Source organism: Natronomonas marina, assembly GCF_024298905.1.
GTDB lineage: Archaea > Halobacteriota > Halobacteria > Halobacteriales > Haloarculaceae > Natronomonas > Natronomonas marina.
The window spans coordinates 3,586,242-3,641,651 of the sequence record NZ_CP101154.1 but is presented as its reverse complement, the minus strand read 5'-3'; the positions used below and the strand labels follow the sequence as shown (position 1 = coordinate 3,641,651).

The window sequence follows — 55,410 nt, the reverse complement described above, 5'->3', positions numbered from 1 at the left end:
CCGGCGTCGAACTCGCGCTCATCCGGCCCATCTACGACCGGGAGCCGCTGTTCCAGATACTGCTCACCTTCGGACTGGTGCTGGTGCTCGACGAGGCGGCCCGCATCGTCGTCACGCTGGCCGGCCTCCAGCCACAGACGACGTGGCAGGACGCCGTCGGGACCGCACCCGCGTTCTTCGCCCGCCGCTACGAGATTCTGGGCGTGAACACCCGCTGGGCGCTGTTCGCCTTCGAGGCGCTCGTCGGCCTGTTGCTCGTCGTCGGCGTCTTCCTGTTCCTCAACCGGACGCGGTACGGGCTCTACATCCGCGCCGGCAGCGAGGACCCCGAGATGACCCAGGCGCTCGGCATCGACATCCGGCGGGCCTTCACCGTCGTCTTCGGCGTCGGCGCCGGACTGGCGGGGATGGCCGGCGTCCTCCTGATGTGGGACCCCCGGTTCGGCGCGACCGTCCCGCTGAGCGTCGAGACGCTGCTGATCGCGTTCATCGTCGTCATCATCGGCGGCCTGGGCTCGTTCAAGGGCACCGTCGTCGCCGGCATGCTGGTCGGCCTCGTCGACGCGCTGATGTCGTGGCTGTTCATCAACGTCGTCGACTTCCCCGGCCTGCCGGAACTGGTGCTGTTCGCCGTGCTCGTGACCGTCCTGATCGTCCGCCCGACCGGTCTCTTCGGCGTCGAGGAGGTGGGCGGCCATTAGCGACCCCGACCCCGCCCCCGAGGGTGCCGACGCCGCCGACGGCGAGACCGCCGACACAGACACCGATACCGCCGGGACGGAGGCGGCCGCGGCACGGCGCAACGACTCCACGCTGGGGACGTTCCGGCGGTACCTCTCGACGCACACCGCCCACGTCGCCGTGGTCGCGCTCCTGGTCGCCTACCCGCTCGTCTACCAGTTCCTCGTCGGCCTGTCGGTCGTCCTTCCGGGAACCGGTATCCCGCTGGGACAGCTACTCAACGTCTTCCTGCCGCGCGTGACGACGATGGTCGCGGTGCTGTACATCGGCCTCTTTGCGATGAGTTTCGACTTCGTCAGCGGCTATACGGGCTATCTCTCCTTCGGCCACGCGATGTTCTACGGCATCGGTGCCTACTTCGTCGTCCTGGCCGGGTCCGGGAAGGTGCCCGGCCTGGCGGCGGAGACGCCGTTCCTGCTGCTGCTCCTCGTCGGCGCGGTCCTGGCCTTCATCGTGGCCCTGGCGGTCGGCGCCGTCTCCTTCCGGCTGACGGGCGTCTACTTCGCCATGGTGACGCTGGGCTTCGCGGAGGTGGCCCGCGTGTTCATCCAGAACTGGGACTACGTCGGCTCGAACCCCCGGGACGGCGCCAGCGTGGCCGCGGGCCGAGAGGGGTTCGCGGTCGGCTACCCCGGTCTCCCCGACTTCCTGGGCGGGCTCCCCGGCGTGATAGCCGACCCGCGACAGGTCCGCCTGGGACGGCTCACCGGCGACAGCTTCGAGAACGTCCTCGGTCTCGGCATCGACCTCGAACCGGCGTTCGTCTCCTACTACGCCATCGGCGTCGTCGTCCTGGTGTGCTACCTGGCGATGCAGCGGGTCATCCACTCGCCGTTCGGCCGGGTGATGGTCGCCATCCGCGAAAACGAGGAGCGCGCCGAGGCCGTCGGCTACGACACCTTCTGGTACAAGCTCGGCGCCTTCGGCCTCAGCGGCTTCTTCGCGGCCGTCGGCGGCGGTCTCTTCGCGGGCTACCGTCGGTCCGTGGCGCCGTCGAACACCTTCGACCTCTTCGTCACCGCCGACGCGCTGCTCGCGTCCATCATCGGCGGCTTCGGAACGCTCGCCGGCCCGCTGTACGGCCACCTGTTCCACGAGACCACCGCGGGCGTCCTCTCGACGGAATCGCACGGACTGGCCCGGTTCCTCCGGGACGAACTGCCCGCGAGCGTCCTCTCGGCCGGCGTCGGGGACTTCACGCTGCTCCGGTTCGTCAACGTCTTCGTCGACGGCCGGGCCGACCTCTATCTCGGCGTGGTGTTCATCCTCTTCGTCCTGTTCGTGCCGCGGGGCATCCTCGGCACGCTCCGGGCCCGCCTCGGCGGCACCGTCGCCGAGAAACTGCCCGAACGGCTCGACCGCTACCGCCGATAGCCCGGCGGTCGGCGGTGCGGTTCGGGCTCGCGGTCAGCGGTACAGGTCGGTCTCGAAGGGACCGAGCGCACCCGCGACGGCGGTCCCCAGCGCCTCCGTGCGGGTGATCCGTCCGCTGGTGAACGCGCCGGACGCCCCCCGGCCGCGCGCCACGCCCGTCTCGTCGAGGACGTCGTCCATCACGGGTCCCAGCTCCTCGCCGTCCCGGACCCGTTCGGCGATTTCCACCGGCAGGCGGATGGCGGGCCCGGCGCCGCGTTCCAGTCGCCGGCCGTCGGCCGCCGCGGCCCACATGACGAGGTACAGCCCCGGAGCCCCGTCGAACCCGGCGACGCCGCCCTCGATGCCGACGCCGAGGTCGTACCCCGCCGCGAGGGCGTTCCGCGCGCGGTTCTCCGCCCCGGCGACCGTCTCGGCGTGGCCGGTCGGCTGTTCGCTCACCCCCGAGTCGACGGCGACGGCCTCGACGGTCGGGCCGGCGTCCCCCTCCTCCACGACCGATTCCACCGCGCGCCGCTTGACCGGGTTCCCGCTGCCGACGCCGATTCGCATGCCGCCGGCTTCGACGCCGGCGAGCAATGGCCTTCCGGAACCGCCCCCACGGCGCCGGCGTCCCCAACCAGTTTGGTAAGCGATTCATTGGGGTCGGTCGAGTAGTACTAGGTACCCATGCCGACCCCTGGAGCCGAGCAGGTGTGCCTGTGGCTCGGGGCGGTCGGCATGCTGGTGGGCACCCTGTACTTCCTTTCGGACGGCCGCGGCGTCGAGGACCGTCGGCGCCGGGAGTTCTACGTCGTCGTCGTCTTCGCCACCGCCACCGCGTTCGTGAACTACCTCGCGATGGCGGTCGGGTTCGGGGTCACCGCCGTCGAACTCGGCGGCCGCCCGACCCAGGTGTACTGGGCGCGCTACACAGACTGGATGTTCACGACGCCGCTTCTGTTCGTCGGCCTCGGCCTGCTGGCCGGCGCGACGCGACGCCAACTCGCCGTCCTCGTCGGCCTCGATGGCCTGATGGTGGTCACGGGCGTGCTGGCGACGCTATCGACGGCCACCGGCGTCTACGCGCCCGCCGGGGAACCGCTGGTCTGGTGGGCCGTCTCGACGGGCGTTCTGCTCTCGCTTCTGTACTACCTGTTCGGGCCGCTCACGGCGCGGGCCGCCCCGCTGTCGGCGGCACTGCGGTCGACGTTCCGGACCCTCCGGAACCTCGTGGCGGTCACCTGGCTCTGCTATCCCGTCTGGTGGCTGGCCGGCACCGGCGGCCTCGGCGCGACCGGCCCCGTCGTCGAGACGGCCGGCTTCGTGGTCCTCGATCTGACCGCGAAACTCGGGTTCGGGTACGTCCTCCTGTCGAGCGACGAGGCGCTCGACGACGCGGCGGCGGCGACCGACCGGGCGACGGACACGGGACGCCCCGCCGACTGACACCATGACGACGACACCACTCGCCGGACGCGCGGCGGAATCGGGCGACGACAGCCGCGACGACAGCGACAGCCGCGACAGCGGACCGCACATCGGGGCGCCGGCGACGCCGGCGCGGGTCGGACCGACGACCCGTGACCGACCGTGGTGAGCGGCCCCTCGTACCTGCAGTTCCACGTCGCCTTCCTCGTCCCGGCGCTGTCGATGCTGGCGGCCGCGGCGGTGGTCACCCGGACCCGCACGCCGCGCCGGACCGTCTGGTCGGTCGGCGGGTCGAGTTACTGGGTCGGCGTCGCCGTCGTCACCCTGCTCGCGGTGGTTTACACGACGCCGTGGGACAACTACCTCATCTCGCGGGGCGTCTGGGGCTACGGCGACGGCCGCACGCTCGTGCACCTCTGGCTGGCCCCGCTCGGCGAGTACCTCTTCTTCGTGTTACAGCCGGTGTTGACGGCACTGTGGCTCGGCCAGTTGACGCTCCGGGAGGGGTGGCCCGAACCGGGCCTGTTGCGCGGCGGCGACCTCGGCTCGCTCGTCAGGCGGGAGGCGCTGTCGGTCGCCCCGCGACTGCTCGCCGGCGCCGTCGCCGTCGGCCTCGGCGTCGCCGGCCTAGCGCTGCTGTCGACGCCGTCGACGCTGTACCTCGGCGCCATCCTCGCCTGGAGCGCGCCCGTCCTCCTCCTCCAGTGGGTCGTCGGTGCCCCGCAACTGTACCACCAGCGGCGCGTGCTCGCGGTCGGGGTCGCCGTCCCGACCGTCTACCTCTGGGTCGTCGACCGCATCGCCATCGCGACCGGCATCTGGCACATCTCCGCCGAACACACGACCGGACTGGCCATCCTCGGACTGCCGATAGAGGAGGCGCTGTTCTTCGCGGTGACGAACCTGTTCGTCGTCCAGGGACTGGTGCTGTTCCGGTGGGTGATGGACCGATGGAGGTGACCGCAACCGCCCACGCGCGGGCGGCCTTCGACCGGGTCGCCACCCGCCCCGCCTGGGCGGTCTGTGGCGTCGTCGTCGCCCTGTCGGCCGTCTCGGCGGTGGCCGGCGTCGCCCCCGGCCCGACGCTCCGGTACCTGCCGCTCGCGGCCAGCGTCGTCGTCCTGGGGTTGCCCCACGGCGCGGTCGACTACCTCGTTCCCGCCCGCCTGGGCGGTCGCTCGCTGCCCGAGTCCATGGCGCTGGTCGGGGCACTCTACCTGCTGGCCGGCGGTGCCTACGCGGTGCTGTGGCTGACCGCGCCCGTCCCCGCGGCGCTGCTGTTCGTCGCCGTGACGTGGTTCCACTGGGGGCAGGGCGATGTCCACGCCCTCGTGGCCTTCGTCGGCGCCGAGCACCTCCGGTCGCGGCCGCTACGGGCCGCGACGCTCGTGGTCCGGGGCGGCCTGCCGATGTTCGTCCCGCTCGTCGCGTTCCCGGGCCGCTACCGGGCGGTCGTCGGGACGTGGGTCGAACTGTTCGGCGCGGACCTGGCCGTGACGTGGCTGTTCGCGCCGGGAACGCGGCTGGTCGGCGGGGCGGCCTTCCTCGCGGTCACCGTCGGGACGCTCGCAGCCGGCTACCGGCAGGCGGGCGCGACCCGCGGCTGGCGGGTCGACGCCGGCGAGACCGCACTCCTGTGGACGTTCTTCCTCGCCGTACCGCCGCTCGTCGCGGTCGGAGTCTACTTCTGTGTCTGGCACTCGCTGCGGCACGTCCTGCGGGTCGCGGCCGCCGACGGCGAGACGGCGACCGTCGGGGCGGGCCTCCGGCGGTTCGCCCGCGAGGCCGCGCCGCTGACCGCGCTGTCGCTCGTGCTCCTCGTCGGGTTCGGCGCCCTCGTGCCGGCCACGCCCTCGACGCCGGCGGAACTGGCGGCGCTGTATCTCGTATTCGTCGCCGTCCTGACGCTGCCGCACGTCGCCGTCGTGACGTGGATGGACCTCCGGGAGGGCGTCTGGGCCGGCCTCAGCCGTGGGTGACCGCCCGCTCGAAGAACGCCTCCGTCAGCTTCCGCTCGGCGGCCCGGAGGTGCTGGTGGTACGTCGAGCGGTCGATGCCCATCGACGTCGCCAGTTCCTCGCCGGTGACCGAGCGGTTCCACTCGTAGTAGCCGCTGACGTGGGCCTTCCGCAGCGCCGTCAGCTGCCGTTCGGTGAGCCGCTCCTCGAGGTCGGCGACGAAGCCGCGCCGGGTCTGTGGCGGCCGCTCGCGCTCGCGGTGGGCGGCTATCTTCGTGTCGGGGTACCGCTCGCGGACGAGTTCGACGATGGCCCGCACCTCGTTCTCCTTCGGGAGCTCTACCGAGATCTCGGCGGTGCCGTCGGCGACGGTTATCGAACTGATCTTCACGCCGCGCTCGGCCAGCGTCGCCGTGATAGAGGCGTTGGCGAGGCCGAACTCCCACAGCGTGGCGTCGTCGAACTCGTGGATGGGGCTGGCCGACTCGATGTCGGGGTAGCCGGCCGCGACGTCCCGGACCGCCTCGGCGTCGGCGTCGGTCGTGAAGAACGTCAGGACGGAGCCGTCGTCGCGGTGGACCGACCCGTCGAACTCGAGATACGAGCCGGTCTCCTTCGATAGCTCGACGAAGAAGAGGTCGCTGTCGGTCGTCTCGAGGACGAGTTCGGTCACGCTGTCGGAGGCGAGTATCCGGCCCCGCTCGAGGGCGTTGATGGCCGTCCCCGCCGCCCGCCCCAGCGCCGCCATGACCACCATCTCGTGTTCGTTCAGCGCCGCCCCGTCGGTGGTGTACAGCGTCAACACGCCGTAGGTCGTCTCGCCGTACGACAGCGGAATCGCGGCGACTCCGCCGAGGTCGTCGGCATCGAGCCACGGCGTCCTCGCGGCGAGGTCGGCGAGATCCTCGCTTCCCCCGACGACCTGGATTTCGCCGGTTCGGTAGGCGGCCACCGTCGGCCCTCCCTCCTCGTCCGAGAGGTCGGCCGCGAGCGCTTCCTCGGTGGGCGACCACTCGCCGGCCTGTGCGCTGGCGACGATCGTCTCGGTGGCGTAGTCCGGCGCGCCGATCCAGCCGAACTCGTAGGTGTCGTCGGCCGCGACGCGCTCACAGACGGCGCGCTCTATCTCCGGGCGGGAGCCGGCCTGTACCAGTTCCCGGGTCACGTCCTGCAGGAGACCGTCGATGCGAACGAGCAGGTGCTCCAGTTCCTCGCGGCGCCGCCTGGCCTCCATCTCGGCCTCCTTGCGGTCGGTGATGTCCGTCTGGAAGCCGACGAAGTTGGTCACCTCGCCGTCGGGGCCGTGGACCGGCGCGATGTCGACCTTGTTCCAGAACGGCTCGCCGTCCGGCCGGTAGTTCAGCAGTTCGACGGAGACAGGCTCCCCCTCGTCGACCGCCTCTCGCATCGCGTCGATGGCCTCCCCGTCGGAGTCCTCGCCCTGGAGGAACCGGCAGTTCCGTCCCACTGCCTCCGCCTTGTCGTAGCCCGTCAGCTCCTCGAAGGCGTCGTTGATGTATATCATCGGGTTGTCCGGGCGGTCCGGGTCGGTGATGGTGATGCCGACCGGCGCCTCGTCGATGGCGCGCTCCTTCAGCCGGAGTTCCTCCCGGATGCCGACGTCGTCGATGGGCATCGGGACGCTGCCGCCGTCGCGGGCGGGGCGCCGCTCGGCGACGGCACCCTCGACGCGGTCGACCAGCAGGTCCTCCGCGCCGGGGTCCAACGCCGGGACGAACTCCGAGACGCCGGCCGAGACGGCCCGGCTTGCGACCCGGCCGTCGTCGACTCCCGAAAGCAGAACGAACGGGAGCGACGGCCGCAACTCCCGGACGGCCTCCAGCAACGCCAGTCCGTCCGTGGCGTCGTCGTGGATTCCGACCACGCAGTCGACATCGGGAGCGATGCGCCCGTCGGGAACGCCCTCGGCGACGGCTACCGAGAGGCCGTCGCGGGCTTCCAGCGCGGCTCGCGCCCCCCGCCACCGGGCCGGCCGTTCGGTGACGAACAGCACGCGAGCCGCCGGTCCCCCAGTGTCGTTCATCTCCCGCAAAAAGACGCGCTTGTGGGTAATAAGCGGTTGGGGGCCAGCAATCCGCACTCTCGCCGACCAAGGGTCAAACCGCTCTTTGTCCTTAGGAGAGTGGTTTATCAGTAGCTGTCATAGCGGCGTTCATGAGCCGAACGACAGCACTCTCGACCGTCCAGGTGGCCGCCATCGTCACCGTCGCCCTCGTCGCCGGCGGCGTCGGGGCGGTGGTCCTCGAGGACGTCGCCTCGCCGGACCGGCCCGACGACCGTCCCGGCCCCGTCGACGACCCCGGACCCGACGGGGAGGCGAGTCCCTCCGTTGGGACGTTCGCCTCCGAGGCCGAGTTTCGCTCGTACCTCCGGTCGACCGGGCGACCGGACCGGGCCTTCCGGGCCGGCGGAGCCGGCGCGGGTGGCGACGTCCGGGAGGTCGAGACGACCGACGACGTCGCGCGCGACGCGCCGACGGCCGCACCGCAGGGGACCGTCGCCGAGGAGGCCGCCGGGAACGGCGGGGACGACGGCGGCGAGCGCCGCGCCTCCGACACGAACGTCCAGGTCGAGGGCATCGACGAACCGGACGTCCTGAAGACGACGCCGGGAACGATCTACTACTCGCCGCCGGACCGCCACCCGCGGGTGGTCCGCGAGGGCGACGACCGGCGACGCCCCGACGCCGAATCGGGCGTCCGCCTGATAAACGCCAGCGACCCGGCCGCCCCCGAGGTGGCGAGCAGGCTCGACGTCTCCGGGAAACTGCTGCTGTCGGGCGACACCCTCCTCGTCTTCGAGGGCGACACCGTCGTCGGCTACGACGTCGGCGACCGCGAGGACCCCGAACGGACCTGGTCGAAGGAACTGTCGGACCGCGTCGTCACCGCCCGGCTCCACGCCGGCACGGTCTATCTGGTGACCGCCGACGGCGTCGACGTCGACGACCCCTGTCCGGTCGAGCCGATGGAGGGGGTCTCCGTCGACTGCACGGCGATCCACCGCCCCGAGAAGCCGACGCCGGTCGACACCACCTACACCGTCTCGCTCCTCGACCCGACCGACGGGGCCGTCCACGACACGGCGTCGTTCGTCGGGACCGGCGGCCGGTCGGTCGTCTACGTCTCGACCGACCGCGTCTACGTCACCTACCCCGAGCGAGTCGACCGCGCCGACATGGTCGCCCGCTTCCTGCTGGAGAACCAGTCCGACCGCCTCGACGAGGCGACGCTGAATCGCATCGAACAGCTACGGGAGTACGAACTGAGCCAGCGAGCCAAGCGCATCGAGATAGAGCGCGCCATCGACGCCTGGCTGGCCGGCCTCGACTCCGAGGAGCGCCGCGAGGCCGAGCGGGAACTCCACGAGGAGATGCGGGCGTGGGCCGCCGACAACAAGCGGCAGTTCGAGCAGACCGGCATCGTCGCCTTCGACGTCGAGGGCACCGACGGCGAGTCCCCGACGGTCGAGGCCGGCGCGACCGGCTCGGTCCCCGGCCACCCGCTCGACCAGTTCTCGATGGACGAACACGACGGCCGACTCCGCATCGCAACGACCGTCTCCGGTGCCATGGGGTCCGACAGCGAGAACGACCTCTACGTCCTCGACGGGTCGCTGTCGACGGTCGGCAGCGCGAAGGGGATGGGCGTCACCGAGCGCATCTACTCGGTCCGCTACGTCGGCGACGAGGCCTACGTCGTCACCTTCCGGCGGGTCGACCCGTTCCACGTCGTCGACCTCTCGAATCCCGAAGAGCCCACCGTCGAGGGCGAACTGAAGCTTCCCGGCTTCTCGTCGTACCTCCACCCCCTCTCCGAGGACCGCGTCCTCGGTATCGGCGAGGAGGACGGCAAGGTGAAACTGGTCGTCTTCGACGTCTCGGACCCGTCGAACCCGACCGTCGAGACCGACCGCATCCTCGACACCCGGTGGTCGGCGGTCGCCGAGAGCCACCACGCGTTCCTCATGGACCGCCGCCACGGCGTCTTCTTCCTGCCGGCCGGCGACGAGGCGTACGTCTTCGACTACGGCGACGGCCTCGACGTCGAGACGACCGTCGAGACCGAGGGGCGCGTCCACCGGACCGCCTACGTCGGCGACTACCTCTACGTCTTCGGCGACTCGTCGGTGACCGTCGTCGACGAGCGCGACTGGGAGGAGACCCACGAACTTCGGCTGGACGACGAGTGAGGTGGTCAGACGGGCGTCCCGGACCGGCCGCCCGGCCCACGGAGGTAGCCAACGAGGGCGGCGACGAGACCGACGACGACGCCGGCCGCCATCGAGAGGACGACGCCGATGCCGACCAGCACCGCGACCGCGACGGTGGTCACGAGGAACGCGGCCCCGAAGGTGCCGGCGGCGACGGCGATCCGGCGAGCGCCGGCGTCGTCCCGGCCGACACCGAGTGCGACGAGCGCGGTCACGACCGCACCGGCGACGATGCCCGCCGGAATCCCGACGAACAGCGAGAACTCGATTCGAGCGGCCAGGAGTTCGGTGACGGCGACGCCGACGAGGAGGAAGGCGGCGACACCGGCGACCAGTGCGAGACCGATAGTTCTGAGGGACATGGGAGCAGGGACGCGCCGGACGGATATATAACAGCGAGCCCGCTCCCGCCGAGAGGGAACACGGGCGGTGTCGGTGGGGTGGACGCCAGCCGTGAGGGGTGGGGCGTGGGCCGCCCGGGGCTCGTTGCGGAGCGCTACAGGTCGCTCTCCGTGCGGTTGCGGAGGATGATGGCGGTCGCGTTCATGCTCAGCAGGACGACGAGCAGCGTGACGACGCCGGCCGCGAGGACGCCGTAGCGGAACGCCTCCTGTGGGAGGGCGGACCAGGCGTAAATCTGCATCGGCATCGCCGAGAACTTGTTGAAGAGGCTGTTCGGGGCGCTGTAGACGGCGGTCCCCATCTGTATCATGATGAGCGGCGCCGTCTCGCCGATTGCTCGGCCGAGGCTGAGGATGACGCCGGTGAAGATGCCGGGCAGCGCCTCCGGCAGGACGACGTTCTTGGTCGTCTGCCAGCGGGTCGCCCCCATCGCGTCCGACCCGCGCCGCATCTCGTCGGGGACGGCACGAATCGCCTCCTGTGCGGAGACGACGGTGATGGGCAGGATGAGAAGCGACAGCGTCAGCGCCGCGGTGACGGCCGTGCCGAGACCGAGGCCGAGCAGGTTGGCGAACAGGCCGAGGCCGAGCAGGCCGTAGACCACCGACGGGACGGCTGCCAGGTTCGTGATGTTGACCTGGATGAGCCGCGTGACGGTGCCGACGACGCCGGTGTTGGAGGCGTACTCCTCGAGCAGGACCGCGGTCCCGACCGCCAGCCCGAACGACAGCACCGCGACCATGGCGATGATGATGACCGAGCCGACGATTCCCGTGTACAGCCCGGCGTTCTCCGGGGTCGAGAAGTCCGGGGCGGTCGTCAGGTACTCCAGGGTGAGCCACGAGTCGGGACCCGTGAAGCCGAAGGTCCCGACGGCGGCGGCACCGGCCACGGCCCCACCGGCCAGGAGGACGGGTAACAGCAGGCCGACCCTGCCCTCGCCCCGCTGGACGACCTGGTGGACGTAGGCGGCGGTCGGCGCCGCCGCGACCGCGAACACGGCGACCGCAGACCCCGCCGGAAGTCCGACCGCGCCGACCGGAAGGCCTGCGGCACCGGCGGCGACGACGACGGCGCCGACTCCGAGGGCGGCCCGGCGGCTCCCGTCGCGGGCGAGCACGAGAGCGGCTGCCACCGCCGCGACCGGTATCACGAGCGTCCACAGGAAGATGAGCGGCCGCGTGGGGTAGACCTGGTTCACGTTCCGGACGAACGCCGCAGCCACGAGGCCGACGAGGCCGACCGGGACGACGAACAGCGATGCGGACGACTCGGGGCGCAGCCGGCTGTACCCGAACACCAGGGCCGCCGGAAGGACGCCCAGCGTGTACATCAGCATCCACAGGCGCGGGTCGAACACCAGAAAGAGGATGCCGAGCGCGATGCCGACCATCGTGCCGCCGTAGAACCGGCCGACGAGGCCGAATCCGGCGGCGCCGGTCGGCTCCCGGCTGGCGGTGTAGACGGCGTAGGCCGTCACGGGCACGACGACGACGAAGAGGTACGCCAGCTGCCAGTTGAGCCGCGGGATGGACACCAGCAGTTCGATGCCCTCGAAGACCACCGCGGTCGCGACGAGGCCGCCACCGAGGGCGACGACCACGCGCCGCGTGACGGACCGGTCGTCGGCGCTGTAGAGACAGAAGCCGACGAACGGCACGACGAGCGTCAGGAAGTACGTCAGCAGCCAGCCGGGACTGACGCTCGCCAGCCCGAACGCGTCGACGAACACGTAGATGAGAAGCGTCGCCAGGGCGACGATGCCGAAGAGGGAGGCACCGAACGAGAGGTACTTGAACGCGATCCCCCTGACGCGGCTCACCTCACCGAAGTCGGTCCGGTCGGCGGTGGAGTCCTGCGTGGCCATCTCAGTACGCCTCCCGGTATCGTTCGGCGATGAGGTCGCTTACGACGTTCATGACGAGGGTGATGAAGAACAGCGTCAGTCCGATGGCGAACATCGCGTCGTACGAGATGGTCCCACCGACGAGGTCACCGCCCGCGATGTTGACCATCGCGACGGTCATCGTCGCCCCCGAGTCCAGAAGCACGTCGGCGGGGTGGACGAACGGGATGCCGAAAGCGGCCTCCCGAACCTCCGGAAGCCGGGGCTGGGACCCGGCTGCGATGACGACGATCATCGTCTCGCCGACGGCCCGCGAGATGGCGAGGATGTACGAGGAGGCGATGCCCGAAATCGAGGCGGGCACGACGATGCCGGTCGAAACCTCGAACTTCGTGGCGCCGAGACCGTAGCCGGCGTTCCTGAGGTCGTCCGGGACCGCGCTCATCGCGTCCTCGCTGATGGAGGAGACCATCGGGATTATCATGATACCCACCATCAGCGACGCCGACAGGAGGTTGAATATGTTCATCTCCGGGAAGAGCGTCGCCTGCAGCAGCGGGGTGACGTACACGAGCGCGAAGTAGCCGTAGACGACCGTCGGGATGCCCGCCAGCACCTCCAGCAGCGGCTTCAGTATCGACCGTACGCGGGAACTCGCGTACTCGCTGAGGTAGATGGCGGTCAGCGTCCCGATGGGGATGGCGACGAACGCCGACGTCACCGTCACGACGAGCGTGCCGTAGACGAGCGGCACGACACCCCACGAGAAGCCGGCGCCTCTCGGATTTGGGCTCCACTCGAGACCGGTCAGGAACTCGAGGACGGCCACCTCCGAGAAGAAGCTGATGGAGTCGGACAGGAGCGTCCCGAATATCGCGATGGTCGTCAGCACCGTAACGAGCGCACAGACTGCGAAGAACCCCCCGTAGCTCCACTCCTTTACGCGCTTGAACCCGACCTCCCGCGTGATGTCCAGTTCGTCTGTATCGCTGCTCACGCGGAGACACCTCGACGGGGAATGACTTCAACGTCCCCATCCTCGGCGGGCGTGCTCTCGGCTGGAACCGGCGATACGGGAGCCATCTCGGATGTCAGCCCTGTGCCTCTTCGATGGCGCTCTCGAGTGTGTCCTGCTGGCTCTGCTGCTGTTCGTCGGTGAGCGGAACGTACCCGACCTGGTCGGCGACGAGCGACTGGCTGGCTGCACGCTCGAGAACGTACCGCGCGAACTCGGCGACGTGCTCCTCGGACAGCGAGGCCATGGCCGGATAGGTGTACAGCGACCGCGAGAGGGGCTGGTATTCGCCGGAGGCCGCGGTGTCGAGGCTCGGCTCGACGGGGCCGTCGCCGTTGTCAATGGCGAGCGCCTTCAGCTGGTCCGGGTTGTTGTAGAAGTACGAGAACCCGAAGTAGCCGATGGCGTACTTGTCGTTGGCGACGCCCTCGGCGATGACGTTGTCCTTCTCCGTCGCCCGGTAGTCGTCGGTGTGGCCCGCATCCGACCCCTGGACGTTCTCGATGAAGTAGTCGTAAGTGCCGGAGGTGTCGGCCGCACCGAACCGTTCTATCTCCTCGTCGGGGAACTCCTCGCGGACCTCGCTCCACGTCTCGACGGCGTCGGCCTTCCATATCTGGGCGAGTTCCTCGACGGTCAGCGAGTCGACGAAGTCCGCCTCGGGGTTGACGACGACGGTCAGCGCGTCCGTCGCGACGGTGAGTTCGGTCCACTCGACGCCGTTCTCCTCACAGAGGTCCTTCTCCGCTTGCTTGATCTGGCGGCTGGCGTTGTTGAAGTCGGCGTTGCCCGGACAGAAGTTGTTCGAGAACCCGCCTCCCGACCCCGTCGGGGTGACGGTGGTGTTGGTCTCGTGCTCCTGGTCGAACTCCTTGGCGATAGCCGCCATCAGCGGGAAGACGGTGCTCGACCCAGTGATGGTGATTTCACCGGAGAGCGAGTCGCCGTTGCCGTTGCCCCCTTCGGTCGTACAGCCGGCCACGGCAATCGCGCCGGCCCCACCTAATGCTTTGAGCGCGTTGCGTCGCGTCAGACCTTCAGCGTGTCCGTCTGCCATCGTCTGTCCGTCGGCCGTGACGGATTAAATACCGTGCTAATATCGATATAGTTCGTACAGTAGATTCATAGATGGGGGTGTTTGGGAACCCTGCACTAAATAGGACTATATAGCCAGTCGGCACGGCGGGTAGCTCCCGGGGACGAGTGACCGGACAGCGGGGCGGCGTGTGATACGTACCCGAACGGTGTACTACGTTCCGGAACAGGGAAGACGATATATGGACACAGAGGTCCTGTGGCACGTATTTTTCGACGGTTCTGTTAGAGGGTTTTTACGACATCCTGCCACAGACGACGGTGATGCCCGACGACAGCAACGAGCGACGCAGGGGGACGACCGCCACACGACGGGCGATACTGGAGGCGGCCGGGGCCGGGTCGGCCGTGGGCGCGATGGCGACGCTGTTCTCGACCGGAGCGGCGGCGACGGACGCCGAACCCGACCCCGCCAGCGGCGACGACGACCTCTTCGCGGTCGAGCGGACCGGCGAGGCGGCCTTCCCGCAGTCTGTCGCAAGCGGCGGTCCGACGCCGGCCGGCGCCATCGTCTGGACGCGCGTCGACGAGGCCGCCTACGAGGCCGGGGCGGACGTCGGCCTGCAGGTCACGCCGGCGCCGGACCGTTCGACGCCCAACGACGCCGCGGACTTCTCGACGGCCGACACCGAGCACTTCCGGGTGCCCGCGGCCGCTCTCTCGCCCGACGACGACTACACGCTGAACGTCGACCTCGACGGCGAACTCGACGCCGACCGCTTCTACTTCTACCGGTTCGTCTACGACGGCGACGCCTCGCCGGTCGGCCGCCTGCGGACGCTCCCGGAACCGGACGCCGACCCCGACCGCCTGACGCTCGCCTGTGTCTCCTGTAACAACTACCTCGACGGCTACTACGGGGCGTTCGGCCACGTCGCCGAGGAGGACGCCGACTACCTCCTCCACCTCGGCGATCTCATCTACGAGTACGCGGGCGGGGGCAACGTCCAGGGCCGGGGAATCCAGCTTCCCTCCGGGAATGGCGTCGCACACACGCTGGCGGACTTCCGGCACCTCCACCAGGTCTACCGGAGCGACGAGTTCTTCGCCGAGGCGCTCTCGCGGCACACGCTCGTGATGACCTGGGACGACCACGAGATCGTCAACAACCGGTGGTGGAACTACGAGGAGAGCTACCCGAACACAGCCTCGCACCCCTACGGCGACGACCCCGAGCGGATGCGACGGCTCTACGTCGAGGGCATCAAGGCGCTCGTCGAGTACCTCCCCTTCCGGGTCGACTACGACCCCGACGCCGACGACCTCCACGACCGGTTCCGGCTGTACCGTCGGTTCCGCTTCGGCCGGTTGGCGGACGTCCTGATGACCGACGAGCGGCTCTACCGGTCGCCGCCGCCCGAGGACGCGTTCGGCCAGCGGGACACCGCGACGCCGCCCTCCCGGAAGGTCGACGACCCCGACCGGACGATGCTCGGAACCGACCAGCGCGAGTGGTTCCTCGACGGCGTGACGAACTCGCCGGCCACCTGGAAGGTGTGGGGCAACTCCGTGCTGAACGCGGCGCTGAAGGCCACGAACCTCGGTGAGGGGGGCAGCTTCTACGTCAACTACGACGCTTGGGACGGCTACGAGTACGAACGACAGCTCGTCATGGGCGAACTCGACCGGGAGGCCCGCTCGCGGGAGGGGGCGCTGAACCTGGTGACGCTGACCGGCGACATGCACGCCTACGTCGCCGGCTACCTGAAGACCGACTACCGGGAACTCGAACAGCAGGCGCCGTTCCCGGGCGCCGAGGCGTCCCGCGTCGGCGTCGAGTTCATGTCGACCAGCGTCTCCAGCGACAACCTGGCGGCCCAGACGCCGACGCCGCCGGAACTCGAGGAGGACGCCGTCGAGGCGGCCGTCGAGTCACAGAACCCCCACGTCGAGTGGTTCAACTGGTCGCGCCACGGCTACACCACGGTCGAGTTCACCGACGACGAGGCCATCTACACCGCCTACGAGGTCGACCGCACGGTCGACTCGGCCGACACGCCGAAGCGACTGCTGCGGAGCTACCGGGTCCCCGAGGGCGAGGTGGAGATACAGGAACTCGTCGGCTCGCCGACCGACGTCACCTCGCTCCTCTCGGGCGCCGCGGACGGTGGCCTCACGGACACCGAGGGCGGCCCGCCGGACGTCCCCGACGCGGACGCGACCCCGACGACGGAGGGGGAGCGACGATGACCGAGCTCGACCGGCGGGACGTCCTGCGCGGCGTCGCGGGGCTGTCGACGGCGCCGTTCTTCGTCGCCTCGGTCGCGGGGCAGGCGGAGACGCCCGACGGACCGTCCGGCGTCCACGTCGCCTGCGGCCGGGACCCGGCCTCGACGCTCCGGGTCGGCTGGACCGGCGCCCCGGCCACGGACGCCCGCGTCGAAATCGGGCGACCGGGCGGGTCGACGACGGTCGTCGACGCCGAGGGCTCGCCGGTGCCGGGCCGGGAGGCCGTCGCCTACACTGCGGCGGTCACCGGCCTCGCGCCCGACACGACCTACGAGTACGAGGCGGTGCTGGACGACCGCCGGGCGGGACCGTTCACCGTCTCGACGGCGCCGGACGACGCCGACGGCTTCACCGTCACGGGCGTCGGCGACCACGGCATCGCCGACCCGGAGAACCCCTTCCAGCGGCCCTCGACGGACGACCCCGAGGAGGTGATGGCGACGGCCGCCTCGCTGGACCCCGACGTCCAGATACTGTCCGGCGACATCTCGTACGCGAACGGCAAGCCCTCGACGTGGGAACTGTACTTCGAGACCTTCGAGTCCGTCTACGCGGAGACGCCCTTCATGACGGTCCCCGGCAACCACGAGGCCGAACCGGGCACCGGCCTCGCCCAGTACGACCGCCGACTCAACGACCTGATGCCCATCGAGGACTCCCTCGGTCTCGATGACTTACAGCACGAACAGCGGTGGTACCACTTCGACTACGACAACACCCGCTTCGTCGGCCTCTCGACGACGACGGACGGCTGTGGCGACGTGAGCCGTGCCGAGGAGTTCGTCCCCATCTACGACCCCACCTGCGAGTTCGGCGGCGTCACCTACGGCGACGTCCAGGAGCGCTACATCCGCCGGGTGCTCGAGGACGCCGTCGCCGACGACGACGTGAAGTGGAAGGTCGTCTACTTCCACGGGCCGTTCTGGACGGACTCGCCGGACCACGCCCCCCGGGACCTGCTGCGGGACCGCTGGGGGACGCTGTTCGACGAGTACGGCGTCGACCTCGTGGTCTGCGGCGACAACCACGTCTGGGAGCGGACGAAACCCATCGCCGCGAAGCCGGGACGGGACGACTACGCGCCCGCCGACGCCTGGGACTGGGAGTCCGACGTCGGGACCACGTTCGTCACGAACGGGACCGGCGGCACCTCCCACTACGGCTTCGGGAACACGACGCCGAGCGAGTTCCTCGCGCGTCGCACGAACCGGCACTTCGGCGTCGAACGGCTCGACGTCGACGACGAGCGCATCCGCGTCGAGTACGTCACCCACGAGACGGACGAAAACGGCGAGCCCATCGTCGCCGACGCCTTCGAGATACGCAAGTCCGACGACCGGACCGAGCGGGGCGCCCGCCGGCCGACGCAGATCGACCGCTACGACGGGCCGGTCTCCGACTCGCTGGTCGTCGAGGGCGCCCGCACCGACGACGGCGCCGTCTTCACCGGGGGGCAGACGAACCGAATCGACCTCTCCTTCGAGTCGAACCGGAGCGTGCGAATCCGCGACCGCATCCCCGCATCGTGGGAGGTCGTCGCCGGCGACGCGACCCGCACCGACGACGGCGCGCCCGGCGACACCCAGTGGGTCTACTTCGAGGGGACGGCCGCCGCGGAGGGGTCGGTCACGTACTTCGTCGAGGTTCCCGAGGGACCGTCGGCGACCGGCCGCTACACCGTCGGGCCGTTCCAGGCGAGTCGGGACGGCGAGGAGTGGCTGGCGGTCCCCGGTACGACGAGCGAGGAGACGGTCGTCGGGTTCTCGACCTGACCGCCCGGCCGGGCGGCCGCCGGAGCCACAACGGATTCAACGACCGGGACCGTACGGCGACGCGTGACGATCAGTGGACAGGCCGGCGACGGCGACGACGGCGACCGACCGGACGGCAACCCACAGCGGGAGTCGGTCGCCTACGACCACGGCGAACTCGTCTCGCTGCTCTCGGAAGCCGACCTCGCGTTCGCGCAGGACCCCCACGAGGCCCACGACGAGTCGGTCTACGAGGTCGAATCCGTCGACGACGGCGAGGTGTTCCCGCAGTCGGTCGCCTCCGGCGGTCCGACCCCCGAGGGCGTCATCCTCTGGACGCGTGTCGACCCCGGAGCGTTCGACCCGGAGGCGCCGCTGGGCGTCGTCGTCGCCCGCGAGGACGACCCCGAGTTCGACGACCCCTGCTACCGGGGCGTCGTCGACGACGCCGAGGCCATCGCCGCCCACGACCACACGGTGAAGGTCGACCTCGACGGCGTTCTCTCGCCGGACGAGCGGTACCACTACCGGTTCGTCCACGACGGGGTCGCCAGTCGAACCGGCCGCTGCCGGACGCTGCCGGACCCGGACGCCGCCGTCGAGTCGCTCCGCCTGGCCGTGATGACCTGCCAGAACTACGCCAACGGCTACTTCGGCGCCCTGGGCCACGTCGCCGAGGAGGACGTCGACTTCCTCGTCCACGTCGGCGACTTCATCTACGAGTCGACCGACGGCGCCTTCACCGGGGTCGGGAGCCCCGACCTGCCGGACCGCGAGTTGGAGTTGCCGGTCGGCGACGGCCGGACCCAGGACCTCGCGGACTACCGCTACCTCCACCGTAGCTACCGCTCGGACCGCCTGCTCCAGCGGGCCCTGGAGAGCCACACCCTCGTTCCGGCGTGGGACGACCACGAGATCGCCAACGACATCTACTGGGACGAGGAGGTCGACGCCCCGCGGGCCGACCACCCCCTCTCCGAGGACCCCGAGGCGATGACGCGGCTGACCGCCGACGCGATGCACGCCTGGTGGGAGTACATGCCGGGCCGCATCAACTACCACCCCGAGGCCGACCGACTCCAGGACCGCTTCGAACTGTGGCGAACGTTCCGGTTCGGCGACCTGGTCGACCTGGTGATGACCGACGAGCGACTCTTCCGGGACCCGCCGAAGGACGTCCCCGGCGGCGTCCCCACCAGGGAGGCGACGGCCCCGAAGTACGAACCCGAGGACCGCTCGATGCTCGGCGACGACCAGCGCGAGTGGTTCCTCGAGGCGGTGACCGACAGCGACGCCACCTGGACCGTCTGGACCGACGAGGTGCTGACGATACCGCTGAAGGTCGGCGCGGGACCGCTGACGCTGTTTCCCGTCCAGGGCGGCTGGGACGGCTACGTCCGCGAGCGACGGCAGGTCATGGAGCATCTCGACGCGAACGACGTCGAGAACTTCGTGACGCTGACCGGCGACGCCCACTGCTACATCGCCGGCTACCAGCAGACGAGGTACGACGACACGCTCCGGGGGTTGCTCCTCGGCACCGCCTTCGAGTCCGACCGCGTCGGCGTCGAGTTCATGACGCCGCCGACCACCTCGCTGAACGTCGCGGAGGCGCTGGGCGTCGACTCGGGGCTCCGCCGCCGACTGACCGAACCGCTCCTGTCGTGGCTCGTCGAGGCGATGAACCCCCACGTCGAACTGTTCGACAGCCACCACTGGGGGTACTCGGTCGTCGAGTTCTCCCGCTCGGAATGTCGATACCTCGGTTACAGCGTCGACAAGACCGAGGACGGCGCCGACGCCGGGAAGGAACTGCTCGTGGCAAAGCGGGTCCCCGAGGGCCGCGTCGAGATACAGGACGTCACCGAGGCGGCCCGCCGGACCGAGGGCGGTCCGAACGGCTGACGGGGGCGACGCCGGGGGCGCCGACGCTCAGCCGTAGCGGACGCCGAACTCCCGTTCCAGCACGTCCAGCCACTCGTCGGGGGCAACCGGACGCTCCGTTTCCTCGCCGTCGACCACCTCTACGAGCGAGTCGGTCGTCAGCCGCCTGTGGCCGCGCTCGGTGCCGACGTTGACCGACGGCTCGCCGGTGAACGGCGACTCCGGGGCCGCAGTCAGGTACTCACAGGTCGCCGTGAAGTGGTCGAGGTCGCGCGGCGCCGTCGTGAAGAGGTAGCGGTCGGACCAGCCGTCGTCGGTTGCGGCGCTCTCACTGGTCGCGTCGCTCGGCTCCCGCGCCTGGGCGACGTAATCGGCGTCGGGGCGGTCGCTCCCGACGGTTCGCCACTCGACGCCGACCGCGTCGGGAGCGGCGCGGCCGCCGATGGGCACCGGCTCCCGGACCTTCGGCACTCCCAGGCCGACGTCGACCAGGTACGGCTCGTCGAGTGTCACGCGGAGCGCGTGGTGGTTGGCCGGCGGCCGCGGGTCGCCGTCGTCGCCGAGGACGGCCGCCGCGAGACGGTCGACCTCGAACCCCAGTTCGTCGAGCAGCCAGCCGAACAGCCCGTTCAGTTCGTAGCAGAAGCCGCCGCGCTCGCGTTCGACCAGTTTCTCGTAGAGCGCCGGCACCGACAGCGTCACGCCCTCGCCGTCGGCCGCCGCGTGCGGTGGCCCGGTGATGGACAGCGTCTCGAAGGGGACCGTCGTGACGTGGGCCGACTGCAGGCGGGCCAGCGTCTCGCGGGTCGGCGGCCACGCCGCCTCGGGGTCGAGACCGAGGCGGGCGAGGTAGCGGTCGGGGTCCATTCACGTCGAGAGTGGACCGAGAGCCACTAAAGCGCTCGCTGAACGGCGTTTTTGTAGCCGAGCCGACCGGTCGGGGTCGCGTCCGGGAGGTCCTTTAGCGTCCCGCTCGAACGGGGGGCATGGCAGTCGACTCCCTCCCCGAAATCGGGCTCGGCACCTACGAGAACACGGACCCCGAAACGTGTGCCGAAAGCGTCGAGACGGCCCTGAACGCCGGTTACCGCCACGTCGACACCGCCGAGGGATACGACAACGAGCGGGCGGTCGGCAGGGGCATACGACGGGCCGACGTCGACCGCGAGGACGTGTTCCTGGCGACGAAGGTCAGCCCCGACAATCTCGCACGCGACGATCTCGTCGAGCACGCCCGCGCGAGCGCCGACCGCCTCGGCGTCGAGACGCTGGACCTGCTGTACGTCCACTGGCCCATCGGCGCCTACGATTCCGAGGGGACGCTCGCCGCGCTGGACGAACTGTACGAGGCGGGCCTGACGCGGCACGTCGGCCTCTCGAACTTCCTGCCGGAGCAACTGGACGAGGCGCTCGACCGGCTTTCGGCGCCGCTTTTCGCCCACCAGGTCGAGTGTCACCCGCTCTTCCAGCAGGAGGAACTCCGGGCGCACGCCCGCGAGGGCGGCTACCACCTCGTCGCCTACACGCCGCTGGCGAAGGGCGAGGTGACGGCGGTGCCCGAACTCGTCGAAATCGCGGAGAAGCACGACGCGACGGCCGCACAGGTCGCGCTCGCGTGGCTGCTGGGCAAGGAGTCGGTCAGCGCCATCCCCAAATCAGCGACGCCGGCCCACATCCGCGAGAACTACGGCGCGCTCGACCTGACGCTGGACGACGCGGACGTGGCGAAGATAGATGGCATCGACCGCGAGGAGCGCTACGTCGACTTCGAGGCGGCGCCCTGGAACTGACCCGCGGGGGTCAGAAGTAGCGGTCGCCGATGTGATCGGCGATGCGGAGCGCGTTGGCCTGCCCGGAGTTGGTCGGGTTCGGGCCGCCGACGCCGTTGGCGAGCGCCGAGTGGTCGGCGACGAACAGGCGGTCGACGTTCTTGGCCTCGCCGGCGAAGTCGAGCACCTTGCCGATGCGCATCGACGACTGCATGTGGAGCAGAAGCGGCGGCCACTCCGAACGGTGGACGTGGGATGCGCCGGCGTTGCGGTGGATGTTCGCCGCGATGCGGGCGAGTTCGTCGCGCCGCTCGTCGTCGTCGGGGTGGGGCTCCCAGCGGACCTTCGGTACCGGGCCGTGCTCGTCGGAGAAGGTGTCGTCGAGCGAGACGCCGTTCTCCTGTCGCGGTCGGTCGTCGGTCAACACGAGGATGGCCTTCGTGTTTCGGTAGTCCGCCATCCGCTGCTTCAGTTCCTTGCCGACGACGTAGCCGCGGGTGTCCCACGGCTCGTCGGGGTCGACGGGCGTGTCGAAGGAGTAGCCGGCCTCGGTGAAGAGGTAGTCCGCGAAGGAGACCAGGCCGGGCGACATGCCGATGTCCTCCAGACCGCCGACGCCGGGCTTGTCGAACCGGACGGCGGAGTTCTGGCCGACGTAGGGGTCCATGTGCTCCCGTTCGGGGTTGATGTCGGCGACCGTCTCGTCGTCGTAGACGCCGACGACCCAGTCGAACCAGTGGGTCGTCAGGCCCTTGCCGACCCAGCCGTCGTCCGGCAGGCCGCTGTTGAGCCACAACCGCGGCGTCTCGATGCAGCCACCCGCCAGCACGACGGTGTCGGCCTCGACGGTCTGGGTGGCGCCGGACCACGTATCCCGTATCTCGACGCCCGTCGCCTCGAGGTTGCCGGCCCCTTCCGCGGTGTGGACGTCGGTGACGTAGGTGTTCGGCCGGATGGCGACGTTGCCCACGTCGGGGTTGTCGTTGGTGTCCAGCGCGCGTGGGACGTAGCCGATGTTGCTGGATTTCCGGGCCTTCTCCCGGACGGGCGCGTCGACGGGCGTCGAGGAGCCCTGGAAGTGGTCGCCGACGAGGGTGTCGCCGCGGAAGCCGTCGTCGTAGCTGAACGACCCCTCGTAGTCCGAGTCCAGCGGTTCGCCGGTCGCGGTCTCCTTGCCGGGCACCTCGACGGCGTTGGGCTGGGGGCGCCAGCCGGTCTCGGTGACGTTGAGACCGTCCAAAAGCGGGTACTCGCCGCTCATCTCCTCGCTGGCGCCCTCGATGAACACCTCCTCGCGGGCCGTCATCGGCGCCTGCTGGGTCGAGGTCAGTTCCTCGTTGAGCCGGTAGTACGGCACCATGTCGGCGTAGCTGACCTCGTCGGGCCAGTGCGGCTGGTCGTTGAACGCCGTCGGGTAGCCTCGCGGGTGGTTCGAGAAGTAGTGGATCGACGTGCCACCGACACAGGAGACCTGCCAGATGAACGCGTTCTGGTGGAGGTTCCGGAACCACGGCGCGCGAGCGCTGTTGGAGGGACCGACCCGGAGGTAGCCGTAGGTCGGGTCGTTGGCCTCGGCCTCGCGGTGGGTGAACTGCTCGTCGAGCAGTTTCCCGTCGAGGTCGTCGGGGTCGGTGCTGACCGTCCCGCCGGAGTCGACGTGCGGTTCGGGCCACTCCTCGTTGCCGAAGAAGGGGCCGGCCTCCAGAAGCAGCACGTCGACGCCGTGGTCCCGTGCGAGTTTCCAGGCGGCGACCGGGCCGTCCGCGCCGGCACCGACGACGACGACGTCCGGGTCCTTCATTCCGCCTCACCTCCCGGTACCCCCTCGGCATCGTCCGCGGCCTCGTCGGGTAACTCGCCGTCGACCGGCCCCGGCGTCTCGCCGGTCTCCCAGTCGTCGTCGAATCCGCCGTCGACGGCGTGGCGCCAGTCGGCGGCGTAGCCGTCCGCCGGGCCGGGATAGTCGGTCTGGGTCCGGCTCTGGACCGCGCCGGGGTCGACCTGCATCTCGCGCTCGCTCGGGGTGGCAGTCTTCGTGTCGCCGAGTCCCGACCACTCGGTGTAGTAGCCGAACCCGTGCAGGCCGTTGACGGCCATGACGACGAACTTCAGGATGCCGACGGCGGGCAGCATCGGCGAGAGGATGCCGTCGAGACGGTCGATGACGCCCCCGTCGACGATCTTCCACAGACAGCGCAGGCGGTCCTCCCGGGAGAGTCGCACGAAGGTCCCGCCGCCGGCGAACTCGGGGTTCGGCGACGGCGTGTCCTCGTTTTCGCCCCGCAGGAGGAACTCCGCGGCGACGATGTCGAAGACGAACGGGAAGACGTTCGCGTAGGGGTAGTTCTGGATCACCCGCTGGGTTACCTCGTTGCCCGCCTCCACGAGGAGGTCGAACTCCGCGATTCCCTCGGCATCTTCGGGGATCGGCGCGTCAGCGAAGTCGATTGCCAGTCGGTCGGCCGCCCCGAAGTCCAGCAGTTCGCCGAACTCGTCGACGTCCTCCACCGCGAGGAGGTCGGTCAGCTCGCCGACCGCGTCGAGCCCCGCGAGGTCGGCCAGCGCGCCGAGCTCCGATCCCGACGAGATCGTATCGAGGTCGAGCTGGAACAGTTCGGGCGCCATCAGGCCGTCGACCAGCTCGAGTACGGGATCGACAACGGGCACGTCCTCGCCTCCCTCGTCTCCCGGGGTCAGGCCGCCCAGGGTGTCCTCCAGCGGATTCCCGTCGCCGAGACCGCCGAGCGGACCACCACCCACCCGTGCGGTCTCGATCGGCGTCTGTAGCGTCTCCAGTCGGACCTCCTGGAAGTGGTTGAAGTCCCAGATGAGGAACTTCTCGAGTTCGACGTCGAGTCCACCGGGTACGTGTTCCTCGCCGAGTTCCTCGCCGAGTTCGGGCGTCCGGGGAACGATGGCGTCGACTATCGCTCGGTACGTGTCCCGCGTGTGCGGGTCGGCCGGGACGTCTTGGCCCAGTATCTCCTGGGCCTCCGCGACGCCGGCGCCGGACATCGAGACGGCGGCCAGGCCGCCGACGCCCTTCATTACGCCCCGTCGCGTCATCGAGGTGTCGCTGTGTTCTGTCATGGTAGTGGCTGGCAACCGCTACTCGGTACAGCGAGTCCCTACGGTTAACCTTACTGTGAGAAATATTCGGTCCTTTATGCCAAAATATATAATTTATTATATTATCTCCACTCGAATCACCCCGAATATCGCTCGAACGTTAGATGGACTATTTCAGGCCTTCTGGATTATTATTCCTCGTTTTAGCTATCGGATGCAAATCATACGATGACCCAAATTCGACCATATTCTCGCTATATTATAATATCTCAGACAGGTATTATAATTTGTATTATCCATACTTCTATATCTTCTCCCGGCGGCGTGTGTCCGGCAATGCCGGACGAACTAAGGCGTTCGGGATCGAACCAGGGGTGATGACGGGGTATCCGGTCGGTTCGGTCAAGGTGTCTCACGACGTCGTCGAGACGCTGGTCGAGCGGGGTTCGGCCGGCGTGACGGAGGTAGCGAGGGCGCTCGACGTCCCGAAGAGCACCGCCTACGACCACCTCCGGACGCTGGAGCAGGTGGGGTACGTCGTCAACGACGACGGGCAGTATCGGCTCGGTACGAAGTTCCTCCACCTCGGCGAGACCGCACGGGACCGCCACGAACTGTTCGTCAACGGGCGCCGGGAGGCCCACGCCCTCCACGAGGAGGTCGACGGCAAGTACGTCCAGTTGGTCACCGAGGAGAACGACCGCTGTGCCGTGTTGCTGGCGACCGGGTGGCGGGAGGGCGACCGCCCCGCACGGGCGCCGGGACCGTACCCGACCCGGTTTCGACTGCACACGAACGCGCCCGGGAAGGCCATCCTGGCCCACCGGGACGACGAGGCGATCGAGCGGTTCGTTTCGGCGTCCGGACTCCCGACCAGGACGGCCAACACCGTACGCGACGAGGCGGAACTGCGGACGGAACTGGAGGCCGTCCGCGAGAACGGCTACGCCGTCGACGAGGGCGAACTCATCTCGGGGATGACCGGCGTCGCCGCCCCCGTCGTCGCCGAGGGACGGGTCCGCGGCGCCGTCGCGGTGTACGCACCCAGCGGCGAGTTCGACGACGACCCCGGCGGCTCCGGGCTGGCCGAGACGGTCCAGCAGTCCGCTCGGGCAATCGAGGCGAAGTTCATCTTCACGCCGGAGTGACCGCTGTTTGGTATTACCGGACAGAAACCGCTCCGTTCCCCGTCGGTGGTGGCGACCGCCGCCGCGGACGAAACGGGCAGAAAAAGTACACGTCACCCTTCAAATACGTACCTCGCACGCGGGGCAGTACCGACTTCTACCGGGACGACGAACGGGGGAGTGGTGAACTTCGCCAACCACGTCGACGCCGCCGCGCGGAACGCGCCGACGGCGACGGCGGTCGCCGACCGGACTCGTTCGCGGTCCTTCGAGGAACTGGCGACCGACGCCGACCGCGTCGCCGCCGGTCTGCGGAGCCGCGACGTCGGCGTCGACGATTGCGTCGCCATCCGGGTGCCGAACGGCGTCCCCTTCGTGGCCACGTATCTCGGCGCGATGAAACGCGGCGCCGTTCCGCTGCCGGTCAACACCCGGCTCACCGACGAGCAGGTGGGCTACGTCATCCGGGACAGCGGCGCGGCGGTCGTCGTGACCGACGGCGGGGGCGACACCGGGGAGACGGCGACGCCAACGGTCGCCTACGCCGACCTCCTCGCGGAGGGTGACTCGACCCGCCGCGTCGAACCGAGACGCGACGGGGAACTGGCCGAACTGCTGTACACCAGCGGGACGACGGGCGCCCCCAAGGGCGTCTACCATACCCACGGCAACCTCGCGGCCAACGCCCGCGCGCTCGTACACTACAAGGAGTGGACCCGCGACGACGTCGCGCTGACGGCGTGTCAGTGCTTCCACGTCACCGGACTGAACGTCACGACGACCCCGTTTTTGCTCCTCGGCGCCGAGAACCACCTCCTCCCGGAGTGGGACGTCGAGGCCGCACTGTCGGCGATCGAACGCCACGACGTCACCTACACCTTCCTGATCCCGACGATGCTTCTGGACCTCCTGGAGGACGGCGATCCCGACGCCTACGACGTGTCCAGCCTCGAGACGATCGGCGTCGGCGGGTCGCCGATGCCCGAGCGCCGCATCCGGGAGGTCGAGGCGACGTTCGGCTGCCGACTGCTGGAGGGCTACGGGATGACCGAGACGACGCCGCTTGCGGCGTTCAACCGCCCGACTCCCGGCGGAAGCAAGCCCGGAAGCGTCGGCCGGCCGGCGAGGGAGGTCGTCGAGGTCCGCATCGAGGACCCCGCGACCGGCGACCCCGTCGACCGCGGCGAGCGCGGCGAGTTCCTCTGGCGCGGCGACACGGTCGCCCCCAGGTACAACACGCCGCGAATAACCAATCAGCAGTTCGTCGAGCGGGACGGCCAGCGGTGGCTGAAATCCGGCGACATCGGCTGGATGGACGAGGCGGGCTTCCTCTTCGTCGTCGACCGCCTCGAGAACATGTTCACGACCGGCTGTGGCGACATCTACCCCCGCGAGATAGAGGGCGTCATCCACGAGATCGACGCCGTCGAGCAGGTCGCCATCGTCGACACCCGCGACGAGGTGCGGGGCGCGACGGTGACGGCCGTCGTCAAGACGCGTGGCGAGGCGTCGGTGTCGGCCGCCGACGTCCGTCGGCGCTGTGAGGGACGCTTGGAGAGCCACGAGGTACCGGACCGCGTCGAGTTCGTCGACTCGTTCCCGCGGACGGCGACGGGAAAGCTCGACCGGGTCAGGCTCCGGGACCGCTTCGGCTGATAGTGGTTACTGCGAATAGTTTCAGCGACGGTGTCGAAAGACGCCGACGTAGCGTCCCCCGTCACTGATACGGACCATCGCGGTGGGAGAGACTCGCAGTAATCACTATGAGGGCTACTCGTCGCCAGCACTCGCTCCGTCCCGGACGAACGTCACGGGACAGCCGGCGTTCATCAGCACCCGGTGGGCGGTGCTGCCGAACACCGCCTTGCCGGTCGGCGAGCGCCGGCGACCGCCGATGAGGAGGCGGTCGGCGCCGACGGCCTCGGCGCCCCGGAGGATACCCTCGGGTTCGTCGCCGACCTCGCCGCGGACGCGGTGCTCGACGCCCGCCGCCTCGAGCAGCGCGGCGATGGCGTCGACCGCCTGGAGCCGCGAGGCGAGCGTGTGGGCCGGCGGCGGGTCCTCGGGGTCGTAGCCCGCCTCCCGGACGCCCTCCTCGTAGGCCGACTCGGTGAATACGTGCAGGAGGACGACGACGGCCTCGGCGCCCCCAGCGACCTCGATGGCGGCCGTCGCGAGGCTCTCGGCCCGCTTTTCGTCGTCCGGTCCGACCGCGACGGCGACCGTCCGGATCGTCATACGAACCGTATCGATGCGCGGCGACAAAACTCGGGCGGTTTCGGGGGAGGAAGCGAGGACTCTTTTGACCGTGGGGCCGCACGTCCGACCCGATGAGCGATTCGTCACCCGAGTCCGACGACGAGACGGTCCGGGAGGCCGTCGAGCGGTCCCGCAGCGGCGCGCCCGCCGCCGGCGCCGTGGTCCGGGACCGCTTCGAGACCGACGAGGTGTTCCAGCGCATCGTCGCGGCGGCCGACGAGGAGATGGGAACCGGCACCCGGGAGCTGTTCTTCAGCGCGCTCGCGGCCGGCTTCTCCATCACCATCACCTTCCTCGCGTACGCGTCGATGACGGCGAAGTACCCCGACGATCCCCTCCTGGGCGCCGTCCTCTACCCGCTCGGGTTCATCTACATCATCCTCGGCGGCTACCAGCTCTACACCGAGAACACGCTGCCGCCCGTCGCGCTCGTGCTCGAACGGCTGGCGAGCTTTCCCGCCCTGCTTTGGACCTGGCTCGTCGTCCTCCTGGGCAACTTCGCCGGCGGCGCCCTCGGCGCGCTCGCGCTGGCCTACACCGGCGTCCTCGACCCGGCGGCCGCCGACGCCGCCGTCGCGCTCTCCGAGAAGGGTCTCGCCACGCCGGCGCTGGACCTCTTCGTCAAGGGTGCCTTCGCCGGCCTCGTCGTCGCGGGCGTCGTCTGGCTCGACTACTCCGTCCGGGACAGCGTCTCCCGGTTCCTGCTCGTCTACGTCGCCTTCCTCGTCATCCCGCTCGGGAACCTCTTTCACGTCGTCGTCTCTTTCACGGAACTGATGTACCTCGTCTACCTCGGCGAGGCGGCCTTTCTTCCGGGGATGGCCGGCTTCGTCCTGCCGGTCTTGCTCGGCAACACCGCCGGCGGCATCCTGCTCGTCACCGTGGTGAACTACTTCCAGACGACCGAACGGCGGGTCGAATCCGCCCGCGAGGGCGGCCTCGAGCGCCAGCTCTCGCTGGGGGAGTGGCTCGGCGGCAGCAGCGTCGGCCGGACCTACGTCCCCGCCGACCGGGACCGGCGACGAAACGACGACTGACCGTGGTCCTCGCGGGCGCCCGTCAGCGTCCGGGCCACTCGACGGCCTCGGCGACTGCCTCTTCGAGCAGCCCCTCCGCGACCAGCGCGTCGACGGACGCGATGTCCCCGTCCAGCCGCCGGTCCGACTCCAGCGGCGCGACGACTCCCCGGACGGCGTCGTGGACGGCCGCCGACCCCGTCCCCAGCGCCAGGTCGTCGTCGAGGTACTCGGCGGCCTCGGCGGCCGCAAGCAGTTCGACCGCGACGACCGACCGGGCGGCCTCGAGGACGCGCCGGGCGTCCAGCGCCGCCGTGGCGCTCATGCTGACGTGGTCCTCCTGGCCGCCGCTGACGGGCGTGTTGTCGGTGACGGCGCGGCCGACCGCCCGGCACTCGTTGAGCCGGGCGGCGGCGACGTACTGGGCTATCATCAGCCCGGACTCGACGCCGGTGTCGTCGGCCAGGAACGGCGGCAGGTGCGGCTCCTGTAAATTCGGGTTCAGGATCCGGTCGACGCGGCGCTCGGCGACCGCCGCCAACTCGGTCAGCGCGCCGACGAGGTAGTCCAGGCGGAGCGCCAGCGGTTCGCCGTGGAAGTTCCCCCCGCTGATGACGCCGGCGCGGTCGGTGCCGGACGCGCGGTCGTCGACCGCCGACCGCGGGAAGACGAGCGGATTGTCGGTCGCGCTGTTCAACTCGACGGCGACGGCCTCCCGGAGGTGAGCGACGGCGTCCCGAACGGCGCCGTGGACCTGCGGGAGACACCGGACGGAGTAGGCGTCCTGCACCCGGTCGCAGTTGCGGTGCGAATCGACCACCTCCGAGTCGCCGGCCAGCGCCCGGACGGTCGCCGCGCTCGTCGCCTGCCCGCGGTGGGGTCGCAACTCGTGGATGGCCGGGTCGCAGGCCGCCGTCGTCCCCATCGTCACCTCCGTGGTGAGCGCGCCGGCGGCGTCGGCGGCCCGGCAGAGCCGCTCGGCGTCGTGGACCGCCAGCGCCGCCGCCCCCAGCGTCACCTGCGTACCGTTGATGAGCGCCAGCCCCTCCTTTTCGCGCAACTCGAGGGGGTCGAGGCCGGCCGAATCGAGGGCCGCCGCGCCGTCGACTCGCTCGCGCTCGCCGTCGCGGTCGACGTCGGCCTCGCCCTCGCCGAGGAGCACGAGCGCCAGATGCGCCAGCGGCGCGAGGTCGCCGCTGGCGCCGAGGCTCCCCCGCGCCGGGACGACGGGGTGGACGCCCTCGTTCAGCAGCGCGACCAGGCCGTCGACGACGACCTCCCGGACGCCGGAGTAGCCCTTCAGGAGGGCGTTGATCCGCGTGACGGTCGTCGCCCGGACGAGTTCGCGGGGCAACTCGTCGCCGCCGCCCGCGGCGTGGCTCCGAAGCAGGTTCGTCTGCAGTTCCCGCACCCGCTCGGCGGGAATCTTCGTGTCGACCAGTTCGCCGAAGCCGGTGTTGAGCCCGTAGACGGGGTCACCGGCCGCGGTCACGTCCTCGACGCGCTCGCGGGCCGCCCGGACCCGCTCGCGGGCCGCCTCGCTCACGGCGACGGTCGCGTCCTCGCGGGCGACGGCGACCGTCTCGGCGACCGTCAGCGATTCGCCGTCGAGGGTGACGGTCACGCGTCGGCCTCCCGTTCGGCCTCGGGGCCGACGACGGGCCGGCCGCCCTTCAGCACCGTCCGGACGACGTTATCGCCGTAGCGGTACGGGACGTGGACGTGGGTCGGCGCGTCCAGCACCAGCAGGTCCCCCGGCGCGCCGACCGCGAGGGTCCCCGCCTTCGGGTCCAGCGGCGGGCCGTCGGGGAACGCCGAGGCCCGGTCCGCCCCGAGCGCGAGGGCGCCGCCGCGGGTGCAGGCCCGGACGGCCTCGGCGGGCGACAGCCCCATCTCGACGCAGGCGAGCGTCGCGGCGAAGCCCATCCGCGGCGCGTAACAGTTCGGGTTGAAGTCGGTGGCGACCGCCAGCGGCGCGCCGGCGTCCCGGAACGCCCGCGCGTCGGCGTAGTCGCCGCCGAGACCGAAGGCCGTCCCCGGCAACATCACCGGGACGACGCCAGCATCCCGGAGCGCCTCGATGTCCTCGCCGTTCGCGTGGAGGAGGTGGTCGGCGCTGACGGCACCGACCTCCGCGCCGAGTTGGGCCCCGCCGAGCCTGACGAACTCCTCGGCGTGAACCTTCGGCGCGAGGCCGTGCTCGCGGCCCGCCTCCAGCACCCGGCGCGACTCCTCGACCGAGAAGACCCCCTCCTCGCAGAAGACGTCACAGAATGCGGCGACGCCCTGCTCGGCGACGGCGGGCACCTGCTCGTCGACGACCTCCTCGACGTACTCGGCCGTCTCGCGGCCCTCGGGCACCGCGTGGGCACCCATGAACGTCGGCACGATGTCGACGGGGTGGGCCTCGTCGGCCCGCTCGACGACCGACAGCAGGCGGAGTTCGGTCTCGACGTCGAGTCCGTAGCCGGACTTCACCTCGACGGTCGTCGACCCGCCGGCGAGCATCGCGTCGAGGTGGCCGAGCAGGCGCTCCAGCAGCGCCTCGTCGTCGGCGGCCCGAGTCGCCCGGACGGTCCGAAGGATGCCGCCGCCCTCCGCGAGGATGTCCTGGTAGGTGGCGCCGCGGAGTTTCGCGGCGAACTCGTCGGAGCGGTCGCCGGCGAAGACGGCGTGGGTGTGGCTATCGACGAACCCCGGCAGGACGGCCCGGCCCGCGGCGTCGATGGCAGTGTCGGCCGCCTCGGGCGGGTAGCGGTCGGTCACCGCGCCGGTCGGCCCGACGGCGGCCACCTCGCCGTCGACGATGGCGACGGCGGCGTCCTCGCGGACGTCGAGCACCTCGTCGGGGTCCGGCGGCGAGCCGTCGGTCGCCGGGGCCGGTCCCTCGCCGGCGGGGCCGACAACGAGTTCGCCGGCGCCGTACACCACCGCGTCGGGCGCCGCGTCAGTCATCCTCGCCTCCCGCGTAGCCCGCGAGGAAGTGCGCGACGGTCCGGGCCGCCGCCGCGACGGTGCGGTCGCCCTCGTCCAGCGGCGGCGCACACTCGACGACCTCGAAGCCGGCCACGCGGTCGTCGTCGGCCACCGTCCGGACGAGTTCGAACAGTTCCCGGGTCGTCAGGCCGCCCGGCGTCGGCGCGCTCACGCCGGGGGCGGCCGCCGCGTCCAGCACGTCGCAGTCGACGCTGACGAACAGGTGCTCGACGTCGGCGACGGCCGCCATCGCGCGCTCGAGGGCGGCCCCGGGGTCGTCGCCGACGGCCTCGGCGGTGACGACCCCGCCGCCCCGCTCGTCGAGGTACTCCGCGTAGGCCGTCGAGGTCTCGTGGTGGCGGGCGCCGACGCAGGCGTAGGCGTCCAGTCCCTCCTCGAACAGTTGCCGGTAGGGCGTCCCGCTGGTGGGCGTCTCGCGGACCTCCCGGACGTCGAGGTGGGCGTCGAAGTTGACGACGCCGACCCGGCCGCGGTCGACCAGCGGGCCGGCGTTGGCGACGGTTAGCGAGTTGTCGCCACCGAGGAATACGGGCAGGGCGTCCGTGTCGTGGATGTCGGCGGTCACCTCCCGGACCTGTCGCTGGATGGCTCGAGTGTCGATGGAGGAGACGTCGACGTCGCCGAGGTCGCCGACCTCGAGGTCGTCGGCGAGCGGGCCGGCGTCGAAACTGTGGGTCTTGACGCCCGTGAGGGCGTTGCGGATGCCGTTCGGACCCTTGGCGGCGCCGCGGCGGCCGATGACGGCGGCGTCGAACGGCTCACCGGCGAGGACGACGTCGGCGTCGAGGCCGGTCTCGAGGTTCGGGACGGTCACCCGCTCGACGACGTCGCCGAACGTCTCGTCGTTGGGGTCGCTCGCGGTCGAGTCCCACGGCCGGGACGGCGAGAACCGGGTCATTCCTCCCCGTCCATCGGGACGTGGACGCCCGAGGCCCGCGCCTCCTCGAGGGCTTCCTCGTAGCCGGCGTCGGCGTGCCGGATGACGCCCATCCCGGGGTCGGTCGTGAACACCCGGCTGGCGGCCGCCTCGGCCCGATCGGTCCCGTCGAGGACGACGTGGTTGTTGGTGTGCAGCGAGTTGCCGATGCCGACGCCGCCGCCGTCGTGGACGCTGACGATGTCGGCGCCGGCCGCGCAGTTGACCAGCGCGTTCAGGATGGGCCAGTCGGCGACCGCGTCGGTGCCGTCCCGCATCGCCTCCGTCTCGCGGTTGGGGCTCGCGACGCTGCCGGCGTCGAGGTGGTCCCGGGTGACGACGATGGGCGCCGATATCTCGCCCTCGCGGACGAGGTCGTTGATGCGCAGCGCGAAGCGGGCGCGCTCCGTCATCCCGTCGTCGTCCGTTCGATACCCGAGCCAGCAGACCCGCGAGGGCAGTCCCTGGAACTGCACCTGCTCCTGGGCGAGGTCTATCCACCGCTGGAGGCCCTCCTTCTCGGGGAACAGTTCGCGGATGACCTCGTCGGTGCGGTGGATGTCGGCGGGGTCGCCCGACAGCGCGAGCCAGCGGAACGGGCCCTTCCCCTCGCAGAACTGCGGGCGGATGTAGGCGGGGACGAACCCCGGGAAGTCGAACGCCGTCTCGTGATTGCGGTGGTCTTGGACCTGCCCGCGGATGTTGTTGCCGTACTCGAAGGCGACGGCGCCCCGCGCCTGGAGTTCGAGGATGGCGTCGACGTGACGCTCCATCGTGTCGAGGCTCTCGGCGCGGTAGGTCTCGGGGTCGGACTCCCGGAGCGCGTCGGCCTCCTCGACGGTGTAGCCCGACGGGTAGTAGCCCTCGAGTTCGTCGTGGGCGCTGGTCTGGTCGGTGACGACGTCGGGGACGAAGCCCCTGTCGAGCATCGCCTCCAGCATGTCGGCGGCGTTGGTGTGGACGCCGACGCTGTAGGGTTCACCGGCCTCGGCCGCTCGCTCGGCCCGCTCGATGGCGACGCCGAGGTCGTCGGTCTTCTCCTGGCAGTAGCCGGTCTCGATGCGGCGGTCGATGCGGGCCTCGTCGACCTCGGCGGCGATGCAGACGCCGCGGTTCATCGTCACGGCCAGTGGCTGTGCGCCGCCCATCCCGCCCAGACCGCCCGTGACGACGACCCGCCCCTCCAGGTCGGATTCGCCGTACTCCTGGCGGGCCAGCGCCGCGAGCGTCTCGAAGGTGCCCTGGATGATGCCCTGCGTGCCGATGTAGGCCCACGAGCCGGCGGTCATCTGGCCGTACATGATTTTCCCCTCGGCCTCCAGTTCGTGGAAGTGCTCCCAGTTGTCCCAGCTGCCGACGAGGTTGGAGTTGGCGATGAGCACCTGCGGGGCGTCCTCGCCGGTCTCGAAGCGCCCGACGGGCTTGCCGGACTGGACGAGCAGCGTCTCGGCGGCGTCCAGCGACCGCAACTCCTCGAGGATGGCGTCGTAGGCGTCCCACGACCGGGCCGCCCGGCCCGTGCCGCCGTAGACGACGAGGTCCTCCGGCCGCTCGGCCACCTCGGGGTCGAGGTTGTTGTTCAGGAGGCGCAGCGCCGCCTCCGCCCGCCAGTTGTCGCACTCGCGGTCGGTCCCCGTCGGCGCCCCCTGGTAGTCGCGCCACTGGTCGCTGGGTTCGCCGCGGTCACCACCCGACTCTCCGGTGGCGTGCTTTGCCATACCGTAGTTCTTCGGGACCGCCGTTGAAAGGCGTGTCCCCGGTCACTCGGCGAAGACGCCGACCAGGTCCCGCTGGCGCTCGAGGACGCCGTCCTCGAGGTCGACGACGAGGTCCCGTTCGTCGGTGTCGAGCTCGGCCCGGATGCCGCCGTCCGGGCGGGCGACCAGCGACCGACCGGCGTAGTCGGTGACGCGGGCGCCCTCGACGTCGCGGCGCCCGGTCCGCCCGGTCCCGACGGTCCAGCGGACGCCGTCCAGCGCGCGCGCCCGCAGCAGGAGCCGCCAGTTGTCGCTGTGGGTCGCCGGCCAGGCGCCGACGACCAGGAGTGCGTCGACACGCTTGTCGGCAAGCGTTGCGCTCTCGGCGACGAAGTTCAGGTCGTAGCAGGTCAACAGGCCGGTCCGGCCGAGCGGCGTCTCCAGCGTGACGAGCGACTCGCCCGGTTCCAGCAGTTCGCGCTCGCCGGCCCAGAGGTGCCGCTTGCGGTAGACGGTCGTCGGGCCGTCGGCCCGGAGGTACGCCGCCGCGTTGTACAGCGCGTCGTCGCGCTCGACGTAGCCGACCAGCAGGTCGATGCCGGCCTCGCCGGCGACCTCGCGCAGGCGGTCGAGTTCGGGACCGTCCCGTTCGAGCGCCGTCTCGGCGATGCGGTCGTCCGGTACGAAGCCCGTCAGCGCCTGTTCCGGGAAGCAGGCCACGTCGACGCGGTCGGGGAGGGCCTCGACGCGGGCGACGACTGTCTCGAGGTTCGACTCGACGTCGAGGTCGTCGACGGCCGTCTGGCAGGCCGCAACGGTCGGGGACATGGCCGCCGCTACGGCGCCCGCGACAAAAGACCACCCGACGGTTCACGGCCGTCGTGGGGGGCCGCTCGCGGCCCCGCCGGCCTCACCGGACCGCAGTCAGGAGGAACGTCTCCCGTCTGGATTCTGCACGCCGGACGGAGAAGCCGGCCGCGTCGACGGCGGCGCCGGTCGTCCAGGCGTCGAACCGCTCGGCTAGCGGCGGGCCGTCCTCGCCCTCGCCGGCGGCAGTCCAGTCGACGACGACCAGTCGCCCGCCCGGGCGGACGACGCGGGCGAGTTCGTCGAGTGCGTCGTCGGGGAGTTCGTGGTACGTCATCGTCGAGACGGCGACGTCGGCGGCGCCGGCGGCGAGCGGCAGTCGGTCCGCGTCGGCCGAAAGGAGCGAGACAGGGTCGGGAACTCCCTTCTCGCGGTAGTAGGCGGCCATCGCCGGCTGGACGTCGACGGCGTAGACCTCGCTTGCGACCCCCGCCAGCACGTCCGTGTAGAAGCCGGTGCCGCTGCCGATGTCGACGACGGTGTCGTCGCCCGCCAGCGCCGCGGCGCCGAGCAGTTCCTCCGCCGAACAGTACCGGAACCGCGAGCGGTCCTCCAGCGCGTCGGCCCGCCCGGCGTCGAAGGTGTGAAATCCCATCGCGTCGGATTTCGTGCGGGAACGGCATCGTCGTTCCGGTGGCGGCGCCTCCGGCCGCGGTGGGGTCCCGCGGGTCGGGTTTTAACTTACCCGAGCGTCAGACACCACGTATGAGTACCGAAACGGGCGCGCCGGAGACCGACGCCGACGACGAGGCGACCGACCGGGACCGGAGAGTGTTCCGCCGGCTCGGCGTCATGACGATCGTGTGGGTTCTCCTGCTCGTCGCGGCGGGGCTGCTGCTTCTCTTCTACGGTCCCGCCCTGTCCGATCTCGTGGTATAGGGCGCGACACCGACGCCCTGCCCGTTTCACCCCGAGACGACGACGCGGTCGTCGCGCTCCACGACGGAGAGGTCGTGGCCGAACGCCCCGAGGACGGCCCCGTTCGCCTCGACGTGGGGGGTCACCTCGGGAACCGTCACCTCGCCGCCGGCCAGCGCGAGCGGGATCTGAAGCTGGTCGGCGAGGTGTTCGTCGACGGCCGCCGACCCGTCGTGGAACCGATCGAACGCCGTTACGGCCTCGCTTGCGACCTCCTCCGAGGGCTTGCCCGCCTCGCCGAGCGCGGTGAATCCGGCGCGACTCCCCTCGTAGACGGCGACGAGGACGAGCACCGACCCGGCACAGTCGGCGTCCGCGTAGGTGACCCGCGTGCCCACGGGGGCGGCGTCGACGCCCTCGGCGGCCGCGGCCGCCTGGCGCTCGGCCACCTCCGCGTCGGCGAGCCGTTCGTCGGCGACCGAGTAGACCTCGACTCGCCGGAGGTCGCCCCGCTCGACGAGCGAGAGGGGCGACGGCGACGACGGCCGGAGCGTCAGCGTCGCCTCCCCGCCGCCGACGGGGTAGAAGCCCCGCGAGGCGACCGACAGGTCGGCGTCCAGGCCGACGCCGCCGAGCAGCGGCAGTTTCACGCGCCGGAGGTAGTCGACCGGCGGTGCCCACTCGACGTCGGTGCCGCCGGTCGCCGTCACCGTTGCCGGTTCCGACAGCGCGGCCGCGAGCGGGAGGACCGTGTCGAACACCAGCGCGACGCTGCCGGCGGTGCCGACGTCGACGGCCACCTCGTCGGCCCGCACCGCGCCGGGCCGGAAGACGAGCGTCCCGGCGCCGCGCTCGGCGCCCTCGACGGTCGCCGAGCAGAGCCCGGCGGCGGCCTCGACGGCCGCGACGTGCTGTGGTTTCATGCCGGGTTCGGGGCGGTTCCCGCGGACGTTCTCGATCCGGACGGCATCGCCGGACAGCGCCGACAACGTCACCGCCGTCCGGACGACCTGCCCGCCGCCGTCGCCCCCGTCGATGTCGAGCATCGAACTCGAATGGACGGCGGCGCCTAACAAGGCTTGCGACGCGAGGGGCGGTCCCGCGCCTGCCCCCGGTCCCAGCCGCTGGGACGCGGGTCGCTCTTTTATGTCCGTTCGGCGCGTACCGTGAGGTATGAGCCAACTGTTCGACCGACGACTCGCCGACGACCCGCCCGTGCAACCGGAACGCGTGATGCCGGCCGTGGCGCTGCTGGTGGCCGCCATCGCCCTCGGTCTCGTCGTCGTCGGACTGGCGACCCTGTGGCCGGTCTTCGCCGGTGCGGTCCCCGCGACGGCCTCGGCGCTGGCCGTCAGTACCGTCCTGTTCGGCGGCCTGCTGCTCGTCGTCACGGTCGCGGTGCGGCGCGCCACGCCGAAGACGGCGCGATAGCGCTACCGAACGACGGCGTTCCGTCTCTTTCCTTCGACCGTCACGTACTCGACCGTCACGGCGCCCCGGGGCTGTCCGGCGAGAGGCGACGACGAGAAACCCACCTCGAGACGGACCGACGACCGCCCTCGGTGTCCGTTCCGGCTACGCCGCTCGCCGTGCCGACCAGTGGAGGACGGCGGCGGTGGCGACGAACAGGACCGTCGAGAGGTCGTAGGCGATGCCGGGAATCGCGGCCGCGAGCGGCGACCCGACGCCGCCGAGGGCGGCCACGAGCGCCGCCCCGGCGGGCCACACGCAGCCGACGCAGGTCGCCACCCCGAGCAGGCCGGCCAGCGCCGACCGGGCGCTCGCGAGGACGACCGTGTAGACGAGCACCGCCAGCGCGGCGTAGCCGGCGACCTCGAAGGGGATGACCGTGACGTCGAGGAGGCTCCCCGAGTACAGCAGTGCCGGTCCCCAACCGGGCGACAGCCACGCGATTCGGGTCGGTAGCTCCACGCCCGGGTGGCCGTGGCCGACGAGGCCGCCCGCGTAGGCCAAGAGGAGAAAGTACGCGACGGCGATGGCGCCCGCGGTGACGCGTCGACGGGTCGGGGCCGCCACGCGCGGCCGCCGGAGCAGGACCCAGGCGGCGACGTTGATCCACACGAAGGGGTACAGCGTGTACCGGGGGGCGAGAACGCCCGTACCCGTCACCCGCAGGTACGCGAGGACGGCCAGACACTCGACGACGAGCAGCGCGCCGACGGTCCCTGCGGCGGTCCGCCGCGTGGTCGGCAGCCGTGGGCGGTCCACGCGCCGTAGTCGCCCGGTCGCGGCCACGTCAGACCCCCTCCGAGCCGTCCGGGCCGGCGTTCGCAAAGCGGAGGTTCCACACCGCGACGGCACCGAGGACGCCGACGACCAGCGCCGCCGCGGTCAGGAGGTATCCCGTCGTCGAGAGCCGGACGCCGAGGAGTCCCGCGATGGTCCGCAATTCGACGATGACCGGAACGAGGAACGCGAGGATGACGAGCAGCCCGCCCTGCGAGATGCGGCGGCTCACGGCAGCACCTCCGGGAGCCAGGCCGGCGACGGCGAGATGCCGGGACCGAACAGCCCGCCGTCGGCGACGATGGCCCCGAGCGGCAGGCCGTACGCGAGCGCGACCAGCACCAGCGCGATGGCGGTCCACAGCGCGAGGTTGTCGAGCACCTCCGGGCCGTCATCCGGGCCGGACAGCGCCGGCGGCAGCGTGTCGTCGAACTCGCCGGTCATCGGCCGTTCCAGAAGCGACACGATGACGTTCCCCAGGAACAGCACCGTCGAGACGAACAGCAGCGTCCCGCCCAGCGCTATCTGGAGGCGGAGTTCGCCGACGGTGCTGAAGCCGGCGTCGAAGGCGAACCCGGAGTACTGGGGTTCGGCGGTCCGTCGCGGGATACCGATGAGGCCGCCGCGGTGCATCGCGTTCGACATCAGCGTCATGCCGACGAACCACAGCACGACCTGCAGCAACGCAATCGAGCGGCTGTAGATGCGCCGACGGGTCAACTGCGGCAGCAGCCAGTAGGTCGCGGCCATGAACGTCAGGGCGACGGCCGTCCCGACGGTGAGGTGGAAGTGGCCCGGCACCCACAGCGTGTTGTGGACGAGGTAGTTGATGTTCATGCCGGCGTTGACCATGCCCGAGAAGCCGCCGGCGGCGAACATCAGGCCGGCCAGCGCCATCCCGGTGAAGGCGGGGTTCCGCCACGGGAGTTCGCCCAGCCACGAGAGGTAGCCCTCGCCGCCCCGCTGGCGGGCCCCGTGCTCGATGCTGGCGACGACCGTGAAGGCGGTCAGGAGGCTCGGCAACAGCAGGAACATCGTGTTCGTCATCGCGATGAACTTGAACCCCTCCGCGATGCCGGGATCGACGTACTGGTGGTGGATGCCGACCGGCGTCGACAGCAGGAGAAAGAGCACGAAGACGACCCGCGCGAGCGGGTCGCTGAACAGCCGGCCGCCGGCGAGTTTCGGCAGGACGGTGTACCACAGGAGGTACGCCGGCATCAGCCAGAAGTAGACGACTGGGTGGCCGAAGAACCAGAACAGCGTCCGGGTCAACAGCGGGTTCACCTGCTCTATCAGCCCGAGCGACCACGGAAGCAGGAAGACGACGACCTCGATTGCGACCCCCAGCGTTGCGATGTACCACATCAACATCGACGTCAGGACCATGAACGCCTGCAGCGGGATGCGCTCGTCGTCGGTCTCGCTCCGCCAGCGCCACCACATCCGGAACCAGTCGAAGCCGGCCATCCATGTGCCGATGATGAAGACGGCGAGACCGGCGTAGAACAGGGGGTGTGCCTGCAGCGGCGCGTAGAAGGTGAACAGGACGTCGGCGCTCATCGGTATCGAATCGACGAACCCCGCGAGGATGGCGACGCCCGCCATCACGGTCCCGGCGACCATCAGCAGGTACCAGGTCCAGGAGAACCGTTCGCTGACGACCGGCCGGTCGAGGCTCCTGGTCATCGCCCATGTGAACACGCCGACGAGGAAGAAGATGGTAAAGGAGATGACGAGCAACACGCCGTGCAGCGTGAGGACGGTGTAGTAGTCCGCCGACTCGATGATTCGGACGTAGCCGGTCCGGTGCAGCGCCTGGATCAGCCCGCCCAGCGCACCGATGCCGAGGGCGACGAAGGCGCTCCACAGCGTCGCTCGGACGAGTCGAGCCTCAGCGGGGAACCGGTCGAGGAAGAGCTGCTCGCCCGCGAGCTCGCCGTCGGCACTCATTGGCTACCCCCCTCGTACTCGTCTTCGGGGACGACGATCAATTTCCCCTCCATGTCGTGGTGGCCGGAGCCGCAGTACTCGTTGCAGAGGACGCCGTACTCGGCCGGTTCGTCGAACTCGACGGTGATGGTGGCGACCTGCCCCGGGATGACCATCGTGTTGACGTTGGTGCCGACCACCTCGAAGCCGTGAATCACGTCCGGCGACGTGATGTAGAAGGTCACGCGGCTGTCGGCCGGCACTCGGATGGGGTTCGGTCGGAAGATGAACTGCTGGGCGACGACGTAGGCCTCGTACTCGCCGTCGCCGACCCGCTCGACGCGCGGGTCGGCGAACCGCTCGTCGTCGCTCACGGCGTTTGCGTCGATGGTGCCACCGGAGGCGTCGACCATCGACACACCGGCGACGGCCGCGCCGTAGGTCACCGTCCCGATGAAGCCGACGATGAGCACGAGCGAAGCCACGAGCCACGCCTTCTCGTAGGTGTGGATGTTCATCCTATCACCGTCGGCCCGTTGCCGAGGAACTCGATGAAGTAGGTGAACGTCCACATCCCCACCAGTATCAGGAAGTAAATGAGGATGAGAACGACCGTCCCCACCGGGTCGAAGTCGTCGTGCCCGAGCGTTCGTTCGGTGTCCGCGGACATGTTCACTGGGAGTTGCGGGACTGTTTGCAAAAAAACTACCCCGGGTCCCGGCCGTCGGGAGTCGGGCACAGAGTTTTACGTCGGTGATGCCAACCCGTTCGGCATGGAACTGACACCGCGCCGCGGCGCACTGGTCGCGCTCCTCGCGCTCGTTCCGGTGGGGGTCTTCGCGGTCGCAAGCGGCGAGCCGGTCGTCGCCGTCGCCCTCGTGAACGTCCTGCTCATCTTCGGCTCGCTGTACGTCGCGCTCTCGCCGGTCACCGGGGGCGGACACGGGACAGCGGCCTGACGCGATGGTCGTCCAGAGCGTCGTCGGGGCCGACCTCGCCGTCTTCCTCGTCGTCGGGCTACTGGCCGGTGCCCACTGTCTCGGGATGTGCGGGCCGCTGGTGACGCTGTACGCCCGGCGGATCGACGCGACGGCGGCCGACGGCGGCCGCCGCCCCGGCCACGTCACCCCGCGGGCGGTCCGACAGCACGCCCTGTTCAATCTCGGCCGGGCCGGCAGTTACGCGACGATCGGCGCCGCCGCGGGCCTGCTCGGGGCCGTCGTCTTCGACTCCGCGGCCGGGTTCGGCGGCGTCGGCGACGGCCTCCGGGGCGGCGTCGGCGTCTTCGTCGGCCTGTGCATCGTCGCCGTCGGCGTCTCGTACCTGCTCGGCGGTGCGGGCGGGCTCCACCGACTCGTCCCCGACGGGGCACCGCTGGGACGGGTCGTCGCGGCCGCGACCGACCGCCTCGACCGGCTGGCGGCCGGTCCCGGCATCGTCGTCCTCGGGGCGCTGCACGGGCTCTTCCCGTGTCCCATCATCTACCCGGCGTACCTGTACGCGTTCGCCGTCGGCGACCCTCTTCGCGGCGGACTCTCGCTGCTCGTCCTCGGCATCGGGACGATACCGACGCTTTTCGCCTACGGGACCGTTCTCGACGCCGTCGACGCCGGCCAGCGCCGCCGGCTCAACCGGGCGCTCGGCGGGGCCTTCGTCGTGCTCGGCTACGTCCTGCTGGCGCACGGCCTGATGCTGTTCGGCGTCGACGTACCGCACCCCTCACTACCCCACCGACCCCTCGGCGATGTCCTGTAGGCTGTGTGACCTCCCGACGCCCGACCCGCCCGTGACCGACCCCGGAGTCGACGGGGCGTTCTGCTGCCGGGGGTGTCTGGAGGTCCAGCGCCGTCTCGGCGACGAGGCAGGGTCGGCCGTCGAGGGCGACGACGGAGCCACCGGGAGCGAACCGGTCCCCGAGGGCCACGAGCAGGCGTTCCTCGGCGTCGAGGGGATGCACTGTTCCAGCTGTGAGGTGTTCCTGGAGGACCGCGGGTCCGACCTCGACGGCGTCGACGCGGTCGAGGCCAGTTACGCGACGGAACTGCTCCGCGTCGTCTACGAACCCGACCGTGTCGACGCCGAGGACCTCCCCGACCGGCTCTCGGGGTACGGCTACGACGTCCACGACCCCGAGGAGACGGCCGACGAGGGCGACGATGTCGTGGTCCGCTTTCTCGTCGGCGGCGGCTTCTTCGGCATGATGGCGATGCTGTGGTACGTCCTCTTCCTCTATCCGACGTACTTCGGGTACGCCCCCGTCGTCGATTTCGGCGGCTTCGGGTTCCTCTACGTCGGCGCGAACATCTGGCTGTTCGCCTCCGTCGTCCTGTTCTACACCGGGTGGCCGCTGTTGCGGGGCGCCTACGTCGGTCTCCGGTCGGGCCGCCCGAACACGGACCTCCTCGTCTCGCTGGCGGCCGTCGGCGCCTACGCCTACAGCACCGTGGCGTTGCTCCTCGGACGGACGGAACTGTACTTCGACGTGACCATCGCCGTGGTGCTCGTCGTGACCGCGGGCACCTACTACGAGTCCCGCGTCAAGCGGCGGGCCGGCGACCTGCTGGAGGAACTGACCCGACTCCGCGTCGAGGAGGCGACGCGGTACCCGGGCGGCGACGTGGTTGACGTCTCGGCCGTCGAGGCGGGCGAGGAACTGCTGGTCCGGGCCGGCGACCGCGTCCCCGTCGACGGGACGGTCGTCGAGGGGTCGGCCGCCGTCGACGAGGGGCTGGTGACCGGCGAGTCGCTACCGCGCCGCAAGGGACCCGGCGACGACGTCCGGGGCGGGACTGTCGTGACGGACGCGCCCGTCGTCGTCCGGGCCGGCGAGGCGGCCGCGAGCACCCTCGACCGCATCGTCGAGTCGCTGTGGCGGATACAGAGCACCCGCCCGGGCGCCCAGCGACTGGCCGACCGTCTCGCGACGGTCTTCGTCCCGCTGGTCGCGCTGGTCGCAACCGCGACGACGGCGGTCCTGCTCGTGACCGGCGCCGCGCCCGCCGAGGCACTCCTGACCGGGCTGACGGTACTGATCGTCTCCTGTCCCTGCGCGCTGGGGCTTGCGACGCCGCTGGCCGTGGCCGCCGGTACCCGGGCGGCCGCGGCGCGGAACGTCGTCGTCGCCACGCCGGCGCTGTTCGAGGCCGCTCCCGACGCCGACGTGGTCGTCTTCGACAAGACAGGGACGCTGACGACGGGCGAGATGGCGGTGACCGACGTGGAGACCGATGGCGACGCCCGGAGCCTCCTGGCGCGGGCCGCCGCCCTCGAGCGGTACTCCTCGCACCCGGTCGCGGCGGCCGTCGTCGAGGCTGCCGACGAAACTGTCGAGGCGACGGCCGTCGAAGCGTACGACCGCGGCGTCGCCGGACGGGTCGAGGGCGACCCCGTCCTGATCGGCCACCCGTCGCTGTTCGCCGAGCGGGGCTGGACCGTCCCCGCGCCGGTCGCCGACAGCGCCGAGGAGATACGCCGCGACGGTGCGGTCCCGGTCGTCGTCGGGTGGGCGGGCGAGGCGGCGGGCGTCCTCGCGGTCGGGGACGAGACGCGACCGGCGTGGCCGGTGGTCGCCGAGGCGTTCGCCGACCGCGAGGTGGTCGTGCTGACGGGCGACGAGGGGGCCGCCGCCGACCGTCTCCGCGAGGAACCGGCCGTCGACGAGGTCTTCGACGGCGTCAAGCCGGCCGCGAAGGCCGAGACCGTCCGACGCCTCCGGGAGCGCGGGACGGTGGCGATGGTCGGCGACGGCAGCAACGACGCGCCGGCGCTGGCGGCCGCCGATGTCGGGGTCGCGCTGGCCGGCGGGACGCGGCTGGCGACGGAGGCCGCCGACGCCGTCGTCGTCGACGACGACCTCCGGTCGGTCCCGGCGACCTTCGACCTCGCGTCGGCGACGAATCGGCGGATAAAGACCAACCTGGCGTGGGCGTTCGGCTACAACGCCGTCGCCATCCCGCTGGCGGCGCTCGGGCTGTTGAACCCGCTGTTCGCGGCCGTCGCAATGGCCTCCAGCAGCCTGCTGGTGGTTGTGAACTCCTCGCGGCGGCTGGCGTGAGCGACGTGCGGCCCCGGGACGGTTCCCGGATGCCGGGAATCGAGTCGGGGTTTTAGCCGCCGCGGACGGTAGCTTCGGCTGCCGGCCGACGGCTGGTCGGCGTCCACGGGCGGGGCGACGGGTCCGGTCCGACGCCCGCTGGGCGAACACATCTGGGCACCTCGCGGGCGCAGCGGACCGGCGGAGACTCACTCCTCGGTTTCGTGGCGCCGGACGGTCACGACCGGGCAGTCGGCTGTCCGGACGACCTTCTCGGTGACGCTGCCCAGTAGAAACCGGTCGATTCCCCGCCGGCCGTGGGTCCCCATCACGATGAGGTCGATGTCGTTGTCCTCGGCGTACTCGAGTATCGTCCGATAGGGCGACCCGCCGCCGACCGTCGCCTGGACGGTTCCGACGCCGGCGGCCGTCGCCCGTTCGCTGGCCGCCTCGAGTATCCGCTCGCCCTCGGCCTCGAGCGCGTCGAGGAGGGTCACGTCGCCCGCCTCCAGGACCGGGACGTTCTCCTCGACCACGTAGAGGACGTGCAACGCGGCGTCGTAGGTGACCGCGTGGTCGATTGCGTGTTCGAGTGCCGCCTCGGCACCCTCGCTTCCGTCGGTCGGGAACAGGATACGTTCGTACATTGGTTGCGTGACGCTGATTCGGCTCTCGGGACACTCACCGCCAGCGTTCGAGGTCGGCGACGGCGTCGGCACGCGCCGTCATCCAGGTCGTCATCCGTTCGGTCTCACCCGCCGACCGGGGAACGAAGGTGTACTCCGTGGGCGCGTGGTCGGTGTCGGCCAGCACCTCCAGGACCGGCGGGTAGCCGCCGTCGTGCGTCGGGCCGGGACCGGCACAGGGCTTCGAGTCCGTCATGCGTCGTCGGTCCTTCGAGTCGGGTGGCCTAATACGGGTCGTCCACTCCCGACGTCTGAGAATCACGGGGTTCCTACGGCGTGGGACCCTGCCCGAGGGCTTACCACCCTCGGGGTCGTGGGTCCGACCGATGTACGACCGACTGCTCCTTCCGACGGACATGAGCGCCGGCGTCGACAGGGCCATCGAACACGCCCTCGACGCGGCGCGCCGGTACGACGCCGAACTCCACGTCCTCTACGTCGTCGACGCGGAGGCGTACAGTTCCTACCCCGGCGACGAGTACGTCCACGAGTTCGAGGGCCTGGAGAAGGCACTCGAACAGGCCGGACGGGAAGCCGTCGAGGAAATCACGGCCGCAGCAGTCGAGGCGGGCGTCCCCCACGAGGCCGTCGTCAGACACGGCGTCCCCCACGAGGAGATCCTCGACTACGCCGAGGAAGCCGACGTCGGACTGATGGTCATCGGCTCGAAGAACCGCCCCGGCGAGTACCGCCGACTGCTCGGTAGCGTCGCCGAACGCGTCGTCCACATGGCCGACCGGCCGGTCACCGTCGTGAAGACTCCCGTCGAGGCGTGACCTTCAGAGCGCCTCGAACTCGGTGCGGAACGTCTCCAGCGTCGCCGCGAGCGCGCCGACGACGATGGGACCGATGAACAGCCCGGTGAAGCCGATGGCGTAGATGCCGCCCACCACGCCCACGAGGATGACTGCCGGGTTCAGGCGGGCCTGTCGGTTGATGAATATCGGGCGCGCGTAATTGTCGAAGAGGCTCACCACCGTCAGGCTGTACGCCGCCAGCACGACCCCGGCGGTGAGGTCCCCGACGGCGACCAGGTACAGCGACGCCGGTCCCCACACCAGGAACGCGCCGATGAGCGGGAGCAACGCGAGGACGGCCATGACGAACGTCCAGAAGACCGGCGAGGGGACGCCGGCGAGCCACAGGCCGACGCCGGCGAGTATCGCCTGGCCGATGGCGACGGAGATGTGACCGACGACGACGCCCCAGGTCGTCGCGCCGAGGCGTTCGAACAGGCTGTCGGTGACCCGCTCGGGGAGCGGAACCAGGTCCCGGAGCCACGCGAGAAACGCCGGGGCCTCCAGCAGGAGGTAGTACAGCAAAAACGTCATCAGCGCGACGCCCATCAGCGCCTTCGTCGCTCCGGCGACGAGACCGCCGACCCCGTCGAAGAGCACCTCGAACAGTCGCTGGGCGCCGGTCGAGAGGAGGTCGGACAGTTGCACCTCGATCCCCGTCAGGTCCAGAATCCGGGCCTCGACCGTCTCGACGTCGAGTCCGGTCTCGCCCCGGGCGATGTCCCGGAGGGTCTCGACGAACACGTACAGCACGTAGGCGACCGGGGCGACGAGTGCGATCAGCGACAGCGAGATGACGGCGACCGCCGACAGCCGAGCCGGGACGTGCCGTCGGAACCGAACGTGAATCGGGTGGAGGACGTACGCCAGAATGGCTGCGGCGGCGACGTACTCGACGAACGGCAGGACGACGAGGAACGCGACCGCCGAGAGGACGGCGATCAAAAGGAGGAGCGAGGCCTGACTCCGGTTCATGGCCGTTCGATTCGCGCCGAGACGCCTAAAACACGGCGGGGGTCGCTGCGGTCAGACGAAAAGCAGCGGAACCATGAGCAGGACGCCGGCGACGAGACCGCCGACGAGTTCCGGGCGGCCGCCCCGCGGGAGACCGGCGCCGGTCGAAAGCGCCTCGGGGACGAACTCCGAGAGGACGAGGTAGATCATCGCGCCGGCCGCGAAGCCGAAGCCGTACGGGAGGAACTCGCGGGCCAGCCGGACGAAGGCAAACGCAATGACGGCACCGACCGGCTGGGGCAGACTCGAAAAGACCGCCCACCAGACCATCCGCGGTTCGGGGACGTCCATCGCCCGCAGCGGGATGGCGATGGCGGTCCCCTCTGGGACATTGTGGATGGAGATGGCGACGGTCATGAATATCGCCAGCACGGGGACGGTGAACCCGAGCAGCGCGGGACCCGTGCCGAGGTTCAGGTCCGCAAACGAGACGCCGACGGCGACACCCTCGGGGAAACTGTGGACCGTCAGCACGCCCAGGATGAGCAGCAGTTTCCGGAAGTCGGCCTCCTCGTACTGTCGGGGGTCGACGTCGACGTTCAGGAGGACGTCGTGGGCGACGACGACGAGGACGACGCCGCTCGCGACCCCCACCAGGAGTTCGAGGGGCGTCCCCTCGGCCAGCCCCTCCACGAGGAGACCGAAGACCGACGCCGACAGCATGATGCCGGAAGCGAACCCCCAAAGCACCACGTTCCACCGGTCGCCTATCTCCTCGAAAAAGAAGAAGGGAAGTGCGCCGAGACCGGTCGCGAGCGCCGTGGCGAGACCGGCCAGAAACACCACGGCGAGGTTCGCGTGCAGCGTCACCGCGACTCCCCCTCGACCCGCGTTCGATACGGACGACCCCCTCTCCGACGCCGACCGCCCCCACACCGGGCAGGAACGGACGCCGACCGGACGCGGACGGAACCGGCCGGCACCGACGGTCCGTCCCGGACTGCGACGTGTCGGTTCATGGCCGGGGCTACTCGCCCGAGCGTATAAGAACCGTCGTCCGATTCCGAACGCGAGGGACGGGACGAGGGGCCGCCGCTACGGCCCGAGGTAGCCCCACGCCTGGAGGCGGTCGCCCTCCCCGTCCATCCAGCGCTCGCCGATGTCGTCGCGGTAGTACATGTTCGGCATCACGATGTCGTCGATGCGGTCGTAGGCCCGCGAGCGGGCCTCCGCCATCGTCCCGCCTTTCCCCGTCACGACGAGCGGCATGCCGCTCTCGCCGGCGGCGCGCCACTGGCCGTCGATCCGCTTGGTGTCCTCCAGGTGAATCCCGTCGCGGCTCTCGGTGTCGAACACGACCGCGGCGTTCCGGGAGTTCTCGTCGTAGGTCTTCTCGTCGTCGAACGGGAAGGGTGGCAGCACGACGCGAACCCCGACCTGATACCCGCCGTGGACCTCCAATTCGGGGTCGTTGCCGTGCGCGAGGTCGTAGAAGAACTCGGCAGTCGACGACTCGAAGGACTCCTCCTGCAGCGCGATGGTCGGATATCCGAACCGCGGGGTAAACTCCAGGGGTTAGATGCCGGTCGCGTTGACGATACAGTTGATGTCGATGCTCCCGACGTAGCCCTCCTCGGCGAGCCAGCCTTCGAGCTTCCCGAACGTCTCCTCGAACAGTTTGTTCCGCCCGCCCCAGAACATCGACGTTCCCATCTCGCCCGTTGACGGGCCGATGTTCCCCGGGAACAATCTCTTGTGCTCGAAATTGAAGTTGACCTGGTCGACGAACCGTTCGCCGTCGAAGAACCCACAGATGGCGATCTCGACGCCCTCGACCTTCCGCTGGAGCTGGAACCCCTTCATCCGGTGACCCCACGCCTTCTCGTAGGCCCGCAGGACGTCGACCACGTCGCTGCCGTCGTCCTCGTTGCCGACGTAGAGGAGTCGTTTGACGTTCTGGACTTCGCCGAGCGGCTTGATGACGTACGGCGCGGGATTCTCCCGGACGTGCCGAATCCCTGCCTCGAAGTCCTCGAAGACGTGGTGTTCGACAGTGTTGACACCGTGTTCTTCGAGGACCTCCATCGCGTAACCGCGGTCCTCCTCGAGGCGGTCGGTGTTCGGCGTCCCCCCGACGACTGCTTTCCCTTGCTCGCGGAGCTCTTTGGCGAGCCCACCGGTCCCGACCTCGGAGCCGACCCAGATGTCGTCGAAGATTACGACATCGGCCCACTCTACCTCGGCGCGCCAATCGTCCGTCTTCGGGACGAAGCCGTCGCCGATCTCCCTGTCGCTCTCCGCCTCGATGTAGTACTTCACGTCGTTGCCTTCCCGGTGGACCTGCCAGGCGAGGTCGGTGATCAGTGCGGCGTCGGCTGAGACGAAGAGGAAGCGTTTCGAGTCCATGCAACGACGATGCACGCCAGCATCTTGAGCGTGGTCGGCGAGCGACCTCCTGGAAATAGTTGTGGACGTTCGAGTTCTTCATCTCTTTTTACTTGACCATGCAGCCTGAAATATCTATTTTAGGGTGATTATAGACAACTCTTATCCGTTTACACCAAACGTTCGTATACGTAATGTCGACGCAGAACCCGACGTTCATCGGTTCGGCGAGTTACGCACCGTGTTCGAACTGTAACGAGGGGACGCTCACCTGGGATCCCGTCTCGATGACCTCCCGCTGTGGGGTCTGTGAGACCGCCTACGGGCCGGAGGTAGCGAGAGCAGAGAACGAATCGGCCGACGACTGATCGGCGAGACGCCGCCGGCCGAATCCGCGGCGGTGGCGAACGCCGGGGTGGGCTGTCGGGTCGGCTTCCTGACCGGGTCGTCAGTTGCCCTGAATCGCGTCGATGACCATTGCCGCCGCGATGACGGCCTCCTTCGGGACGTTGCTGGCGTCGTCGACGGTTATTTCGTAGCGGTCACGCATGGACATCTGGCCCTCGATGTTGCCGACGTGGCCGCCGTTGGCGTCGGTTATCTCGTACTTGTGCGGGATGAGGGCGCCGAACGGGAGGTAGTGCCGCGCCAGCGTCACCAGCGCGCCCCGGGAGTCGATCTGTGCGAGTTTTGCCTCGGTGTCGGCGTCCCGTATCTTCCAGGTGTCCTGGAAGATGGAGTAGTCGTTGTCGAGGACGACGAGGTCCTCGCCGGTCTGGGCGTCCGAGAGGACGTAGTTGCCCGCGACATCGATGATGCCGCCGGCCTTCACCGAGAAGATGTCGTTACCGTCGCCGTCGGTGAACGGGAACTCCTCCTTCATCTTGAACATCTTCTGTTTGCCCCGGAGGACGACGTTCCCGGCGGCGTCCATCGCCTTGTACTTGTTCCGGACGAGGCTCTGTTCGACGGTGTAGGCGTCGTCGGTGAGGTCGATACCGCTGATGTCGATGGAGTCGGTCGCGGCCATACGCCGTCTGCATCGCCTTTCGGTTTCAACCTTTCTCCGGTTCGTGGGACACCGACGGCCCCGTTCGGGCGTACCGAGCCGGGCTTTCCGTCCGGCCCTCGGACGCCCCGCCAGGGGGTCACTCCTCGAGGGCGTCCTCGAAGTCCCACTCGTCGGCCCGGCTCTGGGCCTCCTCGCGGGCGGTCTCGCGGATGTCCTCGATGGCCGCCTCGTCCTCGAGGAAGGCGGCGACGGCGTCGGCCTCGTCCGTTTCGGTCGGTTCGTCGGCCACCCGGCGCGTGCGGTCGGCGAGGTCGGCGTCGCCGGCCAGTCGCTCGGCGGGCATCCCCGGTGGCACCCGGAGTTCGTCCGTGGTGTGGGGGACCGCCAGATGCGTCGAGTCGAGACCGTACAGCTCGAGCCGGTGGGGACCGGCGCCGATGTCGGCCAGTGCCGGCGGGCCACCGCGGTCGGTGCCGGCGTGGTAGACGAGGGTCGGCACCCCGTCCTCGAAGGTGACGACGCCGCGGTCGCCGTCGTCTGACAACAGCGTCTCCCGGGGCGACAGGACCGCGTAGCCGTCGAGCCTGCGGTCGAGGGCATCCTCGAGCGGTCCGGCGAGGTCGGTGACCACGCGGGCCCGGAGCAACTCGCCGTCCGGAATCATGGTGGGTCGGGGATGACGGCGGCCCGGAACCGCTCGGCGACGTCGCCGGAGTCGCCGTCCCGAGGATTCAGGCGAGCGGCCGCCTCGCGGTAGGCGGCCGCGGCCGCCGAATCGGGGGCGTACGCCAGGAGCGGTTCGCCCGCCGAGCGGGCCTCCCGGACGACGTCGCTCTCGGGCACCGTCGCCAGCAGCGGTCCCTCGAAGTAGCTGTCGGCCCGCTCGCGGACCGTCTCGATGTCGCTCTGGACCCGGTTGAACAGTGTGCCCGCGACGTCGGAGCCGTACGAGAGGGCGTACTCCTGGACCTTCAGCCCGTCCGAGATGGCCGGGATGGTCGGCTGGAGGACGACCACGACCCGGTCGGCCAGCACGATGGGGAGCACGGCGCTCTTCGAGGAGAGCGTCGCCGGTGAGTCCAAGAGGAGCACGTCGGTGTCGGCCGCCAGCGTCGCCACGGCGTCCCGGAGCCGTTCGTGGTCGGCGGCCTCGAACGCCGACAGCGACGTACCACAGGGGACGACCCGCATCCCGAAGCGGTCGTAGGTCGCCTCCTCGACGGGAGCGCCGCCCTCGACGAGGACGTCGTGCAGCGTGGTTTCGACGTCGGCCAGGCCGGCGTGAAACAGCAGGTTCGCCATCCCCGTGTCGGCGTCGACGACCGTCACGTCGTACTCCTCGGCCAGCGCCATCCCGAGCGCGAGCGTGCTGGTGGTCTTTCCGGTTCCGCCCTTCCCGGACGCCACCGCGAACGCCTCGACCATCTTGGTTTCGAGTGGACCGGATTCGGATATAAGTGTTCGGAACGCGCCCAGGCAGTACTTGCCGCAATTTTGACTAACAATCATTAAGATTTAAGACCGTGTAGGATCTGGGTGCAGGTAGATGACCCCCGACGAGATCGAGCCGATGGTTCCGGTCATGCCCGAGGAAGACACCACGGACCGAATCCGCGCCGACGGCGGTCCCCGCAAGCGCTACGACGCCGAAGAAGTCGAAGCCGCGCTCGTGCCCGACCTACGCTGAACGGCGATTCTTCTCCGTGTTCGCCACGCCAACCAGCGGCGGTCTCACCGTGAACCGTTCGGCACAGCGGAAGGACCGACCACAGCGGACGACTGTGTCAGCTCTCGGTAGCCCCGGTCTCGCGCGTGAACTGGGCGAAGAAATCCGTCATGAACTCCCACCGGGCCTCCCCGAGGCGTCGTCCCGGAGCGGTGTGTAGCGCGTCCAGGCGCTCACGCGCCCACTCGCGCAGGAGGCCGATGTCCGGCAGGTCGGGGCCGGGACCGTCGAACCTACTGGCGTCGTCGATAACTGCGTACTGGTCGCCGGTGCGTCCCGACCGCTCCCCGACGATACACGCCAGCCGGACGAGCCCGACCGCCCCGGTCGCGTCGAGCTTATCGGCATCGAAGAGCAGTTTCGCCTCGACCGTCTCCGGCTCGGGTGAACTCGCTCGGATGCTGTGTGCCCGCAGGCAGTGCTCGACGGCTGCAATCCGTCCGGGCGTCACGTCCGCGTCGTCGAGCAGGGCTGTGGCTTCGTCGGCCGCCCACTCGTCGTGGTCGTCGATATCCCCGACGCGTTCAAGCGGCCGACCGATGTCGTGCAGCCACGCTGCTGCGGCAACCACGCCCCGGTCGACGCTATCGGGGTGGCGATCGGCGAGCCGGAGCGCGACATCGCGCACCCGCATCGCGTGGAAGACGTCGTGTGCAGAGTAGGCGTCCTCGTAGTACGGGACCGATAGCTCGCGGGCGAGGGGGCCTAATCCGGAGGGCATCACTCCCGGAAATCGACCGCTCTTCGCTTAGTGGTTCTGGAGTACGCGACACGTTCCCTCCGGTCGTTCCGAGCAGGGAATCGAGCTGCCTGTCCGAGCCGACCTTCACCTTTTTCCGGGGTAACTACACCACGTCACCGCGGACGGTGACGCCGTCCTGTTCCTCGTGATACGCCCGTAGCTCCGCGGCCGCCTCGTCGGCCTCGTCCTCCCCCATGCCGAGCATCTCCAGGGAATCCGACAGCGTCGGGAAGACGAACTCCCCCTCGGCGAGTTTCCGGAAGGCCCCCTCGCTCGTCGTGCCGTCCTCGTCGCCGTCGTCGACCCACAGACACGCCGCCCGGGGGTCGAGTAGCTGGGTGTAGTCCTCGCGGGCGCGGGCGCCCTCGAGTCGCTGGGTGACGTTGTTCTCAAAGCCGGTGTTGCACACCTCGAGGTGAATCGGCTCGTCCGGTTCCAGCAGGTGGGCGGCGAGACACTTCTCGGGGGCGGCGTGGCCGTTCGCGGTGGCCCGGACGCAGTCGGGGTGCTCCTCGGCCCACGCCGCCGACACCGTCTTGCCGACTCCCTCGACGCCGAGCCGTTCCTCGAACTCCGGTTCCCGGTCGGGGGCGTCCTTGAACAGCAGGTCCTTCGTGAGGTAGACGTCGAGCCGATCGACGGGGTCGACCCCGAGCACGACGTCGCCGTAGACCCACACCTCCCGGACCGGCACGGCCGTTCGCTCGGTCGAGACCGTCTCGACTATCTCCCGAAGGCGGGCGACGGCCGTCTCGCGACTGAGGCTCATCGCCTTCCCGTAGTCGGCGACGCGAGAAAACGGTCACGGAGGACCCAAGCGTTTTTTCAGTCGATGTCAAAGCACGACCATGTCAGGCGCCGAGGGGGAGACGACCGCGACCACCGCGACGACCGGCAACCGGCTCCGGGGGTGGTCGGTCGTCGCGGTCGGACTGGCCCTCCTGGCGTTGCCGGTCGGTCTCGCCGGCCTCCAGCGGACCACCGGCCTCGTGACCATGGCCCCGCCCGTTCTCGCTGCGGGCGGCATCGTCGCCACCGGGGTGGCGCTTCGCCGTCGCCAGTACACGCCCGGCGACGTTGCGATAATCGCTGCCTGGATCGCCGCCAGCGCGGTCGTCTTCGCCGTCGTCATCGCCATCACGGTCGCCACCCTCGTCGACGACCCGGTTTCCCTCGGCGCGTTCGCCACCGCGTTCATGGCACCCATCGGCGCCTGCGGCGGTCTCGTGGCCGGCTACACCGACGCCCGGCGGCGCCGACAGCACCGACGGGGCCGCCGGACACGGCAGGCCCTCCAGGAGGCGACCGACGGGGTCGCCGTCGTCGACGGCGACGAGTTCGGGACGGTGAACCGCGCCCACGTCGAGATGCACGGCCACGACAACCCCGATGCGATGGTCGGGCGGTCCTGGGAGACCTGCTATCCCGACCACGAGCGGCGCCGTCTGGAGGCCGAGGCCCTGCCGAAGCTCGCGGGCGGCGACGCCTGGCGCGGCGAGGCGACCGGCAAACGCGCCGACGGGACGACGTTCCCGCAGGAACTGACGCTGTCGCCGATCGAGGACGGCGGGTTCGTCTGCATCGTCCGGGACATAAGCGACCGGCGGGAGCGAGAGCGACGCCTCCGTCGGCAGACCCGCCGCCTCCGGACCGTCGTCGAGAACGCTCCGATCATCCTCCTGACGGTCGACGACGAGGGAGACATCGTCTTCATCGAGGGACAGGGCCTCTCGCAGTTCGGCATCGAGTCGGAGACGCTCGAGGGCGTCTCCGTCTTCGAGTTGGGGATCGAATCGGAGGGCGTCGCCTCGACGGCCCGGCGCGCTCTCGAGGGAGAGTCCGGCCACGCGACCGTCCGTATCGGCGATCGGGTGTTGAAGGCGTGGTTCTCGCCGGTCTTCGACGCCGGCGAGGTCGACCGCGTGATCGGCGCGACGATGGACATCACGGACAGACACGAGCGCGAACGCCGTCTGACGGAACTCCACGAGGCGAGCCGCCGGCTCACCTACGCGACCACCCGCACGGAGGTCGCCGAGACGACCGTCGACATCGCCGAGGAGATACTCGACAAGCCGGTGTCGGTGCTGTGGCACTACGAGGCCGAGCGCGACCGGCATCGGCCTGCCGCCATGACCGACGACGCCGCGGTCCGTCTGGGGATCGACCGCGTCGAGGAGCTGGCAACGATTTCCGGCGGCGACCCCGCGATGGAGGCGTTCCGCGAGGGGGACCCGCGACACATCGACGAGGGGTCGCCGTTCGACGCCGACCTCGGCACCGTCGTCGCGGTCCCGCTCGGCAGCCAGGGGCTTCTCGTCGTCGGACAGCGCGACCCCGAACCCCTGGCGGAAGCGTTCCGCCAGCGCGCCGGCATCCTGGG

Annotated in this window: 52 protein-coding genes and 3 pseudogenes (2 of these 55 running past the window's edge); 23 read left to right on the top strand and 32 right to left on the bottom strand. The window is 70.1% G+C overall.

Features of this window, described 5'->3' with window-relative positions; genetic code table 11:
- On the top strand, positions 1-701 hold the 3' portion of the coding sequence (locus tag NLF94_RS18980; protein WP_254839207.1) for a branched-chain amino acid ABC transporter permease. The gene continues 295 nt to the left of window position 1, outside the view; only the last 701 of its 996 coding nucleotides appear in the window; the start codon falls outside the window, past its left edge; it ends in the stop codon at positions 699-701.
- A gap of 160 nt (positions 702-861) precedes the next feature.
- Positions 862-2,115: a branched-chain amino acid ABC transporter permease gene (locus NLF94_RS18975; protein WP_434085380.1), complete on the top strand. Its 1,254-nt coding sequence runs from the start codon at positions 862-864 to the stop codon at positions 2,113-2,115.
- Positions 2,116-2,148: 33 nt separating this feature from the next.
- On the opposite strand, the gene NLF94_RS18970 is transcribed toward NLF94_RS18975, so the two are convergent.
- The gene (locus tag NLF94_RS18970; protein WP_254839206.1) at positions 2,149-2,667 is read right to left on the bottom strand and encodes a DUF84 family protein; all 519 of its coding nucleotides are present in this window, start codon (positions 2,665-2,667) and stop codon (positions 2,149-2,151) included.
- Between the two features lie 117 nt (positions 2,668-2,784).
- Here NLF94_RS18970 and NLF94_RS18965 point away from each other — a divergent pair, with 117 nt between their 5' ends.
- The 4 genes from NLF94_RS18965 to NLF94_RS18950 are packed head-to-tail and all read left to right on the top strand — an operon-like array spanning position 2,785 to position 5,504.
- A complete protein-coding gene (locus tag NLF94_RS18965; RefSeq protein WP_254839205.1) occupies positions 2,785-3,543 on the top strand; it encodes a bacteriorhodopsin in 759 nt (252 codons plus the stop codon).
- Between the two features lie 4 nt (positions 3,544-3,547).
- Positions 3,548-3,694 carry a hypothetical protein gene (locus NLF94_RS18960; RefSeq protein ID WP_254839204.1) on the top strand — a complete coding sequence of 49 codons (147 nt, stop codon included), beginning with the start codon at positions 3,548-3,550 and terminating at the stop codon, positions 3,692-3,694.
- Positions 3,691-4,485, top strand: a complete 795-nt coding sequence (locus NLF94_RS18955) for a lycopene cyclase domain-containing protein (protein WP_254839203.1) — start codon at positions 3,691-3,693, stop codon at positions 4,483-4,485. Before NLF94_RS18960 ends, NLF94_RS18955 begins: the two co-directional genes overlap by 4 nt.
- Positions 4,461-5,504, top strand: coding sequence for a Brp/Blh family beta-carotene 15,15'-dioxygenase (locus tag NLF94_RS18950; protein ID WP_254839202.1), 1,044 nt, complete (start codon positions 4,461-4,463; stop codon positions 5,502-5,504). The genes NLF94_RS18955 and NLF94_RS18950 overlap by 25 nt, the downstream gene beginning before the upstream one ends.
- Here NLF94_RS18950 and NLF94_RS18945 read toward each other — a convergent pair.
- Positions 5,491-7,527, bottom strand: a complete 2,037-nt coding sequence (locus NLF94_RS18945) for a bacterio-opsin activator domain-containing protein (RefSeq protein ID WP_254839201.1) — start codon at positions 7,525-7,527, stop codon at positions 5,491-5,493. The two genes, NLF94_RS18950 and NLF94_RS18945, sit on opposite strands and share 14 nt — an antisense overlap.
- A 131-nt stretch (positions 7,528-7,658) precedes the next feature.
- On the opposite strand from NLF94_RS18945, the gene NLF94_RS18940 reads away from it, so the two are divergent.
- The gene (locus tag NLF94_RS18940; RefSeq protein WP_254839200.1) at positions 7,659-9,695 is read left to right on the top strand and encodes a beta-propeller domain-containing protein; all 2,037 of its coding nucleotides are present in this window, start codon (positions 7,659-7,661) and stop codon (positions 9,693-9,695) included.
- A 5-nt stretch (positions 9,696-9,700) separates the two neighbouring features.
- On the opposite strand, the gene NLF94_RS18935 is transcribed toward NLF94_RS18940, so the two are convergent.
- The 4 genes from NLF94_RS18935 to NLF94_RS18920 form a co-directional block, all read right to left on the bottom strand.
- Positions 9,701-10,078, bottom strand: a complete 378-nt coding sequence (locus NLF94_RS18935) for a DUF8147 domain-containing protein (protein WP_254839199.1) — start codon at positions 10,076-10,078, stop codon at positions 9,701-9,703.
- 134 nt (positions 10,079-10,212) lie between these two features.
- Positions 10,213-11,985: a phosphate ABC transporter permease PstA gene (gene pstA / locus NLF94_RS18930; protein WP_254839198.1), complete on the bottom strand. Its 1,773-nt coding sequence runs from the start codon at positions 11,983-11,985 to the stop codon at positions 10,213-10,215.
- Position 11,986: 1 nt separating this feature from the next.
- The gene (pstC, locus tag NLF94_RS18925) at positions 11,987-12,961 is read right to left on the bottom strand and encodes a phosphate ABC transporter permease subunit PstC (RefSeq protein WP_254839197.1); all 975 of its coding nucleotides are present in this window, start codon (positions 12,959-12,961) and stop codon (positions 11,987-11,989) included.
- Between the two features lie 94 nt (positions 12,962-13,055).
- Entirely contained in the window at positions 13,056-14,036 is a 981-nt protein-coding gene (locus tag NLF94_RS18920) for a PstS family phosphate ABC transporter substrate-binding protein (RefSeq protein ID WP_254839196.1), read from the bottom strand.
- Between the two features lie 302 nt (positions 14,037-14,338).
- On the opposite strand from NLF94_RS18920, the gene NLF94_RS18915 reads away from it, so the two are divergent.
- From NLF94_RS18915 to NLF94_RS18905, 3 genes are all read left to right on the top strand, one after another.
- Positions 14,339-16,264, top strand: a complete 1,926-nt coding sequence (locus tag NLF94_RS18915) for an alkaline phosphatase D family protein (protein WP_254839195.1) — start codon at positions 14,339-14,341, stop codon at positions 16,262-16,264.
- On the top strand, positions 16,261-18,075 hold the full coding sequence (locus NLF94_RS18910) for a metallophosphoesterase (RefSeq protein ID WP_254839194.1): 1,815 nt from the start codon (positions 16,261-16,263) through the stop codon (positions 18,073-18,075). The genes NLF94_RS18915 and NLF94_RS18910 overlap by 4 nt, the downstream gene beginning before the upstream one ends.
- Positions 18,076-18,138: 63 nt before the next feature.
- Positions 18,139-19,959: an alkaline phosphatase D family protein gene (locus NLF94_RS18905; RefSeq protein ID WP_254839193.1), complete on the top strand. Its 1,821-nt coding sequence runs from the start codon at positions 18,139-18,141 to the stop codon at positions 19,957-19,959.
- Positions 19,960-19,986: 27 nt separating this feature from the next.
- On the opposite strand, the gene NLF94_RS18900 is transcribed toward NLF94_RS18905, so the two are convergent.
- Positions 19,987-20,805: an arylamine N-acetyltransferase family protein gene (locus NLF94_RS18900; RefSeq protein WP_254839192.1), complete on the bottom strand. Its 819-nt coding sequence runs from the start codon at positions 20,803-20,805 to the stop codon at positions 19,987-19,989.
- A 119-nt stretch (positions 20,806-20,924) separates the two neighbouring features.
- On the opposite strand from NLF94_RS18900, the gene NLF94_RS18895 reads away from it, so the two are divergent.
- Complete coding sequence (locus tag NLF94_RS18895) at positions 20,925-21,728, top strand: aldo/keto reductase (RefSeq protein ID WP_254839191.1); 804 nt, start codon at positions 20,925-20,927, stop codon at positions 21,726-21,728.
- Between the two features lie 10 nt (positions 21,729-21,738).
- Here NLF94_RS18895 and NLF94_RS18890 read toward each other — a convergent pair whose 3' ends face one another.
- Together NLF94_RS18890 and NLF94_RS18885 are read right to left on the bottom strand one after the other, a co-directional pair.
- Positions 21,739-23,508, bottom strand: a complete 1,770-nt coding sequence (locus NLF94_RS18890) for a GMC family oxidoreductase N-terminal domain-containing protein (RefSeq protein ID WP_254839190.1) — start codon at positions 23,506-23,508, stop codon at positions 21,739-21,741.
- Positions 23,505-24,797: a hypothetical protein gene (locus NLF94_RS18885; RefSeq protein ID WP_254839189.1), complete on the bottom strand. Its 1,293-nt coding sequence runs from the start codon at positions 24,795-24,797 to the stop codon at positions 23,505-23,507. The genes NLF94_RS18890 and NLF94_RS18885 overlap by 4 nt, the downstream gene beginning before the upstream one ends.
- 356 nt (positions 24,798-25,153) lie before the next feature.
- Between NLF94_RS18885 and NLF94_RS18880 the strand changes: the two genes are divergently transcribed.
- Both NLF94_RS18880 and NLF94_RS18875 read left to right on the top strand, forming a co-directional pair.
- Positions 25,154-25,924 carry an IclR family transcriptional regulator gene (locus NLF94_RS18880; RefSeq protein WP_254839188.1) on the top strand — a complete coding sequence of 257 codons (771 nt, stop codon included), beginning with the start codon at positions 25,154-25,156 and terminating at the stop codon, positions 25,922-25,924.
- A 162-nt stretch (positions 25,925-26,086) separates the two neighbouring features.
- The gene (locus NLF94_RS18875) at positions 26,087-27,559 is read left to right on the top strand and encodes a class I adenylate-forming enzyme family protein (protein WP_254839187.1); all 1,473 of its coding nucleotides are present in this window, start codon (positions 26,087-26,089) and stop codon (positions 27,557-27,559) included.
- Between the two features lie 114 nt (positions 27,560-27,673).
- On the opposite strand, the gene NLF94_RS18870 is transcribed toward NLF94_RS18875, so the two are convergent.
- Entirely contained in the window at positions 27,674-28,141 is a 468-nt protein-coding gene (locus NLF94_RS18870; protein WP_254839186.1) for a universal stress protein, read from the bottom strand.
- A gap of 92 nt (positions 28,142-28,233) precedes the next feature.
- On the opposite strand from NLF94_RS18870, the pseudogene NLF94_RS18865 reads away from it, so the two are divergent.
- A pseudogene (locus NLF94_RS18865) lies at positions 28,234-29,196 on the top strand (formate/nitrite transporter family protein); the annotation flags it as partial.
- A gap of 25 nt (positions 29,197-29,221) precedes the next feature.
- On the opposite strand, the gene hutH reads toward NLF94_RS18865, so the two are convergent.
- From hutH to NLF94_RS18835, 6 genes are all read right to left on the bottom strand, one after another.
- Positions 29,222-30,802 carry a histidine ammonia-lyase gene (gene hutH, locus NLF94_RS18860; RefSeq protein ID WP_254839184.1) on the bottom strand — a complete coding sequence of 527 codons (1,581 nt, stop codon included), beginning with the start codon at positions 30,800-30,802 and terminating at the stop codon, positions 29,222-29,224.
- Positions 30,799-32,133 (bottom strand): imidazolonepropionase, encoded by a 1,335-nt coding sequence (gene hutI, locus NLF94_RS18855; RefSeq protein ID WP_254839183.1) that lies wholly within the window; start codon positions 32,131-32,133, stop codon positions 30,799-30,801. The genes hutH and hutI overlap by 4 nt, the downstream gene beginning before the upstream one ends.
- Positions 32,126-33,073, bottom strand: a complete 948-nt coding sequence (gene hutG, locus NLF94_RS18850; RefSeq protein WP_254839182.1) for a formimidoylglutamase — start codon at positions 33,071-33,073, stop codon at positions 32,126-32,128. The genes hutI and hutG overlap by 8 nt, the downstream gene beginning before the upstream one ends.
- The gene (gene hutU, locus NLF94_RS18845; protein ID WP_254839181.1) at positions 33,070-34,809 is read right to left on the bottom strand and encodes a urocanate hydratase; all 1,740 of its coding nucleotides are present in this window, start codon (positions 34,807-34,809) and stop codon (positions 33,070-33,072) included. Before hutU ends, hutG begins: the two co-directional genes overlap by 4 nt.
- Positions 34,810-34,851: 42 nt before the next feature.
- Positions 34,852-35,616: a carbon-nitrogen hydrolase family protein gene (locus tag NLF94_RS18840; RefSeq protein ID WP_254839180.1), complete on the bottom strand. Its 765-nt coding sequence runs from the start codon at positions 35,614-35,616 to the stop codon at positions 34,852-34,854.
- 82 nt (positions 35,617-35,698) lie between these two features.
- On the bottom strand, positions 35,699-36,250 hold the full coding sequence (locus NLF94_RS18835; protein WP_254839179.1) for a class I SAM-dependent methyltransferase: 552 nt from the start codon (positions 36,248-36,250) through the stop codon (positions 35,699-35,701).
- A 110-nt stretch (positions 36,251-36,360) separates the two neighbouring features.
- Here NLF94_RS18835 and NLF94_RS18830 point away from each other — a divergent pair, with 110 nt between their 5' ends.
- On the top strand, positions 36,361-36,534 hold the full coding sequence (locus tag NLF94_RS18830) for a hypothetical protein (protein ID WP_254839178.1): 174 nt from the start codon (positions 36,361-36,363) through the stop codon (positions 36,532-36,534).
- A gap of 26 nt (positions 36,535-36,560) precedes the next feature.
- On the opposite strand, the gene rtcA is transcribed toward NLF94_RS18830, so the two are convergent.
- Entirely contained in the window at positions 36,561-37,559 is a 999-nt protein-coding gene (gene rtcA / locus NLF94_RS18825; protein ID WP_254839177.1) for an RNA 3'-terminal phosphate cyclase, read from the bottom strand.
- Between the two features lie 127 nt (positions 37,560-37,686).
- Here rtcA and NLF94_RS18820 point away from each other — a divergent pair, with 127 nt between their 5' ends.
- A complete protein-coding gene (locus tag NLF94_RS18820) occupies positions 37,687-37,944 on the top strand; it encodes a hypothetical protein (protein WP_254839176.1) in 258 nt (85 codons plus the stop codon).
- 144 nt (positions 37,945-38,088) lie between these two features.
- On the opposite strand, the gene NLF94_RS18815 is transcribed toward NLF94_RS18820, so the two are convergent.
- From NLF94_RS18815 to NLF94_RS18795, 5 genes and pseudogenes are all read right to left on the bottom strand, one after another.
- Positions 38,089-38,742: a DUF7546 family protein gene (locus NLF94_RS18815; protein WP_254839175.1), complete on the bottom strand. Its 654-nt coding sequence runs from the start codon at positions 38,740-38,742 to the stop codon at positions 38,089-38,091.
- Positions 38,743-38,770: 28 nt separating this feature from the next.
- Positions 38,771-38,992: a hypothetical protein gene (locus NLF94_RS18810; protein ID WP_254839174.1), complete on the bottom strand. Its 222-nt coding sequence runs from the start codon at positions 38,990-38,992 to the stop codon at positions 38,771-38,773.
- Positions 38,989-40,713: a b(o/a)3-type cytochrome-c oxidase subunit 1 gene (locus NLF94_RS18805; protein ID WP_254839173.1), complete on the bottom strand. Its 1,725-nt coding sequence runs from the start codon at positions 40,711-40,713 to the stop codon at positions 38,989-38,991. The genes NLF94_RS18810 and NLF94_RS18805 overlap by 4 nt, the downstream gene beginning before the upstream one ends.
- An 11-nt stretch (positions 40,714-40,724) precedes the next feature.
- A pseudogene (locus NLF94_RS18800) lies at positions 40,725-41,210 on the bottom strand (cytochrome c oxidase subunit II); the annotation flags it as partial.
- The gene (locus tag NLF94_RS18795) at positions 41,207-41,362 is read right to left on the bottom strand and encodes a cytochrome oxidase (RefSeq protein ID WP_254839171.1); all 156 of its coding nucleotides are present in this window, start codon (positions 41,360-41,362) and stop codon (positions 41,207-41,209) included. The pseudogene NLF94_RS18800 and the gene NLF94_RS18795, both read right to left, overlap by 4 nt.
- Before the next feature lie 103 nt (positions 41,363-41,465).
- On the opposite strand from NLF94_RS18795, the gene NLF94_RS18790 reads away from it, so the two are divergent.
- From NLF94_RS18790 to NLF94_RS18780, 3 genes are read left to right on the top strand one after another with little or no spacing between them, the layout of a single operon-like run.
- A complete protein-coding gene (locus tag NLF94_RS18790) occupies positions 41,466-41,651 on the top strand; it encodes a DUF8131 family protein (protein ID WP_254839170.1) in 186 nt (61 codons plus the stop codon).
- Positions 41,652-41,655: 4 nt separating this feature from the next.
- Positions 41,656-42,447, top strand: coding sequence for a sulfite exporter TauE/SafE family protein (locus tag NLF94_RS18785; RefSeq protein ID WP_254839169.1), 792 nt, complete (start codon positions 41,656-41,658; stop codon positions 42,445-42,447).
- Positions 42,437-44,746 (top strand): heavy metal translocating P-type ATPase, encoded by a 2,310-nt coding sequence (locus NLF94_RS18780; protein ID WP_254839168.1) that lies wholly within the window; start codon positions 42,437-42,439, stop codon positions 44,744-44,746. Before NLF94_RS18785 ends, NLF94_RS18780 begins: the two co-directional genes overlap by 11 nt.
- A 188-nt stretch (positions 44,747-44,934) precedes the next feature.
- Here NLF94_RS18780 and NLF94_RS18775 read toward each other — a convergent pair whose 3' ends face one another.
- Complete coding sequence (locus NLF94_RS18775; RefSeq protein ID WP_254839167.1) at positions 44,935-45,372, bottom strand: universal stress protein; 438 nt, start codon at positions 45,370-45,372, stop codon at positions 44,935-44,937.
- Between the two features lie 34 nt (positions 45,373-45,406).
- Positions 45,407-45,607, bottom strand: a complete 201-nt coding sequence (locus NLF94_RS18770) for a DUF7511 domain-containing protein (protein ID WP_254839166.1) — start codon at positions 45,605-45,607, stop codon at positions 45,407-45,409.
- Positions 45,608-45,737: 130 nt separating this feature from the next.
- Here NLF94_RS18770 and NLF94_RS18765 point away from each other — a divergent pair, with 130 nt between their 5' ends.
- Positions 45,738-46,187 carry a universal stress protein gene (locus NLF94_RS18765; RefSeq protein WP_254839165.1) on the top strand — a complete coding sequence of 150 codons (450 nt, stop codon included), beginning with the start codon at positions 45,738-45,740 and terminating at the stop codon, positions 46,185-46,187.
- 3 nt (positions 46,188-46,190) lie between these two features.
- On the opposite strand, the gene NLF94_RS18760 is transcribed toward NLF94_RS18765, so the two are convergent.
- The 3 genes and pseudogenes from NLF94_RS18760 to NLF94_RS21025 form a co-directional block, all read right to left on the bottom strand.
- Positions 46,191-47,183, bottom strand: a complete 993-nt coding sequence (locus tag NLF94_RS18760) for an AI-2E family transporter (protein WP_254839164.1) — start codon at positions 47,181-47,183, stop codon at positions 46,191-46,193.
- Between the two features lie 51 nt (positions 47,184-47,234).
- Positions 47,235-48,032: a ZIP family metal transporter gene (locus NLF94_RS18755; protein WP_254839163.1), complete on the bottom strand. Its 798-nt coding sequence runs from the start codon at positions 48,030-48,032 to the stop codon at positions 47,235-47,237.
- Positions 48,033-48,257: 225 nt separating this feature from the next.
- Positions 48,258-49,568, bottom strand: a pseudogene (locus tag NLF94_RS21025) (phosphoribosylamine--glycine ligase).
- 173 nt (positions 49,569-49,741) lie between these two features.
- Here NLF94_RS21025 and NLF94_RS18740 point away from each other — a divergent pair.
- Entirely contained in the window at positions 49,742-49,915 is a 174-nt protein-coding gene (locus NLF94_RS18740) for a hypothetical protein (protein ID WP_254839160.1), read from the top strand.
- A gap of 80 nt (positions 49,916-49,995) precedes the next feature.
- Here the strand turns inward: NLF94_RS18740 and NLF94_RS18735 are convergent, their stop codons facing one another.
- From NLF94_RS18735 to NLF94_RS18725, 3 genes are all read right to left on the bottom strand, one after another.
- A complete protein-coding gene (locus NLF94_RS18735; RefSeq protein ID WP_254839159.1) occupies positions 49,996-50,577 on the bottom strand; it encodes an LURP-one-related/scramblase family protein in 582 nt (193 codons plus the stop codon).
- 118 nt (positions 50,578-50,695) lie between these two features.
- The gene (locus NLF94_RS18730; protein WP_254839158.1) at positions 50,696-51,223 is read right to left on the bottom strand and encodes a DUF8054 family protein; all 528 of its coding nucleotides are present in this window, start codon (positions 51,221-51,223) and stop codon (positions 50,696-50,698) included.
- Positions 51,220-51,984 carry a nucleotide-binding protein gene (locus tag NLF94_RS18725; RefSeq protein WP_254839157.1) on the bottom strand — a complete coding sequence of 255 codons (765 nt, stop codon included), beginning with the start codon at positions 51,982-51,984 and terminating at the stop codon, positions 51,220-51,222. Before NLF94_RS18725 ends, NLF94_RS18730 begins: the two co-directional genes overlap by 4 nt.
- A 121-nt stretch (positions 51,985-52,105) precedes the next feature.
- On the opposite strand from NLF94_RS18725, the gene NLF94_RS18720 reads away from it, so the two are divergent.
- The gene (locus NLF94_RS18720) at positions 52,106-52,246 is read left to right on the top strand and encodes a hypothetical protein (RefSeq protein WP_254839156.1); all 141 of its coding nucleotides are present in this window, start codon (positions 52,106-52,108) and stop codon (positions 52,244-52,246) included.
- 97 nt (positions 52,247-52,343) lie between these two features.
- On the opposite strand, the gene NLF94_RS18715 is transcribed toward NLF94_RS18720, so the two are convergent.
- Both NLF94_RS18715 and NLF94_RS18710 read right to left on the bottom strand, forming a co-directional pair.
- Entirely contained in the window at positions 52,344-53,006 is a 663-nt protein-coding gene (locus NLF94_RS18715; protein WP_254839155.1) for an HD domain-containing protein, read from the bottom strand.
- Between the two features lie 124 nt (positions 53,007-53,130).
- On the bottom strand, positions 53,131-53,796 hold the full coding sequence (locus NLF94_RS18710; RefSeq protein ID WP_254839154.1) for a DUF7095 family protein: 666 nt from the start codon (positions 53,794-53,796) through the stop codon (positions 53,131-53,133).
- Between the two features lie 79 nt (positions 53,797-53,875).
- Between NLF94_RS18710 and NLF94_RS18705 the strand changes: the two genes are divergently transcribed.
- A protein-coding gene (locus NLF94_RS18705; RefSeq protein ID WP_254839153.1) for a PAS domain-containing sensor histidine kinase crosses the window boundary here: on the top strand, positions 53,876-55,410 show its 5' portion. 769 nt of this gene lie beyond the right edge of the window; the window shows 1,535 of its 2,304 coding nt (coding positions 1-1,535); it begins with the start codon at positions 53,876-53,878; its stop codon lies off the right edge, out of view.

What these genes read in the sequence shown, in the direction of transcription:
- NLF94_RS18835 (WP_254839179.1), bottom strand. Translation starts at nt 36,250, where the DNA reads ATGGGATTTCACACCTTCGACGCCGGGCGGGCCGACGCGCTGGAGGAC.
- hutG (WP_254839182.1), bottom strand. Translation starts at nt 33,073, where the DNA reads ATGACCCGGTTCTCGCCGTCCCGGCCGTGGGACTCGACCGCGAGCGAC.
- hutU (WP_254839181.1), bottom strand. Translation starts at nt 34,809, where the DNA reads ATGGCAAAGCACGCCACCGGAGAGTCGGGTGGTGACCGCGGCGAACCC.
- NLF94_RS18785 (WP_254839169.1), top strand. Translation starts at nt 41,656, where the DNA reads ATGGTCGTCCAGAGCGTCGTCGGGGCCGACCTCGCCGTCTTCCTCGTC.
- NLF94_RS18710 (WP_254839154.1), bottom strand. Translation starts at nt 53,796, where the DNA reads ATGAGCCTCAGTCGCGAGACGGCCGTCGCCCGCCTTCGGGAGATAGTC.
- NLF94_RS18970 (WP_254839206.1), bottom strand. Translation starts at nt 2,667, where the DNA reads ATGCGAATCGGCGTCGGCAGCGGGAACCCGGTCAAGCGGCGCGCGGTG.
- NLF94_RS18760 (WP_254839164.1), bottom strand. Translation starts at nt 47,183, where the DNA reads ATGAACCGGAGTCAGGCCTCGCTCCTCCTTTTGATCGCCGTCCTCTCG.
- NLF94_RS18830 (WP_254839178.1), top strand. Translation starts at nt 36,361, where the DNA reads ATGAGTACCGAAACGGGCGCGCCGGAGACCGACGCCGACGACGAGGCG.
- hutI (WP_254839183.1), bottom strand. Translation starts at nt 32,133, where the DNA reads ATGACTGACGCGGCGCCCGACGCGGTGGTGTACGGCGCCGGCGAACTC.
- NLF94_RS18935 (WP_254839199.1), bottom strand. Translation starts at nt 10,078, where the DNA reads ATGTCCCTCAGAACTATCGGTCTCGCACTGGTCGCCGGTGTCGCCGCC.
- NLF94_RS18805 (WP_254839173.1), bottom strand. Translation starts at nt 40,713, where the DNA reads ATGAGTGCCGACGGCGAGCTCGCGGGCGAGCAGCTCTTCCTCGACCGG.
- NLF94_RS18915 (WP_254839195.1), top strand. Translation starts at nt 14,339, where the DNA reads ATGCCCGACGACAGCAACGAGCGACGCAGGGGGACGACCGCCACACGA.
- NLF94_RS18890 (WP_254839190.1), bottom strand. Translation starts at nt 23,508, where the DNA reads ATGAAGGACCCGGACGTCGTCGTCGTCGGTGCCGGCGCGGACGGCCCG.
- NLF94_RS18880 (WP_254839188.1), top strand. Translation starts at nt 25,154, where the DNA reads ATGACGGGGTATCCGGTCGGTTCGGTCAAGGTGTCTCACGACGTCGTC.
- NLF94_RS18715 (WP_254839155.1), bottom strand. Translation starts at nt 53,006, where the DNA reads ATGCCCTCCGGATTAGGCCCCCTCGCCCGCGAGCTATCGGTCCCGTAC.
- pstA (WP_254839198.1), bottom strand. Translation starts at nt 11,985, where the DNA reads ATGGCCACGCAGGACTCCACCGCCGACCGGACCGACTTCGGTGAGGTG.
- NLF94_RS18960 (WP_254839204.1), top strand. Translation starts at nt 3,548, where the DNA reads ATGACGACGACACCACTCGCCGGACGCGCGGCGGAATCGGGCGACGAC.
- NLF94_RS18725 (WP_254839157.1), bottom strand. Translation starts at nt 51,984, where the DNA reads ATGGTCGAGGCGTTCGCGGTGGCGTCCGGGAAGGGCGGAACCGGAAAG.
- NLF94_RS18920 (WP_254839196.1), bottom strand. Translation starts at nt 14,036, where the DNA reads ATGGCAGACGGACACGCTGAAGGTCTGACGCGACGCAACGCGCTCAAA.
- NLF94_RS18730 (WP_254839158.1), bottom strand. Translation starts at nt 51,223, where the DNA reads ATGATTCCGGACGGCGAGTTGCTCCGGGCCCGCGTGGTCACCGACCTC.
- rtcA (WP_254839177.1), bottom strand. Translation starts at nt 37,559, where the DNA reads ATGCTCGACATCGACGGGGGCGACGGCGGCGGGCAGGTCGTCCGGACG.
- NLF94_RS18910 (WP_254839194.1), top strand. Translation starts at nt 16,261, where the DNA reads ATGACCGAGCTCGACCGGCGGGACGTCCTGCGCGGCGTCGCGGGGCTG.
- NLF94_RS18870 (WP_254839186.1), bottom strand. Translation starts at nt 28,141, where the DNA reads ATGACGATCCGGACGGTCGCCGTCGCGGTCGGACCGGACGACGAAAAG.
- NLF94_RS18945 (WP_254839201.1), bottom strand. Translation starts at nt 7,527, where the DNA reads ATGAACGACACTGGGGGACCGGCGGCTCGCGTGCTGTTCGTCACCGAA.
- NLF94_RS18740 (WP_254839160.1), top strand. Translation starts at nt 49,742, where the DNA reads ATGTCGACGCAGAACCCGACGTTCATCGGTTCGGCGAGTTACGCACCG.
- NLF94_RS18965 (WP_254839205.1), top strand. Translation starts at nt 2,785, where the DNA reads ATGCCGACCCCTGGAGCCGAGCAGGTGTGCCTGTGGCTCGGGGCGGTC.
- NLF94_RS18900 (WP_254839192.1), bottom strand. Translation starts at nt 20,805, where the DNA reads ATGGACCCCGACCGCTACCTCGCCCGCCTCGGTCTCGACCCCGAGGCG.
- NLF94_RS18720 (WP_254839156.1), top strand. Translation starts at nt 52,106, where the DNA reads ATGACCCCCGACGAGATCGAGCCGATGGTTCCGGTCATGCCCGAGGAA.
- NLF94_RS18770 (WP_254839166.1), bottom strand. Translation starts at nt 45,607, where the DNA reads ATGACGGACTCGAAGCCCTGTGCCGGTCCCGGCCCGACGCACGACGGC.
- NLF94_RS18765 (WP_254839165.1), top strand. Translation starts at nt 45,738, where the DNA reads ATGTACGACCGACTGCTCCTTCCGACGGACATGAGCGCCGGCGTCGAC.
- NLF94_RS18780 (WP_254839168.1), top strand. Translation starts at nt 42,437, where the DNA reads ATGTCCTGTAGGCTGTGTGACCTCCCGACGCCCGACCCGCCCGTGACC.
- NLF94_RS18790 (WP_254839170.1), top strand. Translation starts at nt 41,466, where the DNA reads ATGGAACTGACACCGCGCCGCGGCGCACTGGTCGCGCTCCTCGCGCTC.
- NLF94_RS18885 (WP_254839189.1), bottom strand. Translation starts at nt 24,797, where the DNA reads ATGACAGAACACAGCGACACCTCGATGACGCGACGGGGCGTAATGAAG.
- NLF94_RS18940 (WP_254839200.1), top strand. Translation starts at nt 7,659, where the DNA reads ATGAGCCGAACGACAGCACTCTCGACCGTCCAGGTGGCCGCCATCGTC.
- NLF94_RS18840 (WP_254839180.1), bottom strand. Translation starts at nt 35,616, where the DNA reads ATGTCCCCGACCGTTGCGGCCTGCCAGACGGCCGTCGACGACCTCGAC.
- NLF94_RS18735 (WP_254839159.1), bottom strand. Translation starts at nt 50,577, where the DNA reads ATGGCCGCGACCGACTCCATCGACATCAGCGGTATCGACCTCACCGAC.
- NLF94_RS18775 (WP_254839167.1), bottom strand. Translation starts at nt 45,372, where the DNA reads ATGTACGAACGTATCCTGTTCCCGACCGACGGAAGCGAGGGTGCCGAG.
- NLF94_RS18895 (WP_254839191.1), top strand. Translation starts at nt 20,925, where the DNA reads ATGGCAGTCGACTCCCTCCCCGAAATCGGGCTCGGCACCTACGAGAAC.
- NLF94_RS18820 (WP_254839176.1), top strand. Translation starts at nt 37,687, where the DNA reads ATGAGCCAACTGTTCGACCGACGACTCGCCGACGACCCGCCCGTGCAA.
- NLF94_RS18795 (WP_254839171.1), bottom strand. Translation starts at nt 41,362, where the DNA reads ATGTCCGCGGACACCGAACGAACGCTCGGGCACGACGACTTCGACCCG.